Source organism: Pseudomonas glycinis, assembly GCF_054871425.1.
The window spans coordinates 280348-338018 of the sequence record NZ_JBTYHF010000005.1; the positions used below are offsets into that span (position 1 = coordinate 280348).

A 57671-nucleotide genomic window follows, 5' to 3' on the forward strand; every position below is an offset into this window, starting at 1 on the left:
TGGTCGGTGAAGATGCCTTGGTGGCTCAACAATTTCTGTCCAGGCGAGGAGAAGTTCTGGTCTTCAATAGCTCAGGATTCAATGTCATTGACGTGGGCTTGAGATTTTATGTACCTGACTTTGAGGAAGACAATGCCATCATCGAAGCTGTATATGTCGAACTCACCTGCGGGTAAACGGGGACAGGCCATGTTTAGCAAGTTACTCCGAAAACGTAGTCTGTCCCCGTTTTACGTGCCAAAAGTGGGAATCGATTCAGAGAGTTCGGCGGTTGCCGTGACCTCCGCTCCGAATCCCGAGGGTGACGGGACCTACTTCGGATAAAGCGGCGGCAATCCACTCTCACTCACCGGATCCTGCACGCGCTCGGCGGCGGGAATAGTTCGAATCGCCCGCCACAAATCCTCACCCTGCCAGTGCTGCCCGGTCTCGCTGTACAGCGCGCCGTTCAGCCCGTCCAACGCGTCCGATAACGGTACAAACCGCGCGGCCATGTCCGCCAGTGTCTCCGGCTGCTGCCGCGCCCAGGCGTCCAGTGCCTGGCGGGTGGCGTGGGGGTCGTTGGCCTGGCTGGCGCGTTTGATGTCGTCGAGCAGGGTGCGTGGGCTCGGGCCGGTCTGGGCGGCGCGGTGGATTGCCGGTTGCCAGCGGGCGCGCCACCAGAGGCCGAAGCCGAGCAGGGTGGTGCAGGCGAGGATCAGGGTGCTGAGTTTCCACCACCACAGGGTGTCGTTGTCGGGCGTACTCGGTTGCAGCGTGCCGGCCGGGGTGTCGATTTGCAGGCTGGGGTTGTTCGCCACTTGCAGCGTGCGCGCGGGCAGGCTGCTGTGTTCGAGGTGGTCTTCGAAGGTGTTCCACCAGACTACGTCGACGGTTGGCAGGTCGATCGCGCCGCTGCGGCTTGGCACCAGGGCTTCGCGTTCTTCGCGGCTGCCGATGATGCCGCGGTCGCTGCTCTGGTTGCTCAGCACCGGTTGATCGGGGTAGCAACGCAGGCCGTTGACGTCGGTGGCGGGCAGGGCCGGCAGTTGCGAGCTGGCGAGGCCTTCGACTTTCAGGGTCAGGCTGCGGGTCAGGGAATCACCGACCTGGGTGTGATCCGGTTCCGGGCTCCAGCTTTCGCTGAGGCTGAGGCTGCGCGCCGGCAGCCATGGCGCATCGACCGGGTAGGTCAGCGGTTTCGGTTTGACCGTCAGCGGAATCGACGCCGAGCTGACGCGCATCAGTTTGCCGGGCTTCGGCCCCGAGGCGTCTGCTGATGGCGCGGTATCGACCAGCGTGGCGCTGAACGTCTGCGGCGCGATGGTCAGCAGGCCGCTGTGTTGCGGATAGATCGCGTAGCGCATCTCGATCACGCCGTGGCGCAGACCGTTGATGTCTTTCTCGTAGGTGCGCGTGTCGCCAAGTTGTTCGATGCGCGCATCGGCGATTTGCAGCGGGCTCAGGCTGCTGTCGTCGTACAGCGAAACCGAGTGGTAGATGCGCAAAGTCAGGATGGCCTGGGCCTGCACGTAGACGCTGGTCTGATCGAGGCTGGCTTCGATGAACACCGGATCAAGGCTGTTGCTGTCTTCGCGGTTGTCGCTGGCGATCACCTGCACGGTGATCGGCTGGCTCTGTGCTTCGCCCAGTTGCAGCGGGGGAATCACTACGCTGCCGTTTTCTTTCGGCAGCAGGGTGATGATCCAGCGTGTGGTCGCGCGATTGTCGCCGTTGAGGGTGTTGAGCTGGTTGACCTGGCGCGTGCCGCGCACTTCGAACAGCGCTTCCAGTGCCGACAGATCGGGCTTACCGAACTGGGTGACGTCGTCAGTTTCGAGGGTGAGCTCGACCGTCTCGCCGGAGTTCAGGCGACTGCGATCCACGCTGGCAGTCAGCTCGGCCGCTTGAGCGGTGGCCGTGCAGATCAGCAGGGGCAGCAAGAGAGCGGTGAAGCGGGTCATCGATTGTTTTCCTGATCCTGATGTTGTTGCTGTTCGTACCAGAATTTGCGCCTGAGCAGCTCGCCCGGGTCGTCCGGGATCTTGCCCAGCCATTGTTCGAGCGCCTGACGCTGCTCGCCTTCGAGGTTGTTCTCGCTCGGGCGCAGGGTCGGCACCGTGTCGGTTTCCTCTTCCTCGTTGCTGCCGGGGATTTCATTGGGGCCTGGCAGCGGCGGGGCGGTCGGCGGCGGTTCGCTGGCCGACTCGGCCGGTTGCGCCTCGCTCTGGGTTTCACTGCTCACCGCCGGAGGTGGCGCGGTAGTGGGCGAGGGCTCATCGCCGGGCAGACTTTGTTCGTTGGGCTGGTTGTCCGGACCGGGCGGCGGCGGGGCGTTTTTCTGCTTCAGCAGATTTTCCACCAGCGCCTTGTTGGTCTGCGCCGGACGCAGATCCGGTTGCAGTTCCAGCGCCTGTTCGTAGGCATCGATCGCCGCTTCCAGCTCACCGCTTTTCGCCAAAGCGTTGCCACGATTGTAGTGGGCGCGGGCATCGCTGCCCTCGGCGAAGCGCTGAGCGGCGCCACTGTAGTCGCCGGCCTCGTACAACGCCACCCCTTGCCACTGATGATCATCAAAATGCTGCGCGGCTTCGGTGGGGCGTTTCTGCTTGAGCAGGTGCAAACCTTGTTGATCGGGGCGCAGCCACAAGTCTTCGAAGTCGAAAGCGTAGCTCGGTTGCGGCAGGCACCACAGCAGCGGCAGGCAGAACAGCCAACCACGGCGCCCGGCACAAGCGGCGAGCAATAGCAGCGGCAACAGCAGCCAATAGCCCTGATCGGCCCACGTATCGAGGCGCACGGTCTGGCCGTCGTCGCGCAGGCTGCGCGGGCCGTTGAGCAGGCCAAGGGCGCCAAGATCAGCCTCGTCGAGTCGCGCCGGGTGATACTCGCCGCCCACGCTGTTGAGGAAAGTCGCCAGACCAGGACTGTCGAGTTGCGGTACGCGGATCGCGCCTTGCTCGTCCTTGAGGAAACTGCCGTCCTCCTGGGCAATCGGCGCACCTTCGGCGGTGCCGATGCCGAGCATCAGCAGTTGCGTCGACTCGCCATTGAGCGCACGGCGGATACCGCGCCGTTCTTCTTCATTGAGCGACGAACCGATCAGCAGAATCCGTCCCTGTCCCAGCGCACCTTGCTTGAGCAATGCCAGCGCCTTGTCCACGGCCAGATCGGCGCGGTGGCCGGCTTCCGGCATCAGCGACGGCTTGAGCGCGTCGAGCAGGTTGCGACTGGTCGCCAGATCATCCGACAGCGGCACCAGCGTGTGCGCGCTGCCGGCATAAACGACGATGGCGGTCTGCGCATCGCTGCGCGCCTGCAACAGGTCGAACAGCTTGCGCCGCGCCTGTTCGAGACGCGTCGGTGGCGAGTCGGTGGCGAGCATCTCCGGGGTCAGTTCGAGCACGACTACCAGCGGGTCGGCGGGTTTCTGGCTGGTCTGTTCGACGCGCTCCCAGCTCGGCCCGAGCAAGGCCAGAATGGTCAGCAACCACCCCACGCCAAGGGCGACCCACGGCAGTTTGCTCTGGCGCCCGCTGCCGCCACTGAGCAGCGCAGCGTGAAATGCAGGCGGCAGAATCATCTGCCAGCGCCCGGCGCGTTTCTGTCGGTGCCAGAGTTGCCAGAGCAGCCAGCCGAGCAGCGGCAACAGCAGCAGCCACCAAGGGCGGAACCAGTGCGGCCAGAGCGCGATCATCGGCGCCTCCGCAGGCGCAAACGCTGCAAGCGCTGACGCAAGTCCGGCAGCGGACTTTGCAAATACAGTTGCTTGGTAAACAGGCGTTGCAGTGGGTTATCCGGCCACAGTTCGCGGACGACCAGCAACAGGCTCAACCACAGCGCCAACGCCAGCGGCCAGTGATACAACGCTTGCGCCGGACGTGCCTGAGTCGGTTGCTGAGTCACCGGTTCGAGCTGATCGAGGGTGTCCTTGATCGCTTGCAGCTCCAAGCCGTCGTGGGCGCGGAAGTACTGGCCGCCGGTGATTTCGGCGATGGCCTTGAGCGCCGGCTCATCCAGATCAAGGCTCGGATTGACCCCGAGCAGGCCGGTCGAGCCGCTATCCTCGGGATTGGCGCCGATGCCGATCGGGTAGATTCTGACGCCTTCACTGGCGGCCAGTTTTGCGGCGGTCAGCGGATTGATTTCGCCGCCGTTGTTGGCGCCGTCGGTGACCAGAATCAGCACGCGACTTTGCGCCGGGCGCAGGCGCAAGCGTTTCAGGGCCAGGCCGATGGCATCGCCAATCGCGGTGTTCTTGCCGGCGATGCCGATCCGCGCCTCGTCGAGCCACACGCGAACGGTGCGCCGGTCAAAGGTCAGCGGCGCTTGCAGGTAGGCCTGACTGCCAAACAGGATCAAACCGACGCGGTCGCCGTCGCGGCTTTCAAGGAAATCGCCGAGCAAGTGCTGCACCAGCGATAGGCGGCTGACTTCTTCGTCCTGCCATTGCATGTCGGGGAAATCCATCGAGCCGGACACGTCTACCGCCACCAGCAGATCGCGACCGCTGGCGGCAATCGGCAGTGGCTCGCCAAGCCATTGCGGGCGCGCGGCGGCGGTCAGCAGAATCAGCCACAGCAAGATAAATGGCGCCTGCTGCCGCCAGGCCGGCAAGTTAGCGCGGGCGCGGCGGCGGGCGAGGCCTTCGAGGTCGGCGAGGAAACTGACTTTCAGCGCCGGCTCGCCGCTGTCGGCCACCGGCAGGACCAGACGCATCAGCCACGGCAGCGGCAACAGCATGAAAATCCACGGCCAGGCAAATTCAAACATGTTTGCGAATCCACGTGTCGACCGCTTGGGTCAGGCCGGCGATGGCTTTGTCATCGAGTTTGCATTCCGGTTTGTACGCACCTTCGACGAGTACCATCCAGCGCGTCAGGCCGGCAGCGGGGCAGCGGTTATCGAGGAAGGCCAGCCATTTGCGGCCGTTGAGGGTGTGGCTCTGGCTGTACGGATAGTGGTTGCGGCACAGGCGTTTGAGCAGGCCGTTGAGTTGTTGCAGCCAGGCACCGGCCGGAGCGCCGTCGTAAGGCTTGGGCATTTGCGCCAGTTCGGCGAGCGCGGCGATGCGCACCGGGTCCAGCGGTTGCTCGGCGCGTACCAACGGGCGTTTCTTCATCGGAATGAAGCGGCGCAGCTTCCACGCGGCAAAGCCCAGCAGCGGCAACAGCAGAAGCAGCAGCCACCAGCCCGGCGCCGGCGGCCAGAAGGCGATCGGCGGCGGCGAGATCAGCGGCTGCAGTTGGTCGAGGCCGTTCATCGACCTTTCCCCGGACGCTGCGGGTTGAGGAACTCGCGCATCTGCTCGACCATTTCGCTCTGCGTGCTCAAGGGCATCAGCAACACCCGCAGCTTCTGCGCGAGCAATTCCCAGCGAGCTATGCGCGCTTCGGCCTGGGCGCGGTAGGTCTGGCGCAGGTCGAAGTTCAGCGTGTCGATTTCCAGCTGCGCGCCACGCTCGGCGAAGCGCAGCAGGCCGGCAGCGGGCAGGGCGTGATCGAGCGGATCGGACAGTGGCAGCATCAGCAGATCGCAATGCCGCGCCAGCAAACTCAGTTGTTGTTCGGCACTGTCGGACAACGCGCGTTCATCGCAAATGACGATGGCCAGACTGCCCGGGCGCAGCACTTCCCGCGCGCGGCGCAGGGCCACGCCGAAGGCATCGCGATCTGGCTCGCGCTCGCTGTGCAGCGACTGATTGACCTTGACCAGACGGTTGAGCAATTGCAGCAGGCTCTGCTTGCTCCGGCGAGGCTTGATTTCGTAGTGCTCGTTATCGCCAAACACCAGCCCGCCAACCCGGTCGTTGTGCCCCAGCGCGGCCCAACCGATCAGCGCCGCGACCTGGGCCGCCAGTACCGATTTGAACATCAGCCCCGAGCCGAAAAACAGCCGGGTGCTTTGCTCGACCATGATGAAAATCGGTCGCTCGCGCTCTTCGTGGAACAGCTTGGTGTGCGGTTCCTGCGTGCGCGCAGTGACGCGCCAGTCGATGGTGCGCACATCGTCACCGGCCTGATACACCCGCACCTGATCGAAGTCGACGCCACGGCCACGGAATTTCGAGTGATGCAGGCCGATCAGCGGGCTGCGCTGACTCGGCGTGGAAAACAGTTGCACCTCGCGCACGCGGTGACGCATTTCGATCAGCTCGGCGAGGCTGATGCGGATACCGGGTTCGGAGGGCAGGGCGGCGTTCATGGGGGTCAAGCGACGGCGACGACGTCGAGAATCCGCTGCACCACGCGATCCTGATCGATGCCAGCGGCTTCGGCTTCGAACGACAGAATGATGCGATGGCGCAACACGTCGAACAGTACGGCCTGAATGTCTTCCGGGCTGACGAAATCACGACCGGCCAGCCAGGCGTGGGCGCGGGCGCAGCGATCGAGGGCGATCGAACCGCGCGGACTGGCACCGTAGGCGATCCACTCGGCCATTTCCGGGTCGAACTTGGCCGGGTTGCGCGTGGCCATGACCAGTTGCACCAGGTATTCCTCCACTGCGTCGGCCATGTACAAACCGAGGATTTCCTTGCGCGCGGCGAAGATCGCCTGCTGGCTGACCCGACGCTCGGGCTTGGTCTCACCGTTCAGCGCCTCGCCACGGGCCTGCTGGAGGATGCGCCGTTCGACAGCGGCGTCGGGGAAACCGATCTTGACGTGCATGAGGAAACGGTCGAGCTGGGCTTCCGGCAACGGATAGGTGCCTTCCTGTTCGATCGGGTTCTGCGTGGCCATTACCAGGAACAGCGGCGACAGCTCATAGGTGCTGCGCCCGACGCTGACCTGACGCTCGGCCATCGCTTCGAGCAAGGCCGATTGCACCTTGGCCGGCGCGCGGTTGATTTCGTCCGCCAGCACCAGGTTGTGGAAGATAGGCCCTTGCTGGAAGACGAAACTGCCGGTTTCCGGACGGTAGATTTCGGTGCCGGTGATGTCGGCGGGCAGCAGGTCGGGGGTGAACTGAATACGATGGAACTGGGCTTCGATGCCCTCGGCGAGTTCTTTGATCGCTTTGGTCTTGGCCAGACCGGGAGCGCCCTCGACCAGCATATGGCCGTCGGCGAGCAGGGCGATGAGCAAGCGCTCGATGAGTTTTTCCTGGCCGAGAATCTGCGTTGAAAGAAAGGTTCGCAGCGCCAGCAGCGCTTCACGATGTTCCATCGGTGACTGTTCCTGGAAAGGGGGTGGCCGGGGCGTTCGGATAACGCCGGGGCTGGGGGCGTTACTTTAATCCATCGTGGGGGGCGGCGACTAACGGCATTTTGTGCAAAAGAGCAAAAGATTGGGCGCTGGTTCCGGCCTCTTCGCGAGCAGGCTCGCTCCCACAGGGTCTGATGTACGCATTCCAATGTGGGAGCGAGCCTGCTCGCGAAAGGGCCAGCCCGGTCAACATCAAACCTCGCTGATAAAGGTCCCGGTCCCATCGAGAATATTCTTCAAAGTCTCAACAACCTCATCCATATCCACCATATCCGGATTAAAACTGATCTCCAGCACATCATCGCCATTCAACGCATCGACATCCGCCGCAGCAATCTCGATCTTAAGCAGGTTCGAAGTCAGCGTGACCTTCACCCCCTCCAGCGTCGAAGGCTCGCCATCCAGGGTGATCTCCAGCTCATCCTCATCCGGATAACGGCTCATCAGGAACATCTCGCCCTTGTCGCTGTGGCAGCAGAGCATGGCCATGTTGTCTTCTTCGTCGTCGCACGGGTTGACGATCAGTAGGGCGGTGGTCATTTGCATTGGGGGAAATCCTGGGCGGTGGCGGCGGTGAGTCTGTTCGAATGCGCGATTTTGCCAGTCTCAACCGGTTTGCGCTGCCTGCATCGGTAAAAAGTGGCAAAGCAGGACATTTCTGTCGCCCGGTTCCGAGTAGCGAGAAGGGAAAATCCGACGCCAGCGTAAGGCAATTACCGAATGCGCAAAATCCACCCGAAATTGCGATTTTTCGCTTGTGATCGCCGCCTTTTTACCGTTAGTTTCGCCGCTCTTGCGCAATGGAGTGCGTTACGACAACCCCAAAAAGGGAACTTTGCCATGACCCAATATTTCGACCGCGCCGAAGAAATCCGCCACCTGTCCGATGAACAGATCGAGGAAATCTACAAGCGCTATCTCGAAGGCGAGAAAACTGCCGCGCTGATGGCGGAATTTCAGATCCCTGCAACGGTGCGCAGTCTGCTCAAGGTTCTGCCCCCGGTTATCAGTGCCGACCTCAGCTGTCCTTACTGCAAACTGCCGATGTGGGTGCGCCGACACGCCAGAGGTACTCCGCTTTCGCTGCGCAGTACCTTCAAATGCGTACGCTGTGAGCACCAGCAAAGCCTACCCGGCACCAATACCCGCCACACGACTTGCAGCTGCACAGAATGTTTCAAGGTGCGCCAGCAGCAGCTTGCCGCCCGGGCCACGCGTGATCGCCTGGAATTGGAAGCTCGATATGGCGCGCGATGCCCCGCAGTGCCTTACGCCAATCTGGGGTTTGTGCAGAAGCTGACGTTGCTCGCTTTGCTGGATGATGGTTACGGCGCGACCGTTGAATGGATTGCGCCGTTGAATGCGCCATCCAGAGAAGAACTGCTCGCCCTGACGTTCGAGGCCCGTGAAGAGTTGCTCAAAAGCCTGCACGAAGCCGGGGTGCTGGCAGTCTCCACCGATTCCGACATCAACGCCTTCGATCGCAGCGAGGGCTGCAATATCCGCGAGTACAGCGCGGTGCGCTGGCTGCCCAGCGTCACGCTCGACGGCGTAACGCGCTGTGCCCGCGAGAATTTGTACCGGGTGCTGTATCAGGAGTTGTCTGGCAGCGTAAAAGCCGCCTGGAAGAGCGAAATCTATTCGCTGGTCTTCAGTCTCGCTCGCGAAGCGTCCATTCAATACATCCGTGTGCTGGCCGCTGAAGTGGATTTTGCCTTCACGGCCGAGGCCCGTGCCGAGGAGGTGGTCGGGCAGTTGCTGCAGGACTTCTCGGTCAGTCAGTTGTATTACTTCGCCCGACTGGCGGTGAGGAACGCCGCGCACTTCTACGCCACCGGCAATTCCAAAGGGCGCAGTCACGCCTCCAACACCATTCCGCGCAACATGCTGGGCACGGCGCAGGACGCGCTCGCGCGCAACTGGCGCAAGAACGCCCATCGCGATGCGCGAGTACCGCAAACAGCCTTGCAGCGCTTGCTCTACGACGTGGTGCTCAAGGACAGCGGCGCCGGATTTTCCAAATCGCCGGGCATGTACTGGCGTGACGAACTGGTCCCGCAATTCTTTTCCGCCGTGGCGTTCGACAGCGACTTGCTCAGCCATCTGCGCCTGTTCTGCCGCGAATGCGATTCGAGCAACATCGACGCCAGCATGGACAAGCAGATCCTGCAGACGATGTGCTACGACTGCGCCACGGTGAGCAAATTCAGAGCCTTTGAGGAACTGCCGGACTGATCCGCGTCAACCGCTGGCGCTGAACCGGATGCCACGCTCAGGGTCGATAACAGGGCCTTGGGCGTTTTCGTTTCCGGATATGTAACGTTCTCGGCGACCGACCTGGCACGAAAGTCCCGTGAAACCGGGTTTCGAAGCTGCATTTCGGCGCACGCCTGCTAGTGTTGATGCAGGCCAAACCCTGCATTTACGTGCCAATGACCGAATATGTCGCAGCACCGCAAGCAGACACATTGTCGCACCCATTAAGCTGCGCAACGAATGAGCACCCGTAAAGGCATTGCTGGCAGCGCTGGCAGTCGCTTTTGCAGATGCTCATTCATGGAAGGTGAATGTGACCTGAGTGTCCCGTCCAGCTTCACCCACCTGTCTCCCTGTTTCCTCTGCCCGAGAATCAGGAACAGGGCGACACCAGCCCCGAAAGGGGTGTTGCACGCGACGCTTTCCATCAATAACAAGCTTAAGCGGAGTACCACAGATGGCGTTCTTCACCGCAGCCAGCAAAGCCGACTTCCAGCACCAACTGCAAGCGGCACTGGCGCAGCACATCAGTGAACAGGCACTGCCACAAGTGGCGCTGTTCGCTGAACAATTCTTCGGCATCATTTCCCTGGACGAGCTGACTCAACGTCGTCTCTCCGACCTCGCTGGCTGTACTCTCTCTGCGTGGCGCCTGCTTGAGCGCTTCGATCACGCGCAACCGCAAGTGCGTGTCTACAACCCCGATTACGAACGCCACGGCTGGCAGTCGACCCATACCGCGGTCGAAGTGCTGCACCACGACCTGCCATTTCTGGTCGACTCGGTGCGTACCGAGCTGAACCGTCGCGGCTACAGCATTCACACCCTGCAGACCACCGTGCTCAGCGTGCGTCGTGGCAGCAAGGGCGAATTGCTGGAAGTCCTGCCAAAGGGCAGCACCGGCGAAGGCGTGCTGCACGAATCGCTGATGTACCTGGAAATCGACCGTTGCGCCAACGCGGCCGAGCTGAATGTGCTGAGCAAAGAGCTTGAGCAGGTGCTCGGTGAAGTGCGCGTCGCCGTCGCTGACTTCGAGCCGATGAAAGCCAAGGTGCAGGACATCCTCACCCAGCTCGACAACAGCGCCTACCCGGTCGATGCCGACGAAAAGAACGAAATCAAGAGCTTCCTGGAATGGCTGGTGGGCAACCACTTCACCTTCCTCGGCTACGAAGAGTTCGTGGTCACCGACCAGGCCGATGGCGGTCACATCGAGTACGACCAGAATTCCTTCCTCGGCCTGACCAAACTGCTGCGCACCGGCCTGACCTACGAAGACCTGCGCATCGAAGACTACGCCGTGTCCTACCTGCGCGAACCGACCCTGCTGTCGTTCGCCAAGGCTGCGCACCCGAGCCGCGTGCACCGTCCGGCTTACCCGGACTACGTGTCGATCCGTGAAATCGACGCCGACGGCAAAGTCATCAAGGAACACCGTTTCATGGGCCTGTACACCTCCTCGGTGTACGGCGAGAGCGTGCGGGTCATCCCGTTCATCCGCCGCAAGGTCGAAGAAATCGAGCGCCGCTCCGGCTTCCAGTCCAAGGCTCACCTGGGCAAGGAACTGGCGCAGGTCCTCGAAGTGCTGCCGCGTGACGACCTGTTCCAGACCCCGGTCGACGAACTGTTTACCACCGTGATGTCGATTGTGCAGATCCAGGAACGCAACAAGATCCGCGTGTTCCTGCGCAAAGACCCGTACGGGCGTTTCTGCTACTGCCTGGCCTATGTGCCGCGCGACATCTACTCCACCGAAGTCCGCCAGAAGATCCAGCAAGTGCTGATGGAGCGCCTGAAGGCGTCCGACTGCGAATTCTGGACTTTCTTCTCGGAATCCGTGCTGGCCCGCGTGCAGCTGATTCTGCGCGTCGATCCGAAGAACCGCCTCGACATCGACCCGGTACTGCTGGAAAAAGAAGTGGTCCAGGCCTGCCGCAGCTGGCAGGACGACTACGCCGCACTGACCGTCGAAAGCTTCGGCGAAGCCCACGGCACCAACGTGCTGGCCGACTTCCCGAAAGGCTTCCCGGCCGGCTACCGCGAGCGTTTCGCTGCGCATTCGGCCGTGGTCGACATGCAGCACCTGCTGAGCCTCAACGAAAAAAATCCGCTGGTGATGAGCTTCTATCAGCCGCTCGGTCAGGTCTCCGGCCAGCGCGAGCTGCATTGCAAGCTGTATCACGCCGACACGCCGCTGGCGCTGTCCGACGTCCTGCCGATTCTGGAAAACCTCGGCCTGCGCGTACTGGGCGAATTCCCGTATCGCCTGCGCCACACCAACGGCCGCGAATTCTGGATTCACGATTTCGCCTTCACCGCCGCTGAAGGTCTGGACCTCGACATCCAGCAGCTCAACGACACCCTGCAGGACGCGTTCGTGCACATCGTGCGCGGCGACGCCGAGAACGATGCGTTCAACCGTCTGGTGCTGACCGCCGGTCTGCCATGGCGCGACGTGGCACTTCTGCGTGCCTACGCCCGTTACCTGAAGCAGATTCGTCTGGGCTTCGACTTGGGTTACATCGCCAGCACGCTGAACAACCACACCGACATCGCTCGCGAGCTGACCCGGTTGTTCAAGACCCGTTTCTACCTGGCGCGCAAGCTCGGCAGCGACGATCTGGAAGACAAGCAACTGCGTCTGGAACAAGCGATTCTGACCGCACTGGACGATGTTCAGGTGCTCAACGAAGACCGCATCCTGCGTCGTTACCTCGACCTGATCAAAGCCACCCTGCGCACCAACTTCTATCAGACTGACGCCAACGGCCAGAACAAGTCGTACTTCAGCTTCAAGTTCAACCCGCATGCGATCCCTGAGCTGCCGAAGCCAGTGCCGAAGTTCGAAATCTTCGTCTACTCGCCACGCGTCGAAGGCGTGCACCTGCGCTTCGGCAACGTTGCCCGTGGTGGTCTGCGCTGGTCCGACCGTGAAGAAGACTTCCGTACCGAAGTGCTCGGCCTGGTAAAAGCCCAGCAAGTGAAAAACTCGGTCATCGTGCCGGTGGGTGCGAAGGGCGGCTTCCTGCCGCGTCGCCTGCCACTGGGCGGCAGCCGTGACGAGATCGCGGCGGAGGGCATCGCCTGCTACCGCATCTTCATTTCCGGCCTGTTGGACATCACCGACAATCTGAAGGACGGCGCATTGGTACCGCCGGTCAACGTCGTGCGTCATGACGACGATGACCCGTATCTGGTGGTCGCGGCGGACAAGGGCACTGCGACCTTCTCCGACATCGCCAACGGCATCGCCATCGACTATGGCTTCTGGCTGGGTGACGCGTTTGCCTCCGGTGGTTCGGCCGGTTACGACCACAAGAAAATGGGCATCACCGCCAAGGGCGCGTGGGTCGGCGTACAGCGCCACTTCCGCGAGCGCGGCATCAATGTTCAGGAAGACAGCATCACCGTGGTTGGCGTCGGCGACATGGCCGGCGACGTGTTCGGTAACGGCCTGTTGATGTCCGACAAGCTGCAACTGGTCGCTGCGTTCAACCACATGCACATCTTCATCGACCCGAACCCGAACCCGGCGACCAGTTTCGTCGAGCGTCAGCGTCTGTTCGACCTGCCGCGTTCGGCCTGGACCGACTACGACACCAGCATCATGTCCGAAGGTGGCGGTATCTTCTCGCGCAGCGCGAAGAGCATCGCGATCTCGCCGCAGATGAAAGAACGCTTCGACATCCAGGCTGACAAGCTGACCCCGACCGAACTGCTCAACGCCTTGCTCAAGGCGCCGGTGGATCTGTTGTGGAACGGCGGTATCGGCACCTACGTCAAGGCCAGCACCGAAAGCCACGCCGATGTCGGCGACAAGGCCAACGATGCACTGCGCGTCAACGGTAACGAGCTGCGCTGCAAAGTCGTGGGCGAGGGCGGTAACCTCGGCATGACCCAACTGGGTCGTGTGGAATTCGGCTTGAATGGCGGCGGCTCCAACACCGACTTCATCGACAACGCCGGCGGCGTGGACTGCTCCGACCACGAAGTGAACATCAAGATCCTGCTGAACGAAGTGGTTCAGGCCGGTGACATGACCGACAAGCAACGCAACCAGTTGCTGGCGAGCATGACCGACGAAGTCGGCAATCTGGTGCTGGGCAACAACTACAAGCAGACTCAGGCCCTGTCCCTGGCGGCGCGCCGTGCCTACGCGCGCATCGCTGAGTACAAGCGTCTGATGAGCGATCTGGAAGGCCGTGGCAAGCTGGACCGTGCCATCGAGTTCCTGCCGACTGAAGAGCAACTGACCGAGCGCGTCGCTGAGGGCCACGGCCTGACCCGTCCTGAGCTGTCGGTGCTGATTTCCTACAGCAAGATCGACCTGAAAGAGCAGTTGCTGGGCTCGCTGGTGCCGGACGACGATTACCTGACCCGCGACATGGAAACGGCGTTCCCGCCGACCCTGGTCAGCAAGTTCTCCGAAGCCATGCGTCGTCACCGTCTGAAGCGCGAGATCGTCAGCACCCAGATCGCCAACGATCTGGTCAACCACATGGGCATCACCTTCGTGCAGCGACTCAAAGAGTCGACCGGCATGAGCCCGGCGAACGTGGCTGGCGCTTACGTGATCGTGCGCGACATCTTCCACCTCCCGCACTGGTTCCGTCAGATCGAAGCGCTGGACTATCAGGTTTCCGCTGACGTGCAGCTGGAGCTGATGGACGAGCTGATGCGTCTGGGCCGTCGCGCCACGCGCTGGTTCCTGCGTGCCCGCCGCAACGAGCAGAATGCTGCGCGTGACGTCGCGCACTTCGGTCCGCACCTGAAAGAGCTGGGCCTGAAACTCGACGAGCTGCTCAGCGGCGAAATCCGCGAGAACTGGCAGTCGCGCTATCAGGCGTATGTCGAAGCCGGTGTGCCGGAATTGCTGGCGCGTATGGTTGCGGGCACCTCGCACCTGTACACGCTGCTGCCGATCATCGAAGCCGCCGACGTCACCGGGCAGGACCCGGCCGAAGTGGCCAAGGCTTACTTCGCCGTGGGCTCTGCGCTGGACATCACCTGGTACCTGCAACAGATCAGCGCCTTGCCGGTGGAAAACAACTGGCAGGCTCTGGCCCGTGAAGCGTTCCGTGATGACGTCGACTGGCAGCAACGGGCGATCACCATCTCCGTCCTGCAACAGGGCGACGGCTCCCAGGACGTGGAAGCACGCCTGGCGCTGTGGATGGCCCAGCACGAAAGCATGATCGAACGCTGGCGCGCCATGCTGGTGGAAATCCGTGCTGCGAGCGGTACGGACTACGCCATGTACGCGGTGGCCAACCGTGAACTGCTGGATCTGGCGTTGAGCGGGCAAGCGATCGTGCCTGCGATCACTGCGAATGCCGAGCTTGAACTGGCGTAAGTAGTGGCTGAATGAAGAAGCCCCGCTCTCGAAAGAGGCGGGGCTTTTTCTTGTCTGTCATTCAGAGCGTCTCGGCGCAGCGGAAGGCGAAGCTACCAACGCCGTCGGCACGGGGCAGGGATGTTCCGGTTACGACAATCTGATTGTTCTGAATAGCAAGGCCTCCCGCCATGTCGAGCACGTCGGTCAGATTGATCACCAGCACACCGTCGTCGGCAAAATCGCGATCCGGAGCGCCGTCCGATTTGAACTGGGCAATGACGATTTCGGAGTCTTCTTCGCCGTGGGTGCTGGAAAGCAACACGATGTGTACGCCTTCTCGCAGCGTGCCAGCAGTCCATTGGATGCCGAAAGGCGCATCGGAATAAGACGTCAGGACTGGCCTCCCTTCATTGAAGTCGCTGGCGTATTTGCCATTTCTGTCGACACAAACCAGGACGCCCCTGTGAACAAGATCCTCCGAGGTGGCGCTACCGATGCCGAGGATGTTGCCATCAGGCATTTCCACCAGTTGGTTGATCTGACTGAGCTTGTCCAGGCGCTCGAACAGGGCAAAACCGTTATCACCAAAGCTGCTGACAGGCTTACCTGCGGCGTCGAAGAGGGCGATCATTGCGCGGTAGCGGTCTTTACTTGAAACGTAACCTGCGATGGCGAATTTGCCGTCCTGCAGCCGGATCAGTGAGCCAGCCCACGTGGAATTGTCCAGGTATCGGATCGTGATGTAACCCTGTCCTTGGCCAAAGGAAGTGTCCAGAGCCCCGTCGCTATGCAGCCTGATCAAAAGACCGTATTGGCCATTGGGGGAATATTGATGATTGCTCAGGACCATCAGTTTTCCGCCGGCCAGTTCAATGGCATGGCCACTGTAATCGGATGCCGTAGTGCGTTTTTGCTCCGGTGCTACCTCGGACGACGCGAGGGCGGGCAACGGAATCTGGCTAACGATGACCACGCCGTTGTCGCCAAATCCGCTCTCGGGCGTTCCGTCATTGCGAAACATTGCCAAGCAGCGCTGTGGTCGTGCGTATTCGTGTAGGACAAAGGCACCCTGAAGCAACAGATTGTTGTTTTCGAGGATGCTGATGCTGCCACCCGTGGATTTATAGCCCTGCGCGAAAACCCCGGTCGCCACGCCATCCCGGGCAAACGAAGCGTCCTGTGTGCCATCAGGCTTCAACCGCACAATGGCGAACTTGTTGCCCGCGCTGGCGGCGATCAGCAGCTTGCCGTCCGCCGCGACGGTAACTGCGTTGGCGAAGCCGTTTTCCTGATCGGGATATTCAAACCAGGTGAGGCCATTTTTATTGGGGCCGAAAGTGGGGTCCAGGTTAAGCACGGCGGTGTCTTTGACTTCAGTCATGGTCAGCTCCTCGAATACGCTGTTTTTGCGTAAAGCGATCAGTCGATAGAGGCCGGCAAATCAACGCAGTGCTGGTATTTGGGAAGCTTTCGGTCGCGCTGTCCACTGTCAGACCTGACAGTGGACAGCGGGGGATGATTGTGGATTTGGAAGGGATGGCCAGTCTTGGCGGGGATTTAATGTCTGAGGGTTTTTGTGGTGTCTGGTCTGGCGCCTTCGCGAGCAGGCTCGCTCCCACAGGGATTCGCATTCCAAATGTGGGAGCGAGCCTGCTCGCGAAGAGGTATTTTCATTCAATACAACTTTTGAGCTGGTTTACCCTCGAGCATCGACACTTTCTCCCCCGGCCGCACAACCAGATTACTCAGCGAACGGTCAAACTCGCGCAACGCCGCCAGCTGCAATTCCTCCTGCTGATTGATATCCGCGACGATCTCTTCCGAGCGCTTGAAGTCCGCCCACACCGGCGTCAGCTCCCTAGCCTGCGAGCCCTTCGCCGTGCCGATGTAGTTCAATTGCGCATCGTAAAAATCGGCACTGACATCCGCGCGGATATCCGAGCTGCGCGAGGTGATCAACTGGCTGTGGGTATCGATGATCGCCACCACATCCGGCCTGGCCGCGCGCAGGCTTTGCATGTCCGGGTACACCGTCACCGAGCCGAACTGGCGTTGCAGCGAAGCGTTGACCCACTGCACCGCGCGATCCGGGCTGGAGCTGGCGACGTAGGCGTCGTGGATCGGTTGCACCAGCAGGCTCTGACCAAAACCGGTGCCGGCCTTGGCCTGATACTCGCGCAAGTATTGGCGATTGGCCTGGGTGCCGGGGCTGTAAATCACCCCCAGCGAGACGCCGGGACCGCTGTTGACCTGAGTAGCACTGCTGCGACCGGTCGGGTGCGGCAGGAGCGTGTCGAGGGATGACACCGCTTGCGGGGCAGTGGGAACAGAGCAGGCAGAGAGCAGCAAAACGGAGATCGCCAGCAGGGCGGGAAGCGCAGGTTTCATGGTGTTTCTCCCGTGAAACAAGGTCTGTCGATGAGTGTGCACGGGCCGATGGTTCGGCGGATATTCAGGTTAAACCTGCCGGCCTGACCGTTGGCTGAATAACCTTTGCGCGGTTAGTTTTATTGGCTTTAAGCGTTTGCAGGTAATGCTCCAAGGCAATAAAAAAGGCGCAAATGCTCGATTCGCGCCTTTCGTTTATGGCTGGCCGTTCAGCCATCAGTTTTCCAGCGGAATCAGCACCTGCTCATCCGGGGCCAGCACCATGAACACCAGCAACTTGGCCGGCTTGGTCGAACTGGCGTTTTTCGACACCAGATGCTCGGAACCGGCCGGCTCGTACCAGAACTGGCCTTTCTTGTAAGTGATCGCTTTTTCGCCCTTGACCTGTGAAATCACCTCGCCGTCGAGCACGTAAGCCATCGCCGTGCCTTCGTGCTTATGGGCGATTGAGGATTGCCCGGGCTGGTAGTCGACTTCGATCATCATGGCTTTCTTGCCGGGAGCGTTTTTCAGCAGTTGTTCCTGCAGAACGGTAATTTTTTCGGACGGATCGTGGGCCATTGCCGAAGCAGACAGGCTGAAGGCGAGGGCGGCGGCGAAGAGGGGCAGGGCTTTCATGGCGGGTTACCTGTGATGGTTGGGGTGTGCTCACAGTAGGCCGCAATGTGGCCGGTTCAAACGGCCAATATTCGCGAAGATCAGGTGACCAATTGGTCTCGCAAGGATTTCGGTGTGGCGCAAATCGCCTTCGCGAGCAAGCTCGCTCCCACAGGTTCTGCGGTTGCTCACCCATCTTGTGAACAACAAATAACCCTGTGGGAGCGAGCTTGCTCGCGAAGAGGCCGGTTCAGACGATGGGAAAGCTGTTGAAATCGACGCTATTGGCCAGGCGGCTATCGATCAGGTCGATAAACCCCTGTGCCTCGGGCCGGTTGAAATGCGCCTGCATCGCCGCTTCCGACTGCCAGCGCGCGCTGACCGTCCAGCGGTGGCTGTCCTCGGGGCAGCGGTCGACCAGGTAGGAATCGCAGCCCGGGGTTTCGCGCAGGGTGTCGACGATCTTCTGCAATTGCTTGCCAAGCTCTTCCGAGCGGCCCGCAACCGCCTTGACCTCAACCGTGTTGATCACTTCGTTGGACATTGCTCACACTCCTGAATCAGGCCGGACGAATCCTGCTCACTGAGGGATAACGCCTGTGCAGAATAGGCCTGCCGCTCTGAATCACCAATAACCAATCGGCGGTAAAAGCCTTATACCAACGGCTCATGACAGCTGTTCGAGGATGTCGCGCAGGCGATCGAGGGCGATGTCGATGTCCAGGGTTTCGATGGCGCCGAAGCCGAAATACAGGCCTTCTTTCGCCGGCTGCTGGTAGTAGAAACCACTGATCGCATACAGGCCGACCTCGACCTTTTTTGCCAACTCGATGACCAACTGCAAATCGATCGGCACCTTGCAGAACACCGCCATGTGAAACCCGGCACTGGCCGGCACGGCTTGCAGCCATGGCGCCAGATCCGTCGCCATGCGCTCCAGGATGCGTTCGCGACGTTGCGCGTAGATCGTGTGGCAGCGGCGGATGTGCTTGAGCAGACAACCCTCGGCGATGAACTTGGCCAGCGCCCATTGCGGCAAGGTTGAGGCGTGCAGATCGGTCAACTGCTTGGCGCGAATCACCGCTTCGATGATCGACGGCGGCAGGATCGCGTAGCCCAGGCGCAACTCCGGCAGCAAGGTTTTCGAGAAGGTGCCGACGTAGGCGACGATACCGCGCTGATCGAGGTTGTACAGCGAATCTGTAGGCCGGCCCTCGTAGCGGAATTCACTGTCGTAATCGTCTTCGATGATGATCGCGCCGAGCTCATAGGCACGGGCAAGCAGGGCCTCGCGGCGCGCCTGACTCATCGCCATGCCCAGCGGGAACTGGTGCGACGGCGTCACATAAATCAGCCGCGTACCATCGGGAATGTGCTCGACCTGAATACCCTCGGCATCCACCGGCACGCCGACCACTTCGGCGCCGTGGGTGCCGAACAGCAAGCGCGCGGGTGGATAGCCCGGATCTTCCATCGCCACCAGACTGCCGGGGCGGGTCAGTACGCGAGCAATCAGGTCCAGCGCCTGCTGCGCGCCGTTGCACACCACGATGTCCTCGTCCTGACAATTGATGCCACGGGAAAAGGCGATGTGCCGGGCGATCGCATTGCGCAGCGCCGGCAAGCCTTCGGCGACGCTGTATAAGCCTTTCGACTGCGCCATCTGCCGCATCGCATGGGCGACGCAGCGGCGCCAGTCGTCGTGGGGGAACTGGCCTTTGCTGGTGGCGCCGCCGATGAAGTCGTAGCGCAGCGAACCTTCCAGCGTCGGGTGACGGAGGAACACCGGCAGATTGCGCCAGCTCTCGATCACCTCGGCACTGGCCAGCTCGGTGTGGCTCTGCTTGCGCTGCACCTGTGCCGGGCGGGCGTTGACGTAGGTGCCTTTGCCGATCACGCCGGTGAGGAAATTTTCGTAGGTCAGCTGCGCATAGGTGTCGGAAATGGTCTTGCGCGAGATGCCCAATTGCTCGGCCAGCAAGCGACTCGGCGGCAACTGCGTACCCGCCGCCAACCGCCCGGATTCAATCGCCGCGCGCAACTGCTGATACAACTGACCGGCAAGATCCTTGCGGCCGTTGATCACGACATGAAGTTCCATACCGACGAGGCTCCCGGGTGTCGAGTGAAGTGTCGGTCAGATTAGCGTTGTTGGGCTTTTGGCAGTAGTTGCGTGGAGTAAAAACCGCAAATTGGCGCAAGTCCCTGTGGGAGCGAGCCGCTCGCGAAAGCGGCGGGTCAGTTACCTGATCGTTACCTGATCGTTCCCACGCTCCGCGTGGGAATGCAGCCATGGACGCTCCGCGTCCACTGTGACGCAGAGCGTCACGGGAGGCGTTACCACGCGGAGCGTGGGAACGATCAGCGCGTAAAGGTAGGGGGCAGTGGTGTAGCCGAAATTCGTGGAATTGGGGCTGTAACACAGCCTGCACAGCCCGTACCGTGAACTCATCATTCCGCCTGCCGAGAGCCGCGCCATGTCCCTGCGTCTGGATTACTACAGCGCGTCGCCCAAGGCGATGAAAGCGATGCTTGCTATGGAGGCGCTGACCGCCAACCTGAGCATCGAAGCGCCGCTGCTGCAACTGATCAGAATCCGCGCCTCGCAGCTCAACGGCTGCGCATTCTGCACCGACATGCATTCGGTGGACGCGCGGCGAGCCGGGGAGAGTGATCGGCGCCTGTATGCGGTCGCGGTGTGGCGCGACAGCAACTTCTTCAACCCCCGCGAACGCGCGGCGCTGGCCTGGGCCGAGGCGGTGACGCTGTTGGCCGAAAGCCACGTGCCGGATGACGTTTACCAACAGTCGCGCGAGCAATTTGATGAAGGTGAACTGGTGGACCTGACGGTTGCGGTCAGCACCATCAACAGCTGGAACCGCCTGGCCGTCAGCTTCCGCCAGACCCCGAGTGATTGAGTTGCGTCGTAAAAACAAAACGAGAGAAAGAAGAGGTACACGCCGATCGTTCCCACGCTCCGCGTGGGAATGCCTCAAGGGACGCTCCGCGTTCCAATGGGACGCAGAGCGTCCCGGGCTGCATTCCCACGCAGGAGCGTGGGAACGATCAGTCCTTCACTGCGGCGGTCGCTGCGGTTTCACTGATGTGCCAAACGTATTCCCCATCCGCGTACTGGTCGCGGCCGGGGTCGCCAGTCCGACCTGATTCGGCGCGCGCTTGTGCACCGGCACATTCAACGCTTCCATGTTCTTCTGCGCCGCCGCCGCGCCGTCGGGGTTGTTGCCCATCTGCTGGCTCAGGCAATCGTAATTCGGCGCCTTGTAACCGCCGACCGTGACCTCGACACAACCCAGCGGCTCCTCCGCCTGCGCCGCGCCCACCGTCATCAGCAAGACCCACATCCACCGTGTTTTCATGTCCGCCTCCTGGCCCGCCCGATTGGGCCGCTCTGGGTTTGAGTCTAGTGCAAGCGCGGCGCAAAACCCGTGATGGTTTTTTTGCACTGCCCGTCATACCAGAGTCATAAATGCCCCGCAGGATAGCGATTTTCAGGGGTGCGCCAGTCGTGCAGCGAGGCAGTTCGCGGATCAGTCTTCAGCGCTCGGCGACGCTTGTGCGCCGCGCGGGTCTGGGCTGGCTGCTCGGTCTGCTGGCCTGCGCGGCAAATGCTGATCCGGCAGCGGCGGATATGCGCATGACCTTGCACATCCCCGCGCAGGAACTGGCTCGGGCGTTGGATCAATACAGCCGCGCCACGGGCGTCGCGGTGTTGGTCGACAGTCAGCTGAGCCGGGGCCGTCGCTCCCTCGCCGTGGATGGCGAATTCACCGCCGCCGACGCCTTGCGCCATCTGCTCGGCGGCACCGGGTTGATGGCGCGCTACGCCCGCGCCGACGCGTTCACCTTGCAAGCGGCGCAGGTGGAAGACCTGCCAGTGCCGACGGACAAACCCACGCCGGCCGCTGTCGCGGTCAACCGCAGTTACGCGACGGCGGTGCAAGCGGCGATCGAGCGCAAGCTGTGTCGTTCGCCGCTGACCCGACCGGGCAGTTATCGCGCGGTGTTGCAGGTGTGGGTCGGGCGCGACGGCGTGGTGCAGCACAACCGGTTGGTCACTTCGACCGGCGATGTACGGCGCGATAACGCGCTGGTGGAGAGTTTTCGCAACCTCACAATCGATCGGCCGACGCCCAGCGCCTTGCGCCAGCCGGTCACGTTGCTGTTGTTACCGGAGTCGTCAGGGAAACGCATGGAATGCACGAGATGGGAAGGAGTTTCCGGGGGATGAAAGACGCCGGACAAAGCACGATGGGCCAGCTGTTCCTCAGCTCCTACGAGGATTTTCGCGTGCGCCTGCGCCGCCGCCTCGGTTCCGAAGACCTGGCCAACGACGTGCTGCACGAAACCTGGCTGCGGGTCGATCGCATGGAAACCCCGCCGAACCTGCTCAAGCCCAACGCCTACCTGTATCGCATGGCCCTCAACATCGCCGCCGACCGTCGACAGGCCGATGCGCGCCTGCTCACCGGCACCGAAGTCGAGGAACTGCTGCAACTGGGCGACGAAGCCCTCGACCCGGCGCGGGTGGTCGGTGGGCAAAAGGAGATGCAGGCGCTGCTCAGCGCCTTGTACGAACTGCCCGCACGACGTCGGCGAATCTTCATCGCCGCGCGGCTGGAAGAGGCGCCACACCTGGAAATCTCCCAGCGTTTCGGCATTTCCACGCGCATGGTTGAAAAGGAAATCAAAGCCGCGTTGGGCTTCTGCGCAGCGAAACTGGAAAGAAAAGTGTTTCAGCGGTTCGGTCGCGGTGCCGGAAAACCGTCTAGCGAATAGTGACCCGATTAATCCGTTGAGAATTTGCGCGTTTGAACATCTTTCGACTGAAACCCGCCGAGCCTTCGGCCACCGAGTCTCTGCACAGCGAAGCCCAAGATTGGCTGATCCTGCTGACCTCGGGCCGCGCCACCGTCGCCGACGCCCGCGCCCTGCGCGAATGGTGCGCGCAAAGCGGCGAACATGCCCAGGCGTTCGAAGAAGCCAAGCGGCTGTGGCATCACCTGCAACCGGCCGCCGAAGCCGTGCAGGGCCGACGCAGCTTCGGTCGACGGGCATTTCTCGGCGGTGCGATTGCCGCATCCGCTGCATTCCTGCTGGTGCGCGGCACCATTCCCGGTGGCTTCGAAGGACTGGGCGCCGACTACATCACCGAAGTCGGCCAGCAACGCCGGGTCGAACCGGCACAAGGCGTCAGCCTCGAACTCAACACCCAGACCCGCATCAACCAGCGCAGCGTCGAGAACGGCGTGCAGGGCTTTGAACTGGTCAGCGGCGAAGTCGAAGTGCAAACCGCACGCCTGCCACTGGCGATGCAGGCCGGAGCAGGGTGGTTGCGCGCCAGTCAGGCCCGCTTCAACCTGCGCAACACCGACCAGCAAGTCTGCGTGACCTGCCTCGACGGCGCGGTCGACGTGGCCATCGACGGCCGCAACCTGCGCCTCGAAGCCGGCCAGCAAGTCACCTACGACGCACGGCAAATCGGCAACGTACAAACCGTCGACACCGCCGCCGTGATGAACTGGCGCCAACAAGTGCTGGTGTTCAACGGCGCGACCCTCAGCCAGATGATCGACGAAATCAACCGCTACCGCCCCGGCATGCTCCTGCTGCTCAACCGCGAACTCGGCCAACGCCGCGTCCAGGCCCGCTTCAACCTCGACCAACTCGCCGGCGTCGCCCTGCTGATCCGCGATGCCTACGGCATCAAATGCACCGAACTGCCCGGCGGCGTCGTCGTCCTCAGCTAACTGCCTGCCACACACAGATCCCCTGTGGGAGCGAGCCTGCTCGCGAAAGCGGTTTCCCAGCCGACCAATATCTTCCGGTCGCACTCGATCCCTGTGGGAGCTGGCTTGCCAGCGATGACGGCCTAACAGCCAACCAACCTGCAACTGACCGCCCCCGATTCAATTGTGGGAGCGAGCCTGCTCGCGAAAGCGGTCTACCAGCTGACCAATATCTTCCGGTCGCACTCGATCCCTGTGGGAGCTGGCTTGCCAGCGATAACGGCCTAACAGCCACCCAACCTGCAACTGACCGCCCCCGATTCAATTGTGGGAGCGAGCCTGCTCGCGAAAGCGGTTGCCCAGCTGACCAATATTTTCCGGTCGCACTCGATCCCTGTGGGAGCTGGCTTGCCAGCGATGACGGCCTAACAGCCACCCAACCTGCAACTGACCGCCCCCAACCCAATTGTGGGAGCGAGCCTGCTCGCGAAAGCGGTTGCCCAGCTGACCAATATCTTCCGGTCGCACTCGATCTCTGTGGGAGCTGGCTTGCCAGCGATGACGGCCTAACAGCCAACCAACCTGCAACTGACTGCCCCCAACCCAATTGTGGGAGCGAGCTTGCTCGCGAAAGCGGTCTACCAGTAACAACAACATTGACTGACCCACCGCAATCGCGAGCAGGCTCACTCCTACAAAAAACTGCGGTGACCCCAGCTATTGCAACAACCCAATCACCTGCCGATACCGCTCAACCCCCTGCGCCGTCTGCCGACTCAAACTAATCTCCAACCCCAACGGATCCTCCCGCCGATTCCCGCTCAACTGCCGCCACCCCTTATCCACCTCCCAAACCCGCACCTGCACATCACTCACCTCACTCAACACCGCCACCCCATTCCCAGGCGCAGGCAACGGATAGCGACTGCGCGCCTCAGCCACCGCCCGATACAACGTATCCCCCTTGACCCACCAGCGAACCCGCTGCAACGCCCACGGCTGATCCGCCGCGCTACGAATGATGTCCAGCCGAAACCCCTTGCTATCACTACTGCGCACCGTCACCGCCGGCGGCGCGGTCGGCGCCTCATCCTCAGCCCCGAGCTTGCGCGGCTCGCTCAACTCCACCCCCGCGCGCATGTCCACATCCCGCTGCAACTGATTCAACACCCGCAACAACCCATCGCTCTGCTCACTGCTCGCCTGCAAATGACTGTCCGCCCGCGTCACACTGTCCAGCCCGCGCCAGGCAATCAGACTCACCACCGCCATCAGCAGAATCGCGACCATCACCTCAATCAGAGTGAACCCATGCTGAGTCTTCATTGGATACTGATCCGCCCACTGCCATCGCGCAGCACACTCAGCCGATTGGCCCCATCCGACAAAATCAGCCGCAACGGCGGATTGATCCACTCGGCATTCAGCACCACCGTCTGCCGGGGCTCCACACGTACCTCCACCTTCGGGCTCTGCCACGCACGCGGGCGCAACTGCGCATCCTCCTTGAACGACTCAAACCCCACGCCATCATCCTCACGCCGCCCAAACCGAAACCCCTTGGCATCCGCGACCCACACAATCGGCCGCCCATCCGCGCGCGCCTCGGCCTGCGCCACCTGCAACAACTGCGCAACCCGCTCGGCATCCTTGCGCAACAACTGCAACGGATCAGGCCTGATACTCAAACTGATCGCCGCACTGGCAATGCCGATGATCACCAGCACCACCATCAACTCGATCAACGTAAAACCCTGCTGCCTGCTCATCACCCACGCGCTCCTTGGCGTCCCACCCCATCGTGCCCGGCGAACATGTAAGGCATGTGAAATAAAACGGAGAGAATTGCCGCGTAGGCTGGCAACAGGGACAACAAGGAGCGACAACCCATGAAAATCACCTCACGGATTACCCCGGCGCAAACCGTCCAGGCCCTGGCACTGCTCGCCGCCCTGGTGGGCGTCGCGACGTGGTCGTCGCTGCTGCTGACCTCGGCGGAATCCCACACCCCCGCAGCCACCCCGCAAGTGCTCGCGGCGAGGAGCGATAGCCCGGCGTTGCGTTGGTTTTCCAATGAGACTGCGCCGGTGGATATCAAGGTGAGTGGGGTGATCGCGGGCGGGAGTGGGACGGTGGCGATATTGAGTTTGAATGATGGCGCGCCGAGGAGTTTTTTGGTGGGGGAGAAGGTTGGGGTTGGGGTGAAGTTGGTGGGGGTTGAGGGGGATGGGGTGGTGATTGAGCGGGGTGGGGAAAGGGTGAGGTTGGGGGTGCAGAGGTTGGGGGAGGGGGTGGTGTTGCCTAGCCTTACGAGACCCTGATTTAAGGGACTGCAGTCGATGTTTGGCGTCTTAGTTCGAGCAGTCTCTCTACGACTATCTGGTCAGAAGGTGTAAGTAGTGAGCGGACAAGCGAAGGTTCGCTGCAGTCGTGGTCGCTTCGGTTTTAAGGTAGGCGCGACTTAGGGCAGACTTGACTAAGCCTAGATGTTCCTCGATTGAACGCAAGAGCGATATTCAGCCTGCGTCGATACCTCACGACACAGCAATGTGGCTCCATAACAATCTTCAAATACGGCCTTCGACAGTGAGTACGAAAGGTGTATCCTCTCAGCAATCTTTTGCAATGTTGAAAGCTTGAATACAGGGCGCACTATGAAAGGACTGAAGTCAGTACGCGTTAGAAACTTGAGAAGCTTTGGAATGGATAACAAGTCTATTCCCCTTAAAAAACTTAATATATTTGTTGGTAAAAATAGTTGTGGGAAGAGTACTTTTCTTAGAACTTTTCCATTGTTGAGGCAGTCTGTTCAAGCAGATACCAAAAACCCGATTCTCTGGTATGGCAGCTTCGTTGATTTTGGAGACTTGAGGACGGCAATCAATTCAAATGCTGCTGAGGTTATGTTTGATTTTGATATCGATGTATCTGTGGGTGAGGGAGCTGATACTTTAGATCGTTTCATTGGTGGCTTTCCTAGTGGATCTGATAAGGAAAATATTTTTTCGGTTCAGTTTACGTTGGCGGTTGGTCAGGAAGACTATGAAAGTGTAGTTAGTAGATTATTAGTTAAAATTGAAGGTGTTGACGTTGAAATTGTATATAAAGAATCATCCGTCGTAAATATTTCGATTCGGACGGGTGGGGTTGTAATAGATGAGGGGTTTTCAGATTGCAAGGTGACGAGCAAGGGGAAGTTGATACCAACTGATTTCTCGAATCGAAAAAATGCAGATAAGTCTGATAGTAAGTACTGGGGTAATGATCGATTAAGAACGGCCTTCAGGGAGGGGTTGGCAGATTTTATACTTTCAAAGCACCATGCAAATAAAAGACGTGAAAATGTATTCTCGGCGCTGTGGGAAATGCCTTTTTTGCCAAAGAGAAAGGTTTTTGATAGCTTGCGAACTCAGTTTTCGGATGATAAGCATTTTAACGAGCAGCTTAAAAACTCTAAGGAGAATATTGTATCCGTTACGTTTGGTTATATGGTAGGTGCAAATCTACATAAAATTCTAGACTCCATTGACAAGGTTTTAAGTGATTTTTACTCCGGTGTTCGTTATCTAGGTCCTGTGAGAGCGTCTGCCGAAAGATTTTATAGATATCAAGATCTCCAAGTGGCAGAAGTTGATCACACTGGTTCGAACTTGCCCATGGTATTGAATTCGCTGACGCCAAGCGATAGAAATAGCCTTAATGTTTGGATCCAAGAAAGTTTTGGTTTTGAGCTGAAGCTAACAAATACTGGTTCTCACTATGCTTTATCCATACGGGAATCGGAGGATTCGAAGTTTCACAATGTCAGCGATATGGGTTTTGGGTATTCTCAACTGCTGCCGATCATCGTTTCAATATGGTTAGAAAACAACTCGAAAAGTAGGCTGGATTTTTTCGAGCGACACTTGCAGTCTAAGAAGAAGTTGGTGTTGGCTATCGAGCAGCCAGAACTGCATTTACATCCTCATCTACAACATATGTTTGGTCGGGCAATTGCTAAGATTGCTAACCTGCAAAATGAATCTAATTTTTGCTTCATTTTAGAGACTCATAGCAAGCATATTATTGATGCGATTGGCGAGTGTATCGAGGAAGATCAGTTAAGCAATGAGGATGTTAGTGTTACTCTTTTTGAAAAAGATGATTCCGGATATACGAGAACTCATTTGTCGCGGTTCGATGACGATGGGTACTTAACTGACTGGCCGGCAGGATTTTTATCACCATGATCATTGTGATTAATGACCTGCCAGGGTTGGTTGGCGATCGCGACAAAGTGAAAGCATTCAATAATCTTGTAATGGCTTTTGGAGAAGCCAAACACGAACTATGGATGCCGTCCAGAAAAATATCGGAGGTAATCGAGTCAGGCGTTGTTGCGGGATATAACTTGCAGGTTCTTTATGAGCTTAAGGATCGATCGCGTCTAACAAAATCAATACTTGAGTGCTTCGAGTTTTATGTGGAAGTGGATTTTTCTACGGAAAATACATTAGGATTTGTTGCTCCAAATCGCTTGGTTGTTAGCTACTCCAATTTTATGGACAGCGCCTCAGTTCAGTTGCCGTTGTTTGTCGCTGAAAACTTATCGGACATAAATTTTTACTTGTTGGGTGGGAAGGTTTATCTTCGAAATAAGAAGTTGCTTTCTTCGCATGACGTTAGATTTAGGAGTGTTGGCGGTGGTGGGAATACCACTGTAAATTCTTTCGAGTATAGTTTGTCTCAGAACGGAATGGTGTTGTGCATCTTAGACAGTGATCGAACTCATCCTAGTGCAGGCCTAAAAGACACTGCTGCACGATTTTCTGCGTATCCTTTAGGGTGGGGTGTTATTTATTGGCTTCATATTTTAGAGTGCACCGAAGCTGAGAATTTAGTGCCGTGGAAAGTGGCAGATAAGATATTGTCAGAGCAGGCCGGTTACAACTGTGAGGCATTTTTAGGTCTTACTGATGAAATGCGTCGCTATGCCGATCACAAGAATGGCCTGATGGTTTCTGATGCACTTGCTGTAGATTCCTTGCATGGTATAGATTTCTGGGCTTCTCGCCTGTCCGAGGGATTAGATCCTAGCTCATGGGTATGCCAACCCATGGGGTCTCGCTTTCTAGATCGTTGTATAGATTTTATGCGGGAAATTACCACTCACAAATTGGCAGAAATGGTTAATGAACGTGACGCCTCCTTTATGTGGCTGAGTCGAATGGTTGCATCTTGGGGAGTATGTCCAAAAAACTCTGTTAGATAGTTATTGTGGTTTTTTGATTGGATCAGGGGATGGAGCTACTTGTTTAAAACTAAATCGTCCCCTTTTTTTCGCCTGCGAGTGGTCAGTGCTCAGTGCTACCTGCGACGATACGCAGCAGACGGAATGCGAGTCGGTCCGGTTCTGGCTGAATCGAAGTGTACTTTGGAGGGGGCTACAACCGCGACTTGTAATTAGTATTTGTGGCGGTACTCAAAGAATTATCATGTTTATGTCGATATTAGAATGTGCCGGTAAGGAGATCTATGGGGTAAGTAAATGAGTTTGAACGTCGTTGATAAGGTACTTCTGTCCATTGCCATCGTGGATCTTGCAGGGCTAATTCTTTGGATAGCCGTCTGTTTGCACCTGGCCTATACAAACATGGATTTGATGTTGGAGCACCTGAAGAATTGCTCAGCCGTCACGGCTCGCGCTCCGCTTCGGCATGGCGGGCCTTGGGGAAAGCTTCTGCTTGTAGGCGGCACTTCGGGGGTTGCGACGTTCCCTAATTTTTATTTGAAACGGGGTGAGCTGAGCTCTGAAGATTTGGCCAGTTACCCAGACTCCCTTAAACGTAAGCTAGTGGTGCTGCAATGGAGCGTCATTTCTCTGTTGTTGGTCATGATCAGCTTTGGGACCGCTGTTAAGTCAGGTTTTGTTTAGCGCTGCTGAACACTGAGTCATCAAAGCCAAAAAAATCTGCTTCCACCCTCCGGCACCGAAAAAATGAAAAAGCTTTTAATCGCGGCAAACCTCGTTGTGGCGACCATGCTCTACGTCGGCTACTACAACGCCGTTGAGGATGGCGACATCGAGACGATTGTATTCATCAAAAAACACCCCACGTTTCAGATGAAGTTCTACAACATCCACGCCAATGATGGAGATATCAGGAAGGTAGAGCTCCTGACAGCGGAGGAGCGGGGGTGGATTATTGATTACTGCTGGTACCGGTTGGGCATCGCTACAGACCTGAGCACTCAGGATGACGTCGATATGTGCCGGAAGAAATAACGTGATTTATATGGCCGAGGTGTCAGTTACGACCGGCAATCTCGGTCATTTTCTTCCGTCTGTTGGGGCAAGGTACAAATCTTTCGTGGGATCCGAGACGCAGTGAAGCTCACGATAAACGCCAATGTTTAAAAAGACATCTCCAAACACTCTCCCAGGCTACACACCCTTGCGCCTTTGCCTACAGCTACGCCAGAATCCGCCGGCTTGTGAGCTATGTTCCTGGTCTATATCGTCTATGGGTCGCTGCAATCCAGCGACCGGGTTTAGCGACCCGACCAGGTATAAGTTCAACGACGCTCCAGTTTGTCGCAGACGTTTGCGATGACGTTATGGTGGCTGTGCGTGGGAGACCTTCGGGTCTGCCGGGTCTTATACCTCTCGGTTCGCTAACCCGCGCACAGCTGCCACCCTTACTTGTTTAGCGACAGGTTTTGGTGGTTCCACCAGGTATAAAAATGGAGCTTCACCATGATCAAACCAACACCCAACCCACCCGAAACCGATCCCACGTCTCCCTACGAATCCCTCGATTCCAACAAGCTCCACGAAGCCGCTGACCGCGCACTCGATCATTACCTGTCTCCAAACAATCTCCTGCCTCCGCCGCGTAAAGCGCGTGGGATGTATGCGGTGACGGCGGATACCAAGAATGAAGAATTGCTGGCTGATGCGAGTGAGACGCTTGCTTCGGCGAAGACGATTGCTCAGGACATTTCCAGTTTGTTGCCAGCGCCGCAGCGGCGGGCGTTGTTGGGGGTTGCTCAACTGATCATGCTGGGGGAGCTGGCGGTGAATCGGGTGATGGATAATTTGGAGGTGGCGGGGTGATGTTGTTGGCCTTGGTCCGGCGCTGGGCCTTGGGATTTTAGGTGCGCCAGAAAAGCCCCTCACCCCAGCCCTCTCCCGGAGGGAGAGGGGGCCGACCGAGGTATCTTGCGATGTACATCGACCTGAGCGTGCGCGTTGATTATGCATTTGTGATGCTGCGTTCTGGTCGGTGTGATTCTGGTGTATTGCCGGAGTTTCCATTGCTGCATAGCTGCGTATGCCTGAGACCTGTAGACACTCGAGTAAAAGAGCCCCTCACCCCAGCCCTCTCCCGGAGGGAGAGGGAGCCGACCAAGGTGTCTTGCGTTTTACATCGACCTGAGCGACCGCATTGATTATGGATTCAGAGCGATGCGTTCAGGTCGGCGTATTTCTCGAACATCCCCGAATCGGTTCCCTCTCCCTCGGGAGAGGGCTAGGGTGAGGGGCTTCCTGGCCGTGACAACAGGGTCTCCAGTCTGGCCAACGGCGGGGCATCCTGGTTGCGGTCAAATACTTGGATTCCAACCTTGAGCAGTCGGCCATTCTCTGCGCTGGCGATCACCTGTTCGCAGCGCAACAACAATCTTCCTTGATCACATTCAACAGCCTTCATCCCATTCGGCAATCGCCCCTCCAACCGCAGCTCAGCCATCCGGCTCTGCGCGGCAATCAGCGCGATCGATCGATCCCGCAGCAGCCCATTACTCTGCGTCATCAACCCCGCCACACGCACGGCGGCGGACATGGCGACGGCGATGATTGCCAGTGCCACCAGCACTTCAATCAGGGTGAATCCTTCCTCTCGCGTTCGCGCGCGCATACATGGCCCAAAACCAAAACCCAGCCCTCGACGCTAACCCCCGTCCTTGACGGCTTGACGACGGAAACACCCGAGGATTTTCAACATCCCTGACATATCTTCTTGCAACACTGCGCGTCGAATTCGGATCAAGCCAGGGAATGTCGAGATGGATATCGCACCTTTGAAAACGCTCAGTCAGCCGCCGCGCATGCCGCGTGGGCAGCAGGGTTTTACCTTGATCGAGATCATGGTGGTGGTGGTGATTCTGGGGATTCTGGCGGCGATGGTGGTGCCCAAGGTGCTCGACCGGCCGGATCAGGCGCGGGCGACGGCGGCGAAGCAGGATATTGGTGGGTTGATGCAGGCGTTGAAGTTGTATCGCCTCGATCACGGCACGTATCCGAGCATGAATCAGGGGCTGAAGGTGTTGGTCGAGCGGCCGGCGGATGCGAAGAACAGCAACTGGCGTTCGTACCTGGAGCGTTTGCCGAATGACCCGTGGGGCCGGCCTTATCAGTACCTCAACCCGGGCGCGAATGGCGAGGTCGATATCTTTTCCCTCGGCGCCGATGGCCAGCCTGACGGCGATGGCGTGAATGCCGATATCGGTTCCTGGCAGTTGTAAGGCCGGCCGTGAACACAGGTTCGCTCAACGGGGCGAAGCAACGGGGCATGGCGATTATCAGCGCGTTGTTGATTGCCGCGGTGGTGGCGGTGATTGCGGCGGGGATGTTGGCGCGTCAGAGCGTGGCGACCCGGGCGCTGGAGGCCGATCAGCAGCGGGTGCAGGGGCGTTGGGTCGCGCAGGGTGGTCTGGAGATCAGCCGGCAGTTGCTGTGGGATGCGCGCCTGCGTGATCCATTGACCCGGCGTGATCAGCCTTGGGCGCAGCCGTTGTTGGCGGCGGGTTTCGCCGGGCGGCTGGAGGATGAGCAGGGCAAGTTCAACCTGCGCAATCTGGTCGCCAATGAGCGCATCGATGAGGCGCAGGTGCAGGCGTTTGAGCGTTTGTGCGAGCTGATTGGTGTGAGCGCCGTTGTCGGGCAGAGCATTCGTCAGCGGGTGATTGCCGGGTATCCGCATCTGCTGAATGCGCAGATTGGCGCGACGGGCAAAGCAGGTTTCAACAGCGGCCGCGCGACGTCGCCGGATGCCGATCACAAACCGCCACCGCCTAAGGTACCGATGCTGCGCACGCTGGATGATTTGCGCAGTGTTGAAGGCGTGACCGATGCGCTGATCGGCCAACTGGCGCCGTACGTGACGGTGATTCCGGCGACCACGTGGATTAACGGCAACACCGCCACGGCGCAGGTGCTGGCGGCCTATGTGCCGGGACTTTCGCTGGAGCGGGCGACGGCGTTGATTGCCGAGCGTGACGCGGGGCGCTGGTTTATCAATCGCGGCGATTTTGTGAACCGCTTGCGCATGCCGCAGTTGGAAGTGAGCAGCGTCAAGGTCGGCATCACCAGTGACTGGTTTCGTTTGCGCGGTGAAGCGCGGCGTGATCAGCGTCGGGTCAGCCTCGACGCTTTGCTGCACCGCAGCGAGGATCGGCTGCCGCAAGTGATCTGGTCGCGGGTGGGCGCATGAGCCAGTTGCGCGTTGCGTTGCCGCCGCTGGCGGAGCTGGAGTTGCACAGCGAAGTGAGCTGCGCCTGGCTGGATCGTCAGGGGCAGGTCAGTCGTGAGGAGCGGCTCACCCTTAGTCAGTTGGGGCAACGGCCGAAGCAACCACCGCTGCTGTGTTTTCTGCATCCGGCTGACAGCTTGCTCGCCAGCATTGATCTGCCGCCGCTGCCCGCGAACAAAGCGGCGGCCGCTGTTCAGTGTGCGGCGCAGGCGTTGATGCTCGGCGACAGCAGCCAAATGCATATCGGCCACAGTCCTCGTGATGCGAGTGGGCAGGTGCAAATCGCCTGGGTGGCGCGGCAGCACTTGCAGCGTCTAGCTGCGGTACTCAAGCAGGCGGGGTTGACGCTGCGCGGTTTGTATCCGGCGCCGTACAGCCTGCCAGTGCTGCCGGGGGTTGTCGCTTGTGTGGCGGACGGGCATTTGCTCCGGCGCGAGAGTTTGAACAGTGCGCAGGTTGAGCCGTTGCTCGGTGACGAAGTTGATGAGGCATCGTTCGCAGCTGACGCGACACAACGCTGGATCGGTCCATTGCCCGGTTGGGGGGTGCACGGTGGTCTGCAGCAAAGCGGCGGCGAGCAACGAGGCTGGGGTCGCGCTGTCGGGTGTGTGGCTTTGGCGGTGGCGGTCTGGGTGGTCGGCCTGAATCTCTACGCCGCTCGCGAAGCGCGGCAGGGCCAGCAGCTCAAGGCGCAGATGAGTCAGCGGGTGAAGCAGGCGTTTCCTGAACTGCCGGTGATTCTCAACCCGCTGCAACAGGCGCGTCAGCAACTGGAGCAACGGCAAAAAGGCGCGGTCGATGACCCGGCGCAGAACTTCAAACGGCTGGTGTTGCAGGCCGGCACCGGCATGCCGTTCATGGCTGGCAGTGTCGAGCGTCTGACCTATCGCGACGGCGTCTTGCAGCTGGCGCTGCTCAGCGATGCAAACCGTGGCGGCAACGACAAGGACTGGCAAAGCACCTTGGCCCAGGCCGGCATCAGCGTCACTGCCGATGACGCAGGCTGGACTTTGCGCCCGAGCGATGAATCCAGCGCAAACACCAACGAAGACGACGACAGCGGAGCAGACGATGAGTAGGGCGACGCTGGCGATTTACCGTGCGCGCTGGCAGCGCTTCAGCAGCCAGTTGCAGGCGCGTTGGCAGTCGTTGGCGCTGCGCGAGAAACGCATGGTCGCCGGCATGGCGCTGGTGCTTGTCGGTCTGCTGATCTGGCTGACGCTGGTCAAGCCGCCGCTGGCCACGATCACTTTTTGGCAGAGCGAGACGCCCAAGTTGCGCACGCAAACCGAGGCGCTGGAAGTGCTGTTGCGCAGCGTCAATGTGCGGCCGCAGGGGCAAAGCGTTGGCCAGTCGCTGGAGCAAAGTCTGCAAGCGGCGGGGCTGGCTGGGCACTACCAATTACAAGCGGCGGAGGGTGGCGCGTGGCAGCTCAATGTCGACGCCGCGCCGGCCGATGCGCTGCTCGACTGGCTGCTCAGCCAGCCGTCACAACTTTCTCTGCAGGTGGTCGAGGCGCAGTTGCAGCGCGCAAGCGCAGCCTCGACCGAAGTCACTGCCGGCACATTGTCAGGCACCGTTCGCATGGATCAGGCGCAGGGCGCTAAGGAAGCTTCATGAAGGAGTCACGCTGCAAACCGGCACGTCTGGCGCTGCCGTTGTTGCTGATGGCATTGAGCGCGTGCAACAGCACCACGACGCCGCAGAATCAGCCGCCGCTGTTGGTCGACAGCGAGCTCGGGCGGCCGCTGGCCAACACCCAGCGCAGCGGCGACGCGGTGGCCGATCGCGAACGGGCGCAGGCTCAGGCGCGGCCGGTGCCCAAGCAGTTGCACAACATCAGTCAGCGTGGGCGCAGTGCTGGTGTTGCGCCGAGCAATGCGGTTGCGCGTAATCCGTTGGGCGAGCAACCGGTGACGCTGAATTTCGTCGAGGCGGACATTCAGGCGGTGGTGCGTGCGCTGTCGCGGGCCACCGGGCAGCAGTTTCTCGTCGATCCACGGGTCAAGGGCAATCTGACCTTGGTCTCGGAAGGTCAGGTGCCGGCCCGTCAGGCCTACGACATGCTGCTCGCGGCGTTGCGCATGCAAGGCTTCAGCGTGGTCGATGTCGGCGGCGTGGCGCAGGTGGTTCCCGAGGCCGACGCGAAACTGCTCGGCGGGCCGATCTACAGCGCGGATAAACCGGCCGGCAACGGCATGCTCACGCGCACGTTTCGTCTGCAATACGAGAACGCGGTGAACCTGATCCCGGTGCTGCGCCCGATCGTCTCGCCGAACAATCCGATCAACGCTTATCCCGGCAACAACACCGTGGTGATCACCGATTACGCCGAGAACCTCACCCGTGTTGCGCAGTTGATCGAGAGCATCGACACGCCAAGCGCGATCGACACCGATGTGGTGCAGATCCAGAACGGCATCGCTGCCGATATCGCGCCGATGGTGGCCGACTTGCTCGACGCGCCGGGCAATGATCCGACGCAGAAAATCGCGGTGATTGGCGACCCGCGCTCGAACACCATCATCATCCGCGCCGGCAGCCCCGAGCGCACCGAGCTGGCGCGCAACCTGATCTACAAACTCGACAACGCGCAGAGCAATCCGAGCAATCTGCATGTGGTTTATCTGCGCAACGCTCAGGCGGCGAAACTGGCGCAAGCCTTGCGCGGTTTGCTCACCGGCGAGAGTGACAGCGGCAGCAGCGACGCGGCGCGGTCGGTACTCAGCGCGATGGGCAGCAGCACCGGCGGCAATGCCGGGCAGAACGGCCAGAGCAGCACGCCGAGCACTGGCACTTCAACGACGACTGGCAGCGGCGCAAGCGGCGGCAGTTATGCGCAGGGTGGTGGTGGCGGCAGCAGCAGTGGCGGTACGCAGAGCAGCGAACAGAACGTTGCGTTCAGCGCCGGCGGGGTGACGATTCAGGCTGACGCCACCACCAACACGCTGCTGATTTCCGCGCCGGAGCCGCTTTATCGCAATCTGCGTGAGGTCATCGATTTGCTCGACCAGCGCCGTGCGCAAGTGGTGATCGAGAGCCTGATTGTCGAGGTCGGCGAGGACGATGCCAGTGAATTCGGTGTGCAGTGGCAGACCGGTGATCTCGGCGGCAAAGGCGTGATCGGTGGCGCTAATCTAGGTGGTGCGGGTCTCAACACGGGGGCCAAGAACAGCATCGACGTGCTGCCGCAGGGTTTGAACCTTGGCTACGTCAACGGCACGGTCGATATCCCCGGCATCGGCAAGATTCTCGACCTGAAAGTGCTGGCCCGGGCGCTGAAGAGCAAGGGCGGCACCAACGTGCTGTCGACGCCAAACCTGCTGACCCTGGACAACGAAGCGGCGAGCATTTTTGTCGGCCAGACCATCCCGTTTGTCAGTGGTAGCTACGTCACTGGCGGCGGGGGCACCAGCAACAACCCGTTCCAGACCGTCACCCGCGAAGAGGTCGGCCTCAAGCTCAACGTGCGTCCGCAGATTTCCGAGGGCGGCACGGTGAAGCTGGATATCTATCAGGAAGTCAGCAGCATCGATGAACGCGCGTCCAACAGCGTGACCGCCGCCGGCATCGTCACCAACAAGCGCGCGATTGATACCAGCATTCTGCTCGACGATGGGCAGATCATGGTCCTCGGCGGATTGCTTCAGGATGGTTACAGCCAGAGCAATGATGCCGTGCCGTGGCTGGGCAGCCTACCGGGCATCGGCGCGCTGTTTCGCAACGAACGCCGGGCGATCACAAAGACCAACCTGATGGTGTTCCTGCGCCCGTACATCATCCGCGACAGCGAAGCAGGGCGCAGCATCACCCTCAACCGCTACGACTTCATGCGCCGCGCCCAGGGCGGCTTGCAGCCGGAACGCAGCTGGGCGATGCCGGACATGCAGGCGCCGCAATTGCCAAGCGCCGCGCAAGGCGTGCCAGCGCCGGGGCCGGGGCCGACATCAGGCCCACGCGCCACGATCAAAGCCGTACCTATTGAAGGGAGCACCCGGTTTTGACTGGAATGATGACTGTGGTGAGGGGATTTATCCCCGCTCGGCTGCGCAGCAGTCGAAAACCGGGCACATGCGATTTTCCTGGAGAAACCGGTTCTCAAGTTTTGGGTCTGCTTCGCAGCCCAACGGGGATAAATCCCCTCGCCACGGGGGATCGCATTGCCACAGAGGATCCCATTGCCACGGCATCGATTAAAGGGAGCACCCGGTTTTGACTGAGATGATGACTGTGGTGAGGGGATTCATCCCCGCTCGGCTGCGCAGCAGTCGCAAAGCCGGCACACGCGATTTGCCTGTAGAAACCGGTTCTCAGGTTTTGGGTCTGCTTCGCAGCCCAACGGGGATAAATCCCCTCGCCACAGGGGATCGCATTACCACAGAAGATCCCATTGCAACGGTACCGATTGAAGGGAGCACCCGGTTTTGACTGAGATGATGACTGTGGCGAGGGGATTTATCCCCGCTCGGCTGCGCAGCAGTCGTAAAACCGATACACGCGATTTGCCTGGAGAAACTGGTTCTCAAGGTTTGGGTCTGCTGCGCAGCCCAACGGGGATAAATCCCCTCGCCACAGGGGATCGCATTGCCACAGAAGATCCCATTGCAACGGTACCGATTGAAGGGAGCACCCGGTTTTGACTGAGATGATGACTGTGGCGAGGGGATTTATCCCCGCTCGGCTGCGCAGCAGTCGTAAAACCGGTACACGCGATTTGCCTGGAGAAACTGGTTCTCAAGGTTTGGGTCTGCTGCGCAGCCCAACGGGGATAAATCCCCTCGCCACAGAGGATCGCATTGCCACAGAAGATCCCATTACCACAGGGAATCCCATTGCCACGGTACCGATTGAAGGGAGCACTCGGTTTTGACTGAGATGATGACTGTGGCGAGGGGATTTATCCCCGCTCGGCTGCGCAGCAGTCGTAAAACCGGTACACGGGATTTGCCTGTAGAAACCGGTTCTTAAGGTTTGGGTCTGCTGCGCAGCCCAACGGGGATAAATCCCCTCGCCACAGAGGTTCCCATTGCCACAGGGAATCTCATTGCCACGGTACCGATTGAACGGAGCACCCGGTTTTGACTGAGATGATGACTGTGGTTAGGGGATTTATCCCCGTTCGGCTGCGCAGCAGTCGTAAAACCGGTACACGCGATCTGCCTGGAGAAATCGATTCTCAAGGTTTGGGTCTGCTGCGCAGCCCAACGGGGATAAATCCCCTCGCCACTGAGGTTCCCATTGCCACAGGGGATCGCATTGCCACAGAGGATCTCATTGCCACGGTCGATTGCGGGGAGGATGGGCGATGAGTGCATTGCCTTACGCCTGGGCCAAGGCGCAGCGCATTCTTTTGCGCGATGGCGTGCTGACGGTGTGCCCGTCAACGCCCGGCTGGTCGATCAGCGAAGTGCGTCGGCAGTTCGGTGCGACGCGGATCGAGCGGGTGCGTGATGACGAGCTCGACGGTTTGCTCGCCAGCGCTTACGCCGACACCGGCAGTGCGGCGGCGGTGGTGGGGGCTGCGGAAAACGAGGTCGATCTCGATCGGCTGATGCAGGACATGCCGGAGATCACCGACCTGCTCGACACCCAGGACGGCGCGCCGGTGATTCGCATGATCAACGCTTTGCTCACCCAGGCCGCGCGCGATGAGGCCAGCGACATTCACATCGAGCCGTTCGAAACCCATTCGGTGGTGCGCTACCGCGTCGACGGCACCCTGCGGGATGTGGTCTCGCCGCGCAAGGCGTTGCACGGTGCGCTGGTGTCGCGGATCAAGATCATGGCCCAGCTCGACATCGCTGAAAAACGCTTGCCGCAGGACGGTCGCATCGCTTTGCGCGTAGCGGGGCGGCCGATCGATATTCGCGTTTCAACGGTGCCCACCGGCCATGGCGAACGCGTGGTGATGCGCCTGCTCGACAAACAGGCCGGGCGCTTGCATCTGGAAACCTTGGGCATGGATGCGCAGGTGTTGGCCAAACTCGACCATTTGATTCGCCAGCCCCACGGCATCGTCCTGGTCACCGGGCCGACCGGCAGCGGCAAAACCACCAGCCTCTACGCGGCGCTGGCGCGGCTGGATGCCAGCACCAGCAACATCCTTACCGTGGAAGATCCGGTGGAATACGACCTGCCGGGGATCAGCCAGATTCAGGTCAACGCCAAGATCGACATGACCTTTGCCCTCGCGCTGCGGGCGATTCTGCGGCAGGACCCGGACATCATCATGATCGGCGAGATCCGCGATCTCGAGACCGCACAAATCGCTGTGCAGGCCTCGCTCACCGGGCACTTGGTGCTGGCGACGCTGCACACCAACGACGCGGTGTCGGCGGTCAATCGCCTGATCGACATGGGCGTTGAGCCGTTCTTGCTCGCGTCATCCATGCTCGGCGTCCTCGCGCAACGTCTGGTGCGGCGCCTGTGCAATCAGTGCAAACAGGAAGATCCGGCCACGCCCGGCACCTGGCGTCCGGTCGGCTGCGCAGCATGCAATCACACCGGTTACAGCGGCCGCACCGGCATTCACGAATTGTTCTGCATCGACGACGACATCCGCACGCTGATCCACCAAGGGGCAGGGGAGCAGGCCTTGCGCGCGGCGGCGTCGAAAGCGGGGATGTTCAGCCTGCGTGAGGACGGTGAGCGCTGGATTCGCAGCGGTGCCACCGCGCCGGAAGAAATCCTTCGCGTGACACGGGACGCCTGATGAATCGCTATCGCTTTGAAGCGGCGGATGTCACCGGGAAAATCGAGTCCGGGCACCTTGAGGCGGACAGCCAGAGCGCGGCGTTCAGTGCCTTGCGCGGACGTGGATTGACGGCGCTGTCGGTGCACGAGGAAAGCAACGTCGCCCGACACGGTGGCGGCGGTTTGTTCAGCGCCAGACTCTCCGACAACGACCTCGCCTGGGCCACGCGGCAACTGGCGAGCCTGCTCGGTGCCAGCCTGCCATTGGAAGCCGCGTTGAGCGCGACGGTCGAGCAGGCCGAGAAAAAGCACATCGCCCAGACCCTCAGCGCCGTGCGCGCCGATGTGCGCAGCGGCATGCGTCTGGCGGAATCGCTGGCGTCGCGGCCACGGGATTTTCCCGAGATTTACCGCGCGCTGATTGCCGCTGGCGAAGAGTCCGGCGATCTCGCCCAGGTGATGGAACGGTTGGCCGATTACATCGAGGAACGCAACAACCTGCGCGGCAAAATTCTTACCGCGTTCATCTATCCGGGCGTGGTCGGGTTGGTGTCGATCGGCATTGTGATTTTCCTGCTCAGCTACGTGGTGCCGCAGGTGGTCAGCGCGTTCTCTCAAGCGCGGCAGGATTTGCCGGGGTTGACCCTGGCGATGCTCACCGCCAGTGATTTCATTCGCACGTGGGGTTGGTTGTGTGCGGCTGTGATGGCCGGGGCGTTCTGGAGTTGGCGTCTGTATTTGCGCAATCCGGCGGCGCGGTTGAGCTGGCATCACCGGATGCTGAAGTTGCCGCTGTTCGGGCGTTTCATTCTCGGCCTGAACACCGCGCGCTTCGCGTCCACGCTGGCGATCCTCGGCGGTGCCGGCGTGCCGTTGTTGCGTGCATTGGAAGCGGCGCGGCAGACTCTGTCCAACGACCGCTTGAGCCTGAGCGTCAGCGAGGCCACGGCGAAGGTGCGCGAAGGCGTCAACCTCGCCGCCGCGCTGCGCGTGGAGAATGTGTTCCCGCCGGTGCTGATTCACCTGATCGCCAGCGGCGAGAAAACCGGCTCGCTGCCGCCGATGCTCGAGCGTGCGGCACAGACGCTTTCCCGGGACATTGAACGACGGGCGATGGGCATGACCGCCTTGCTCGAGCCGCTGATGATTGTGGTGATGGGCGGGGTGGTGCTGGTGATTGTGATGGCGGTGTTGTTGCCGATTATTGAGATCAACCAGTTGGTGCAGTAGCCGCTTTTGATGTTGGCCGGGCTGGCCTCTTCGCGAGCAGGCTCGCTCCCACAGAGGAACGCATTTCAACTGTGGGAGCGAGCCTGCTCGCGAAGCGCCAGTCCCGACAACACAAAACTCAAATATTTTGCACGGGCCTGACCCTCACCCGAGTCCTGATCCCATCATCCTCGGGTTCTCCATTCTGTCATCTGCAACCACCCGCCAACGGCTCCAGCCCGATTCAGCCAAACCCCCGATCCAGACGCGCCGCAACCCACCGCAAACACCCGAGAAATCCGCGCAAAAATCCCCGCGCAGCTCCCGAGGTTTTTTCCTTTATCTGTCACCGGAAGCTGCGAATTTCTCCCTGCGGCTCCACTGCGGTGGACCCTCCCGGTGTCATGCAAGCCTTCCGAAACCTGTGTTCCAAACCAAGTTGAAAAGGAGATTCTTCATGTTCAAGCGCACTCTGATCGCCGCCTCACTGACCGTCGCCGCTCTGGCTTCCGCCCAGGCCATGGCCGTAACCGGTGGTGGCGCCTCGCTGCCTGCCGCGCTGTACAAAGGTTCTGCCAACAGCATCCTGCCCGCCAACTTCAGCTACGCCGTGACCGGTAGCGGCATTGGCAAAAGCGCTTTCCTGACCAACAACGCTGCCCAATTCAGCACCACCGGCACCGTGCACTTCGCCGCTAGCGACTCGATCCTCAGCGCTTCGGAACTCAGCACCTACACCACCAACTTCGGTGCTTCGTACGGCCCGCTGATCCAGCTGCCATCGGTGGCCACTTCGGTTGCCATTCCGTACAAAAAATCCGGTCAGACCGCGCTTAACCTGACCAGCGCTCAGTTGTGCGACGCGTTGTCGGGCACCAAGACTACCTGGGGCGCGCTGTTGGGTACCGCCGACACCACCGCAATCCGCGTGGTTTATCGCAGCACTTCGAGCGGCACTACCGAAATCCTCAGCCGTCACCTGAACTCGATCTGCCCGACCAAATTCGCCGTCAACTCCACCTTCACCAACGCTCGTCTGCCGGCCGGTTCCGCGCTGCCATCGACTTGGGTCGGCGTAGCCAACACCGCTGATGTGGCCACTGCGGTGAACGCCGTGGACGGTTCGATCGGCTATGTGGGTCCGGACGGCGTGAACGCCACCAGCAACGCTGTGGTTGCCCGCGTCAATGGCGTCCAGCCAACCAACGCTAACGTGACGCTGGCGCTGAGCACTGCACCGGTGCCAAGCGCACCTGCCAACCCGGCCGGCTGGGCCCCGGTCGTGCCTAACCCGGCAAGCGGTTACCCGATTGTGGCTTACACCAACTTCATCTTCGGCCAGTGCTACAAAGATGCAGCCGTGGCCACCGCCGTGCGCAACTTCCTGACCACCCACTACAGCAACCCGGGCAACAACGTCGCCACCGTCGCCCACAGCTTCACGCCGGTTCCCAACAACTGGAAAACCGCTGTGACCGCCAACTTCATCACCAACACCTCGGGCAATAACCTGGACATCAACAACGCCAACGCCTGCAACGGCATTGGTCGTCCTTTGTAAGCCTTGTCTCAACTGCAATGAAACGGCAGCAGCCTTCGGGCTGCTGTCTTTTTTTGCCGATTTACTCCTCGAACATGAAGTTTGTGTGACATCCGTTCGGTCGTGAGGCTCGCCAACTGCCTATGTCGTAACAGCAGGGCTGATCCGACCTGCCACCCAAAAGGACCTGTAGTGATGCTTGCTCGCACCTCCCGTCACAGTAACCGTATCCGGCCGATCAAACGTGGCGCGGGCGATCCCGCACAGTGGCTGCTCAAGCCATTGGCGCAAGCCGTCGCCTTGTGTCTGGTGGCGGGCAGTGCCGAGGCGGCGACAGCGTTCAGTTCCACCTGGTTTGCCGCGAAGGGCGCAGCGCAGCAGGCTTCGGCGTCGCGTCCGGGTGGGAGCGGTCTGCCGGGGATGACCCCACCGCTGGCACAGCAGCAACGGGCCAGCCAGCAGTTGCAGCGCTCTTTGCAGACACTCAATAACACCGTGGCAGCGATTGCCGCTCAGCAGGCCGCACAAGCCGCTGGACGTGCCGCCGCATTGGGCAGTGTGCAAGTGGTTCCGGACGGATTGGGCGAGGGCGGCCTGAAGGTCGATAACAGCCTGAGCCAGGGCTGGATGAACGCCAAAGGCCCGCAACAGACCCAGGCCGACGGCAAGACCACGGTGAAGATCGAGCAGACCGCCGACAAGGCGATTCTCAATTGGGAAACGTTCAACGTCGGCCGCAATACCACAGTGGAATTTGCCCAGCAGGCCAACTGGGCGGTGCTCAATCGCGTCAACGATCCGAGCGCACGGGCCAGCCAGATTCAGGGGCAGATCAACGCGGACGGCACGGTGATGCTGATCAACCGCAACGGCATCGTCTTCAGCGGTGGCAGCCAGGTCAATGTGCGAAATCTGGTAGCGGCAGCCGCGAACATGACCGATGCACAATTTCGCGATCGGGGTTTGTATTTCGACGGCACCGGCAGTCAGCCAACCTTTACCGATGCTGCTGGCAAAGTCCTGGTGGAGCGTGGCGCAGCCATACAAACGCACCAACCTGCGCTCTCCACCGACGCCGGCGGCTATACCTTGCTGCTTGGCCAGGACGTGCAGAACGACGGCTCGATCAGTACGGCCAAAGGTCAGACGGTGCTGGGTGCGGGGGACCGTTTCTATATCCGCAAGGGCTCGGGCACCGACGGCAATGGTTATTCAACCACTTTCGGCAGTGAGGTCATTCCCGGTTTCAAGGCTGACAGCTCGGGCAAAGTCAGCAACACCGGCCTGATCCAGGCATCCACCGGCGACATCACCCTGACCGGCCGCGACGTTGTGCAAAACGGTGTGCTGCTGGCGAGCACTTCGGTGGCGACGCGCGGCACCGTGCATCTGCTCAATCCGGCCAGCGATGCCCAAGGCCGTGTGACCCTGGGCGAAAATGGCGTCAGTGCGATTCTGCTCGACAGCAGTGATCTCACGGCCCTGGACAGCCAGCGCGAGGCCGCGCTGACCGGCGTCGATGCCAACAACCGGATCCGCAGCGATCAGTCACGCATCGACATCGGCAGCGGCGGCACCGTCGAATTCAAAAGCGGCTCGATCACCCTTGCCACCGGTGGGCAGGTGGCGGTTGCCGCCGGGCGACGCAGTCTGTTGCGCGAGGGGGCGGTGATCGACGTGTCCGGCGCCCTCGGCGTCAAAGTGGCGATGGCAAACAACAACATCAAGATCAACGTCCAGGGCAACGAGCAGCGTGATGCGCCGGTCAATCGCGAGAACGGCGCGCTCAGCAGTAACGACATCTGGGTCGATGTCCGTGAGCTGGTATTCGTGCCGGCGGGCACCAACGGTTACGCCACCGACCGCTGGTACACCGCCGGTGGGTTGTTGGAGGTCGGCGGATACCTCGGCACTCAGGGCCATGGCGTTGGTGAATGGATGGCGCAGGGCGGTGAGGTGCGGTTTTCCGGCAAGGACGTGATCAGCGAAAAAGGTTCGCTGATCAATGTGTCCGGCGGCACGCTTGATGTGCAGGGCGGCGAGATTCGCCAGAGCTGGCTGCGCGGTGCGGACGGGCGGTTATACGAAGTGTCGCGTGCGCCGGGCGATATTCTCTACAACGGTCTTTACAACGGTTACGAAAGTCACAGCGAGCGCTGGGGCCAGACGGATTATTTCTATAGCCCGCTGATCGCGCCGACGCGTCGTCAGGAAGCGGGTTACACCGTTGGTCGGGATGCCGGCCAGTTGGTGATCGCCACGGGCAACGCCGTGCTGGAAGGCCAGCTGTTGGGTGAGGTGTTTCAGGGCGAACGGCAAATCCAGGCACCGCGGGCAGGTCTGGACGGCTATGCCCAGACTCAGACCGCCCGGGCGCGGCGAGGGCAGTTGGTGGTTGGCAGTTACGATGCTGCTTATGTCGCTGCCAGTGCCGGCCTGCTCTATCAACTCGCCCCGTTGCTCGATCAGGTGCAAGTGGGGGGCGCGCATGCCAGCGTAGCGAACGCAGGGCTGACCGATGCGGTCGCGGCAGAACGCGCAGGCAAACTGTTTCTCGATGCCGGGCTGCTCAATGGTTTCGCGCTGGGCGCGCTGAAGATTGCGGCGAAAAACACGATTGAAGTCAATGAAGGCGTGACGGTGGATCACGGTGGCAACATCACCCTGTTCAGCCCTGACGTGCAGGTCAATGCCGATCTGATTGCGCAAGGCGGCAGCCTGCAATTGGGCAACGTTTTGAACCAGCTCGCCACCGATCGGCGTGATGACACCAGTCTCCAGGTTTCAGCAGGCAAGCAAGCGCGAGTGACGGTTGCGCAGGGTGTGCAGCTGCAGACGCGCGGTCTGTGGCGCAACCTGTCGAGTAACCCGGACGACGCGGGCGGCCTTGCGTACCTCAATGGCGGGACAGTGTCGATCCGCAATACCGGCGACATTCTGCTGGCCAGTGGCAGTCTGGTCGATGTTTCGTCGGGCGGTGCGGTATTGGCCAACGGCAAGACGCGTGGCGGCAAGGGTGGCGACGTGACGCTTGAATCCAGCGCCAACAGTGCGCCAGGCCTGTCGCGCATGGTGCTCGATGGCGAGGTGCAGGGCTATGGCGTGAACGGCGGCGGCACCTTGACCGTGCAGGCCAGCAAGGTGCGGATCGGCGCTTCCGGCGAAGTGGCCGAAGAACAGACCTTGCGCCTGACGCCGGAGCTGTTCCGCACGGGGTTCAGCGCCTACAACATCATCGGTCTGAAGGGGCTGGAGGTCGCCGCGCAAAGCGCGATCGATGTGCAGATGCCGGTCTATCGATTTGGCGAATCCGCCTCGACCATTGCGTCCGGTATGTCGCCGCGCGCTGCGCTGGAGCTATGGACGCCCGCGTTATTCCAGGAAGACCCGCTCAAGGGCGTCTTGACGCAAAGGGCCGGCGCTTCTGTCGCATTGCAGGCCGGCGCGACGCTTGCTGGCTTGATTGATCCCGCCAGCAGTCCGTTGTCGATTGGCGAAGGCTCACGGATCAGTGTCGATCCCGGCCAGCGCATCGGTTTGCGCGGGGCAGGCCAGATCACGCTTGATGGTGAACTCAACGCCTGGGGCGGTATTGTCGATATCCGTCAACAGCAGTTCGGCGCGATTGATGTGGCGACGTCCTTGCAAGAGGCCGATCCGACCCCGCACAACCGTTCGATCTGGATCGGTGAACATGCCTTGATCGATGTCGCCGGTCGGGCAGCGACCGCTGTCGATGCGCTGGGCCGCGTCTACGGCCAGGTTGGCAAGGGTGGCTCGATCATTGTCGGTGGCGAGATTGATGTGAAGAAAGTCACGGCGACCGCTGCCGATGCTTTCGTCATCATCCGCAACGGTGCGCGACTGGAAGCGTCCGGTGCGCAAGCCGTGCTCGATAGCGGTGGGCAAGGCCCCGCTCGTGTGGCCACCGATGGCGGACGGATCACCCTGAGTTCCTACAATGGTCTGTTCATCGAGGGCAGTCTGCAGGCCAATGCTGGCGGTGCGGGTGCGGCGGGCGGGCGTCTGGAGATCGCTCTGGATACACCGGCGTACGGTTCCGCGAACTTGAGCAATGCGGTGCGCGTGCCACGTGAACTGATCATTGCCCAAGGGCCTGCGCCGGCACTGCCGCAGCCGCTGCGAGCGGGAGAGGCTTCGCCACTTTTACGCTACGGGCGTACACGCTTCAGTGCCGATCAGCTTATGAGCGGTGGCTTCGACAGCGTGAGTCTGCTGAGCAACGGTCTGATGACGTTCGACGGCGATGTCGACCTGCACATGGGACAGGGCCTGAGCCTGTTCGCCGGTTCCCTTTCATTGGCCGAGTCGGCGAGTGACAGCGCCAGGGTCAACCTCAGCGCACCTTACCTGCGCCTGTCAGGGCTGGGCACCTATTTCAGCTCGGAAGTCAAAGTGCGTCCGCGGGTGATGAGCAATCCGACAGCGCAGTTGTCCGGCGCGCAATTCACCGCCAGCGCGAACCTGCTGGACGTGGGCAACTCGCTTTCATTCGGCACCGAAGGGACTCTCGTGCAATCGGCCGCACCGGCGCTGGCGGTCAGCCGCCGTGGCTTTGGTCTGGTCACGCTCGACAGCCAGGGCGACTTGCGCTTCCTCGCGCCAACCGATGAACAGCAGCGCAGCCGTCTGTGGACTGCGGGTGACATGCACATGCGGGCTGCGCAGATCTACCCGGCCAGCGGCGTCTCGGCTGAGGTGCGAGTGGGCTATCAAAGTATGGCCGGATCGGTGCCGGAGCATACGTTGCGTATCGGCAATCACGGGGCGGCGCCGACCGCTTTGCCTTACTCGGTGTTCGGCAGCCTGACACTCAGTGCGGGACAGATCGAGCAGGGCGGCGTCATTCGTGCGCCTTTGGGGCTGATATCCCTGGGTGATGACGTCATTGTCAAAACCCGTGAACTTCACCTTCTGCCGGGTAGCGTGACTTCAGTCAGCGCCGCCGGACTGGTCATGCCCTATGGAGGAACCACCGACGGTATCGACTATCGGTACAACGGTAAGTCGGTGATGTTGAATGGCATTGCCGGAGCGACCTCCGGGGTCATCCTTGATGCGCAATACACCAATGTGCAGGCCGGGGCGGTGATCGACCTTTCGGGCGGCGGCGATTTGCGCGGTGCCGGTTTTGTCTCCGGACGAGGTGGCTCCACCGACGCGCGTTTCAATCCGCTGGTACGCAATGCCACCGATGGCACCTTCAGTTTGCCGGGGCTGGCCAGCAACCCCGTGTATGCAATCGTGGCCGGTGACCAGAGCCGCTATGCGCCGATGCTGGCTGAGGCCGGCGCGGTCGACCCGCGTATCGGCCAGCAGATCACCCTCGGGATCGGCGTTGCCGGACTGGCACCCGGCACCTACACCTTGTTGCCATCGACCTTTGCCTTGTTACCGGGCGCCTTCCGGGTCGAAATCAATGGTCAAGCGATTGCGGGGCCGATGGACAGTGCGTTGAAGTTGCGCAATGGCTCGTGGACCACGGCCGGACAGCTGTCGATTGCCAACACCGATATCCGCGACAGTTTGCCCAGCCAGGTCATCGTGACGTCTGCCGATGTGCTGCGGCGCTATTCACAGTACAACGAAACCGGGTTCAGCCAATTTGTGCTCAATGATGCTGCCCGCCGCGGTCTGCCGCGCGCCCGCACACCGCTGGACGGCAACACGCTGCACCTGCGCATGGTCAGTGGCGGCGAGCACGACTCAGCCCTGGATTTCAACGGGCAGGTGCTGTTCAAACCTGCCAGCGGCGGGGTCATTGGTACGGCGGTCGTTCAGGGCGGTTATACCGGCGCAGAGTTTGAAATTCTCGGTGCCGGGCATACGCGAACGCCAGGGTTCGGCGGTGTATCGCTGTACGCCGACACCCTCAACAGCTTGAATGCCGGACGTTTGACCATCGGTGGCACCCCAACCGTGTATTACGGTTCGGAGGGCGGCTCGATCAAGGTGATCGGCAATACCTCGGCGATTCGTCTGCGCGAGGGCGCGATCCTCTCGGCGCCAGAGGTTGTGCTGAGCAGTAACAGCGCCAATGGCGGCATCACCATCGATGCGGGAGCGGGCGTCAATACCTTGGGGCGAGGTAACGTTCCGTATGATGCCGCAGCCGGTTTCGTCTACGAACCGGGGCGCTCCAGCCTGCTGGTGGTGTCCAACGGCTGGACGCCGGTGCTTGCGCCCACCGATGGCGGGGGCGGGAGCATTCGTATCGGCAACTGTCCGACGGCCGATTGCACCGCTGCGGCGTTGCTGTACTCCAACGGCAGCATCATCGCCGCCACTGACAAAGACTTCGAACTGGGCGAAAGCGTGCGCTTTGGCACTCGCCAACTCGGGCTTTCGGTCGGTGTGGTCAATGCCGGCAGTCCGCAAGCACTGGCCGCAGCCAGCGGCCGCACACCCGCGGGCCTGACGCTTAACCAGAACGTGCTGGATCGCCTGTTGCAGGGCGACACGCAATCTGGCGCCCCCGCCCTGCAAACCCTGAGTCTGGTGGCCCGCGATGCGTTCAACTTTTTCGGCAGCGTGACCCTCGACACCATTGATCCGCAGACCGGCGAGAGCCGTTTGCAGAATCTGGTGTTGGGTAGCCCGGCCATCTACGGCTCGGGCGCTGCCACCGATGTCGCGACGATCCGCACCCGCAATCTGATCTGGAACGGGGCGACTCAGGCCCCGGGTACGGTGGTCAAGGACGGCGCCGGCAACGGGCACGGCACGCTGGATATTCAGGCGCAGCGGATCGAATTGGGTTATGGCCCGAACCCGCAGCCCAATGGCCTGGATCGCAATAACCGACTGGCCCTGGGGTTTGCCAACGTCAACTTCAACGCCAGCGAGCGCATCACCGCCAACCACAAGGGCAGTCTGGCGGTGTACGAATCCCAAGGAGCTTATGACGCGGTCAAGGGGTTCAGCTACAGCGGCGGCAATCTCAATCTGCGCACGCCATTGCTGACCGGCGAGGCCGCCTCGGTCAGTGAACTCAAGGCGGGCAACAACCTGACTCTGAGTGGTAGCGCCACAACGGCTGCCGCGGATGCCCTCGGTGCGCAACTGAGCCTGACGGCACGCAGTGTTGTGCTCGACAGTCGCATCGTCCTCGCCAGCGGCAAGCTGCTGGTCAATGCCGAGGATGATCTGCTGCTTGGCAGCGGCGCGCAGGTGGACATGGCGGGCCGGGTTCTGCCGTTCAATGACGTGCAGAAATACAGCTGGGGCGGCGACGTGTCGTTGCAGAGCAACAACGGCAATATTCGTCAGTTGGCGGGCTCGCGAATCGATCTGTCCGCCGTCAACAATCAGGCCGGGCAATTGAACGTTGTGGCCCTGGCCACTGACGCTGGACAGGTTGATCTGCAAGGGCAGATTGTCGGCAGCAGCAGTGGCTATTACGACGCGGGCGGTACGTGGGTGCCGTACAAGGCCGGTGGCGTGGACATTCGCGCCCAGCGCCTGGCGGGTGATTTGAGCGAGGCCTTTGCCAGCCTTAACCTGCGCTTGAATGCCGGCGGGGTAGTGGGCAGTCGAAGCTTCCAGTTCAAGCAAGGCAGTCTGCGTATCGGTAACGAACTCAAAGCGGGCCAAGTCAATGTCTCGGTGGACAACGGCAACCTGACCGTGGACGGGGTGATCGATGCCAGTGGTGAACGGGTCGGCAGCATTCGCCTTGCCGGCAAAAACGGTTTGAACCTGACGGGCAACGCGCTGCTCGATGCCCATGGCCGCGTACTGCGCGTCGACAGCTACGGCAAAATCATCGACGCACCGAACCGCGCCATGGTTGAACTCAATTCAGGTGACGGCGTGCTGACGCTGGCCGCTGGTGCACGGATTGACCTGCGTCACGGCACCGATGCAGTGCCTGGAAACCAGGCGGGGCAACGCGATGACGTGTTGCGTGGGACGCTGGAGCTGAATGCACCGCGCCTGGGCGGCGGTGACATTGCGGTGGATGCCAGCGGTACGTTGAGTATTCAAGGTGCCCGCTCCATCGGGCTGAATGCCGTGCGAAGTTACAGTGATGCTGCCGATGGCACCGATCCGGCGGCCAGCGGTCGCCCGTATCAAGTGATCGATCAAGCCTACCTGGATCGCATTCACTCAGACAGCAGCGGCTTTATCGATGCGGCGCTGGGTAACAGTGATCTGCTACAACGCAAACTGGCCGGCCTCAACAATGCGACCTATGCCGATGCGTTTCATCTGCGCCCGGGGGTGGAAATCGTCAGCAAAACCGCTGACGGCGATCTGGTGGTGCAGGGCGATCTCGACTTGTCCGGCTACCGTTACGCCAGCCTCAACCCGCACACTCGACGGACCTCGGTGTATGGCAGCGGGGAAGCGGGCAGCCTGTTGATCCGTGCCGGTGGCAACCTCGATATCTACGGCAGCATCAACGACGGTTTCGCACCGCCGCCGGAAACCGTGGACGACGCTGGCTGGAAACTGTTGCCGGGGATACAGCCTTTCGGCGGTGACCTGATCGTACCGGGCAGTGGTGTCAGCCTTGCCGAAGGGACGCTCTTTCCGGTTGGCGCCACCTTGAATTACGACCTGCCGATTCAAGCCGCCACACTGGCTGCGGGCACGGTGTTGCCGGTTCAGAGCACTTTGGCCGCACCTTACGTGTTACAGGGTGGAACAGTGCTGGCCGGCGATGTGCATGATGCGGCGGGTAACCTGATGTATGCCGCCGGTACGTTGCTCGACAACGCTGTGACCCTGCCGACCGGCAGTCGTTTGGGTGCGGGTATTCGCTTGAACAACGCCACCGCACTGCAGGCCCTGCTCTGGCCCAAAGGCGTGCCGCTGCCGGGTGCGGTTGATGCCGACAATAAAACGGTGGGTGTTGTGTTGAACGGAACGTTGGCGCTGTTGCGGGGTTCGCTGATCCCCTCCATGACCAACGTGAAGCTCGCCGATGGCACGGTATTGCTCGACCTGCGTCCTGCCAATGGAAACCAGCAAGGTCGAAACTGGGCGATCGCCAGCATGCTGCCGGCGGGCAGTGCGTCGTGGTCGATGCGCATAGTGGCAGGGGCCGATCTGACCGCGGCCGACAGCCGTAGCGTGAAACCTCAGGCCAGCGTTGGCAACTTGCAGATGGCCGACACTCACTATGGTGTGAGCATGATCGAGGTCGCCGGCAAACTGGTCTGGGCGGTGGATAACGAGTATGGCTTTACACCGTACGAACCGGTTCCCGAGGAATACCTTGTGCTCTGTGATATCGCTCCCGGTTCTTGCGCACCCATGGCGCGCAGTGTGTGGGCGCCTGGCAACTGGATGGGCATGCCGGATTACACACCGATGAACGATGACGAATTGTTTTGGTGCTCCATCGACCCGGCACTGTGTATTGAAAACAATCCGAGCAAGAGCGCCCAGGCCCACACGCAGATGTTCAGCGTTTTGCGTACTGGCACCGGCGACCTGGATTTGATGGCGGCCGGTAACCTCAGCATGGCCTCACCTTTCGGCGTCTACACCGCCGGCACCCAATCGGCAGACGTCGATGCGCGTTATAACCAGCCCCGCGGAAGGCTGTCGGCTGATGGCTCGGTATTGGGCAGCGCTGGCAGCGATTACGAAAAATGGGTCGATGGCGGCAGTGCCAGCCTCTATCAGGCCTGGTATCCGCAGATGGGCGGTAACCTGACGATCAATGCCGGCGGGTCTGTGTCGGGTGACGTGCTTGGCCGTCGCTCGGTCGCTACGGGCGACGGTACGCGGGAGCAGGTGCCGAGTGTGGCGGTGGGCAATTGGCTCTGGCGCCAGGGCACCGGCAACAACGATGTACCGACTGCCTGGTGGATCAATTTCGGCAGCTACGCTGCGCAGCCATTGCCAGCGCTGGGCGAGGAAACCAGACCTTATCTGGTGGGCTTTACCGGGTTCGGTACGCTGGGCGGCGGCAACATCAGTCTGAGCGCCGGCGGGGATGCTGGCATGCTCAAGGCCATGGGCGACGACAGGTATGCGTCGTACCCTCGCAGTCAGGGGTTGATCGTGGCTGTCGGCAGTACGGGCCGCGTGGACAGTGACGGGAACCTGCAACTGACCGGTGGCGGAGACCTGGATATTCGTCTGAGCGGTGTCCTTAATCCGTCTCTGCAGGCACGTGCCGGCCTGGCCGGTACCGGCACGCCGACACACGACTTGCAGGGCGCGCTCATCAACCTGCGCGGTGCGGCGCAACTGACGGGCGCCGCGTTGGGCGGTATCAATCTGCAGTACGGCGCCTCGGCGCTGTTTCATGACCCACGGGAAACGCGCGCCTTCGACCCGTTCAACTCGACGGCCAGTAATGCCAGTGGTGGGCTGGTGCTGATTCCCGGTGACTCCGGCATGCGCCTCAACACCCGCGGCGATCTGGTGTTGGGTGGCGCCGCCGATCCGGGCCGCGTGAGGTTGCAGAACTCCACACCGTTTACCACGGCGGATGGCATTTACCATGCCGGTGGCGGTTTGAGTGGTTTCTCGCTGTGGACCGATCACACGGCCATCGATTTGTTCTCGGCCGGCGGCAACCTGACGCCCAGCACCCAGTTGATGGAAACCACCGGGCAGGACCCCGTCGCCGGGCTTAACGGGTCACCGACCGATGACCGCTTCGTCTTTCCTTCGATATTGCGTGCCGTGGCCGGGCAGGGCTCGATTTATGCGGGACCATCAGCGGCCTACGGCATAGGCAACCCGGCGCCGGCTCTGGCCTGGTCATTGCTGTTGGCACCTTCCAGCGCGGGGCAGCTTGAACTGATCGCTGGGGATTCGATCTATGCCGGCGGCTACGCCATCAACCAGTCAGGGGCCAGCCCGGCGGCGCTCGCCACACCGTTTGCACCCGCGTTCAATGGCTACGGCAACAACCAGTCCGCTCGGCCGATCACGACCAACGCCGGCAGCGATGGTGTGCTGGCGCAAACCAATTCGCGCTATCCACTGTTTGCCTTTGGTCCCGATAGCTACTCGGGGTTGAGCAATGTTCAGGGGCCGGCGCGCTTCTATGCACTGACCGGTGACCTGGTAGGAATTCGCACGGGCGAAACGCTGGCGTTCGCGACCACGAAGCGCACCTGGTATGAATCGGCAGGCCCGGTGTGGATGGTGGCGGGGCGTGACATCGTGGCGTCCGGTACCAATTTGGGGCAACCCACGTTTGCGCCCGTTGGGGGCATGAGTCGCAATAACGAACAGATCGCGTCTACCGGCAATCTGTTCGTGCATAACGATGCGCGCGACATTTCGCGGATTTCGGCCGGGCGAGACATTCTCTACAGCAGCTTCGACATTGCCGGCCCGGGTGTTCTGGACGTCAATGCCGGGCGCAATATCCTGATGGAAGATCGCGCCAGCATCACCAGCCTCGGCCCTGTCGTGGCAGGTGATCAGCGCCCCGGTGCGAGCATCGTGATGCAAGCGGGTGCGGGCGCGCAGGGGCCGGATTACTCACGGTTCATTACGCGTTATCTGAACCCGCAAAACGTAGCGGATTCAGCGGTGGCCCTCAGCGCGCAGCCGGGCAAAGTGGTCAAGACCTACGTCGAAGAACTGCAGAGCTGGCTGAGCCTGGGTTATGGCTTCAAGGGTAGCGACGAACAGGCGCAAGCGTTCTTCGCCGCACTGCCGAGTACCGAACAGGCGATCTTCGCCCGCCAGGTGTACTTCGCCGAATTGCGTGCCGGTGGCCTGGAATACACCGATGCCGACGGCCCGCGCACTGGCAGTTACCTGCGCGGTCGCAACGCCATTGCGGCACTGTTCCCGACCACTGATGTCGCCGGCAATCCGATCCGTTACGACGGCGATATCACGATGTACGGTGGCGCCGGGGTCAAGACGCTGTTTGGCGGCGATATCCAGATGCTCACACCGGGCGGTGGCCAGGTGTTCGGCATCGAAGGCGCGGCGCCGCCGTCGACGGCGGGGATCATCACTCAGGGTTCGGGCGACATTCAGCTGTATTCGCAAGGCAGCATTCTGCTCGGCCAGAGCCGGATCATGACCACCTTCGGCGGCTCGATTCTCGGCTGGTCCGCCGAGGGCGATATCAACGCCGGTCGCGGCTCGAAAACCACCGTGGTCTACACGCCGCCAAAACGTGTCTACGACACTTGGGGCAACGTCACGCTGTCGCCGTCGGTGCCGAGTACCGGCGCCGGTATCGCCACGCTCAACCCGATCGCCGAAGTGGCACCGGGCAACATCGACCTGATCGCGCCACTGGGCACCATCGATGCCGGCGAGGCGGGGATTCGCGTGTCAGGCAACGTCAACATCGCCGCGCTGACGGTGGTCAACGCCGCGAACATTTCGGTGCAGGGCAAGGCAACCGGCGTGCCGGTGGTGTCAGCGGTGAATACCGGCGCGATCACCTCGGCCAGTTCGGCGGCATCCTCCGCTACGCAAGCGGCGGAAGACGTCGCCCGGCAGCAACAGGCAGCGGCGCGGCAGAACCAGGCCTCGGTGTTCACCGTGCAGGTGCTCAGTTTCGGCAATGAGCAACTGGCACCGTCGCGCGATGGTGCCAGTCGCACGCCGGCGACCGGTTACAACCCGGACAGCCCGGTGCAGGTGCTCGGCGCCGGGGCATTGGATGAACAGGCGAAGCAGCAGCTGACCGAGGAGGAGCGTGGGCAGCTGACGTTGTAAAGGACTCTCGTGCAGTACGTTTGGGCGGCCGGTTGGCCGCCTTTGTTTAGAGTGAAGGGGTTAGGGGATATTTTTGTCGAGCGTGAAGCACCCTGAGTATGTCGATCTCCCCATTCACCCGATAAACCAGCAGATAGTTCGGATGAATCACCATTTCGCGAGTGCCAGACACCCGACCGGATCGGTAGCCATGGGGTATAGAAGAAAGTTTCTGCGCTGCGGCAACGGCTTTACGTTGAAAGGAAACCGAAGCAACGGAGTTGTGCTGATCGATGTAATCAATGATGTCAGCCAGTTGACGAATAGCCTTGTAGCTCCATTTAACCCGCAGCGCGGCGCTTCCTGCGGTTTTCTTCATTCATCTGATCGAGCAACACCATTGCTTCGGCATGGGGAATGCCAGGGTGCGGATCATCAAGTGCTTCCTGAACCTGCGCACGAAACCAAAGGTCGTATTCCGCAGCCTCTTCTTCGGTTTCGAAGTCTGAAACGATAAGTGAAAGTTCAGCGCTCATCATGACCTCCATGATCAATGTGAAGCAGTCTAAGGGGGATGTGGCTCGTTGTCGTCACTGGCGGGACGAGGGAGACATCATCCGCAAACAGACGATGCAAATCTGTCAGACGCTTCGCTTGTGATGCACGTGCAGTCGATCAGCTGTGTAGTTCAATTCTGTAGGAAATCAGCTTTTGGTCATCGGGCTGACAGCCGCCGCTCAAAGCCGCGGCCACAGCCACGCTGCACTCAGTTACCGTCTGCAACCTTACGCTCGACCTCATCGACTTTGCGCTGTAGCTCTTCAGCTTCCTGCTCTTTGACCCGAGTGGAAGACGGCGTGATGATTTTGTCCACGCCTTCGGTTTTGCCGTCGCGGTCCTGCAGATCGCGCTCGACCACGTTCACCGGTTTGCCGCTGGCATCGGTGGGTGGGGCGTTGGGGGTTTTGTCGTCGTTGGGGTTCATGGCGCTGGCCTCCTGTGGGTGTACACATTGGAGACAGCGCGGCGGCAGACGTTCGAAATTTTTCAGCGGCTGTGCCCTCTCCCGCAGGAGAGGGCGCTGCGGCTTTTTCAGTCTTTCAGAATGTCGCGATCCTTGGTTTCCGGCAGGAAGAACGTGCCGAGTATCGCCGTCGCCACAGCAATGACAATCGGGTACCAGAGCCCGTAGTAGATGTCACCGGTGGCGGCGACCATGGCGAACGCCACGGTCGGCAGGAAGCCGCCGAACCAGCCGTTGCCGATGTGGTAGGGCAGCGACATCGAGGTGTAGCGGATGCGCGTCGGGAACAGTTCGACCAGCCACGCGGCGATCGGGCCATAAACCATGGTCACGTAGATCACCAGCACGGTGAGCAGGAGCAGCATCATCGGGTAATTGATTTTCGCCGGATCGGCTTTTTCCGGATAACCGGCGTCTTTCAACGCCGCGCCGAGGTTGGCGGTGAAGGCGTCGTTGCGGGCCTTGAAGTCGGCGGCGGTGAGGGCGCTGCCTTCGAAGCTCTCGACAACGCGGTCACCGATGCGCACCTGCGCCACCGTGTTCGGTTCTGCGGCGACGTTCTCGTACGGGATCGCGCGTTTCGCCAGCAGGGTTTTCGCCAAGTCACAGGAACTGGTGAATCTGGCCTTGCCCACCGGATCGAACTGGAACGAGCACTGATCAGGGTTGGCGATCACCTTGACCGGATTTTTTTCCTGCGCGACGAACACGTCCGGATTGCCGTACTGGGTTAGCGCAGTAAAGATCGGGAAGTAGGTCAGCGCGGCGAGGATGCAGCCGGCCATGATGATCGGCTTGCGCCCGATGCGATCGGACAGGCTGCCGAAAATCACGAAGAACGGTGTGCCGATCAGCAGCGATCCGGCGATCAGCAGATTGGCGGTCTGCGCGTCGATCTTCAACGTTTGCAAGAGGAAGAACAGCGCATAAAACTGCCCGGTGTACCAGACCACTGCTTGCCCGGCGGTGCCGCCGAGCAGCGACATGATCACCACTTTGAGATTGTCCCAGCGCGCAAAGGATTCAGTCAGCGGCGCTTTCGAGGCCTTGCCTTCGTCCTTCATTTTCTGAAATACCGGCGACTCGCTCAGTTGCAGGCGAATGTACACCGACACGGCCAGCAGAATGATCGACAGCAGAAACGGAATCCGCCAGCCCCACGCTTCGAACGCCTCGTTACCCAGCGCCGTGCGACAGGCGAGAATCACCAGCAACGACATGAACAGACCGAGGGTGGCGGTGGTTTGAATCCACGAAGTGAAAAAGCCACGCCGGTTGCGTGGCGCGTGCTCGGCGACGTAGGTTGCCGCGCCGCCGTATTCACCACCCAGAGCCAGACCTTGGAGCAGACGCAGGGTGATCAGAATCACCGGGGCGGCGACGCCGATGGTCGCGTAGCCGGGCAGCAAACCGACGATTGCCGTGGACACGCCCATGATCACGATGGTGATCAGAAACGTGTGTTTGCGCCCGATCATGTCACCCAGACGCCCGAAGACGATGGCGCCGAACGGCCGCACCGC

General features: G+C 60.8%; 42 protein-coding genes (2 of these 42 only partly in view). 22 read left to right on the forward strand and 20 right to left on the reverse strand.

Annotated features, from left to right (window positions below; genetic code table 11):
- On the forward strand, nt 1-176 hold the end of the coding sequence (locus ACYSTU_RS14375; RefSeq protein ID WP_130888534.1) for a hypothetical protein. Its footprint begins 307 nt before the window's first position; only the last 176 of its 483 coding nucleotides appear in the window; its start codon lies off the left edge, out of view; it ends in the stop codon at nt 174-176.
- Nucleotides 177-311: 135 nt separating this feature from the next.
- Here ACYSTU_RS14375 and ACYSTU_RS14380 read toward each other — a convergent pair whose 3' ends face one another.
- The 7 genes from ACYSTU_RS14380 to ACYSTU_RS14410 all read right to left on the reverse strand — a co-directional run bounded on the left by ACYSTU_RS14380 (nt 312) and on the right by ACYSTU_RS14410 (nt 7733).
- Complete coding sequence (locus tag ACYSTU_RS14380; RefSeq protein WP_498999484.1) at nt 312-1943, reverse strand: BatD family protein; 1632 nt, start codon at nt 1941-1943, stop codon at nt 312-314.
- Nucleotides 1940-3676 carry a vWA domain-containing protein gene (locus ACYSTU_RS14385; protein WP_498999487.1) on the reverse strand — a complete coding sequence of 579 codons (1737 nt, stop codon included), beginning with the start codon at nt 3674-3676 and terminating at the stop codon, nt 1940-1942. The genes ACYSTU_RS14380 and ACYSTU_RS14385 overlap by 4 nt, the downstream gene beginning before the upstream one ends.
- Entirely contained in the window at nt 3673-4752 is a 1080-nt protein-coding gene (locus ACYSTU_RS14390) for a vWA domain-containing protein (protein ID WP_498999490.1), read from the reverse strand. The genes ACYSTU_RS14385 and ACYSTU_RS14390 overlap by 4 nt, the downstream gene beginning before the upstream one ends.
- Complete coding sequence (locus ACYSTU_RS14395) at nt 4745-5242, reverse strand: DUF4381 domain-containing protein (protein ID WP_498999493.1); 498 nt, start codon at nt 5240-5242, stop codon at nt 4745-4747. The genes ACYSTU_RS14390 and ACYSTU_RS14395 overlap by 8 nt, the downstream gene beginning before the upstream one ends.
- Nucleotides 5239-6183 (reverse strand): DUF58 domain-containing protein, encoded by a 945-nt coding sequence (locus ACYSTU_RS14400; protein WP_016774988.1) that lies wholly within the window; start codon nt 6181-6183, stop codon nt 5239-5241. The genes ACYSTU_RS14395 and ACYSTU_RS14400 overlap by 4 nt, the downstream gene beginning before the upstream one ends.
- Nucleotides 6184-6188: 5 nt before the next feature.
- Nucleotides 6189-7148 carry an AAA family ATPase gene (locus ACYSTU_RS14405; RefSeq protein ID WP_007913915.1) on the reverse strand — a complete coding sequence of 320 codons (960 nt, stop codon included), beginning with the start codon at nt 7146-7148 and terminating at the stop codon, nt 6189-6191.
- A gap of 231 nt (nt 7149-7379) precedes the next feature.
- Nucleotides 7380-7733 (reverse strand): hypothetical protein, encoded by a 354-nt coding sequence (locus tag ACYSTU_RS14410; RefSeq protein WP_498999497.1) that lies wholly within the window; start codon nt 7731-7733, stop codon nt 7380-7382.
- 294 nt (nt 7734-8027) lie between these two features.
- Here ACYSTU_RS14410 and ACYSTU_RS14415 point away from each other — a divergent pair, with 294 nt between their 5' ends.
- Both ACYSTU_RS14415 and ACYSTU_RS14420 read left to right on the forward strand, forming a co-directional pair.
- Nucleotides 8028-9422 carry a hypothetical protein gene (locus ACYSTU_RS14415; protein ID WP_498999500.1) on the forward strand — a complete coding sequence of 465 codons (1395 nt, stop codon included), beginning with the start codon at nt 8028-8030 and terminating at the stop codon, nt 9420-9422.
- Between the two features lie 478 nt (nt 9423-9900).
- On the forward strand, nt 9901-14796 hold the full coding sequence (locus ACYSTU_RS14420) for an NAD-glutamate dehydrogenase (protein ID WP_125927361.1): 4896 nt from the start codon (nt 9901-9903) through the stop codon (nt 14794-14796).
- Nucleotides 14797-14857: 61 nt separating this feature from the next.
- Here the strand turns inward: ACYSTU_RS14420 and ACYSTU_RS14425 are convergent, their stop codons facing one another.
- The 5 genes from ACYSTU_RS14425 to pdxR form a co-directional block, all read right to left on the reverse strand.
- Nucleotides 14858-16159 (reverse strand): NHL repeat-containing protein, encoded by a 1302-nt coding sequence (locus ACYSTU_RS14425; RefSeq protein ID WP_498999503.1) that lies wholly within the window; start codon nt 16157-16159, stop codon nt 14858-14860.
- Between the two features lie 293 nt (nt 16160-16452).
- Complete coding sequence (locus ACYSTU_RS14430) at nt 16453-17166, reverse strand: ATPase (protein ID WP_498999506.1); 714 nt, start codon at nt 17164-17166, stop codon at nt 16453-16455.
- Between the two features lie 216 nt (nt 17167-17382).
- The gene (locus tag ACYSTU_RS14435; protein WP_498999509.1) at nt 17383-17784 is read right to left on the reverse strand and encodes a cupin domain-containing protein; all 402 of its coding nucleotides are present in this window, start codon (nt 17782-17784) and stop codon (nt 17383-17385) included.
- 229 nt (nt 17785-18013) lie between these two features.
- Nucleotides 18014-18307: a putative quinol monooxygenase gene (locus ACYSTU_RS14440; RefSeq protein ID WP_016774982.1), complete on the reverse strand. Its 294-nt coding sequence runs from the start codon at nt 18305-18307 to the stop codon at nt 18014-18016.
- A gap of 123 nt (nt 18308-18430) precedes the next feature.
- Nucleotides 18431-19864 carry a MocR-like pyridoxine biosynthesis transcription factor PdxR gene (gene pdxR, locus ACYSTU_RS14445; RefSeq protein WP_498999512.1) on the reverse strand — a complete coding sequence of 478 codons (1434 nt, stop codon included), beginning with the start codon at nt 19862-19864 and terminating at the stop codon, nt 18431-18433.
- A 376-nt stretch (nt 19865-20240) separates the two neighbouring features.
- On the opposite strand from pdxR, the gene ACYSTU_RS14450 reads away from it, so the two are divergent.
- Complete coding sequence (locus ACYSTU_RS14450) at nt 20241-20681, forward strand: carboxymuconolactone decarboxylase family protein (RefSeq protein ID WP_498999515.1); 441 nt, start codon at nt 20241-20243, stop codon at nt 20679-20681.
- 156 nt (nt 20682-20837) lie between these two features.
- On the opposite strand, the gene ACYSTU_RS14455 is transcribed toward ACYSTU_RS14450, so the two are convergent.
- Nucleotides 20838-21140: a hypothetical protein gene (locus ACYSTU_RS14455; protein WP_016774979.1), complete on the reverse strand. Its 303-nt coding sequence runs from the start codon at nt 21138-21140 to the stop codon at nt 20838-20840.
- 149 nt (nt 21141-21289) lie between these two features.
- On the opposite strand from ACYSTU_RS14455, the gene ACYSTU_RS14460 reads away from it, so the two are divergent.
- The 3 genes from ACYSTU_RS14460 to ACYSTU_RS14470 are packed head-to-tail and all read left to right on the forward strand — an operon-like array spanning nt 21290 to nt 23531.
- Nucleotides 21290-22012, forward strand: coding sequence for a secretin and TonB N-terminal domain-containing protein (locus tag ACYSTU_RS14460; RefSeq protein WP_168772673.1), 723 nt, complete (start codon nt 21290-21292; stop codon nt 22010-22012).
- Nucleotides 22009-22560, forward strand: coding sequence for an RNA polymerase sigma factor (locus ACYSTU_RS14465; RefSeq protein WP_041480103.1), 552 nt, complete (start codon nt 22009-22011; stop codon nt 22558-22560). The genes ACYSTU_RS14460 and ACYSTU_RS14465 overlap by 4 nt, the downstream gene beginning before the upstream one ends.
- 32 nt (nt 22561-22592) lie before the next feature.
- Nucleotides 22593-23531 (forward strand): FecR family protein, encoded by a 939-nt coding sequence (locus ACYSTU_RS14470; RefSeq protein WP_498999519.1) that lies wholly within the window; start codon nt 22593-22595, stop codon nt 23529-23531.
- Between the two features lie 696 nt (nt 23532-24227).
- Here the strand turns inward: ACYSTU_RS14470 and ACYSTU_RS14475 are convergent.
- Together ACYSTU_RS14475 and gspH are read right to left on the reverse strand one after the other, a co-directional pair.
- Nucleotides 24228-24836 carry a type II secretion system protein GspJ gene (locus ACYSTU_RS14475; protein WP_498999522.1) on the reverse strand — a complete coding sequence of 203 codons (609 nt, stop codon included), beginning with the start codon at nt 24834-24836 and terminating at the stop codon, nt 24228-24230.
- The gene (gspH, locus tag ACYSTU_RS14480; protein WP_460119609.1) at nt 24833-25279 is read right to left on the reverse strand and encodes a type II secretion system minor pseudopilin GspH; all 447 of its coding nucleotides are present in this window, start codon (nt 25277-25279) and stop codon (nt 24833-24835) included. The genes ACYSTU_RS14475 and gspH overlap by 4 nt, the downstream gene beginning before the upstream one ends.
- Before the next feature lie 120 nt (nt 25280-25399).
- Between gspH and ACYSTU_RS14485 the strand changes: the two genes are divergently transcribed.
- The 6 genes from ACYSTU_RS14485 (at nt 25400) to ACYSTU_RS14510 (ending at nt 30606) form a co-directional block, all read left to right on the forward strand.
- Nucleotides 25400-25831 carry a type II secretion system protein N gene (locus ACYSTU_RS14485; RefSeq protein ID WP_498999525.1) on the forward strand — a complete coding sequence of 144 codons (432 nt, stop codon included), beginning with the start codon at nt 25400-25402 and terminating at the stop codon, nt 25829-25831.
- Nucleotides 25832-26164: 333 nt separating this feature from the next.
- The gene (locus ACYSTU_RS14490) at nt 26165-27739 is read left to right on the forward strand and encodes an AAA family ATPase (RefSeq protein WP_498999528.1); all 1575 of its coding nucleotides are present in this window, start codon (nt 26165-26167) and stop codon (nt 27737-27739) included.
- Entirely contained in the window at nt 27736-28761 is a 1026-nt protein-coding gene (locus ACYSTU_RS14495) for a hypothetical protein (protein WP_498999531.1), read from the forward strand. Before ACYSTU_RS14490 ends, ACYSTU_RS14495 begins: the two co-directional genes overlap by 4 nt.
- Before the next feature lie 276 nt (nt 28762-29037).
- Nucleotides 29038-29424 (forward strand): hypothetical protein, encoded by a 387-nt coding sequence (locus ACYSTU_RS14500; RefSeq protein WP_498999534.1) that lies wholly within the window; start codon nt 29038-29040, stop codon nt 29422-29424.
- A 63-nt stretch (nt 29425-29487) separates the two neighbouring features.
- A complete protein-coding gene (locus ACYSTU_RS14505; protein WP_498999536.1) occupies nt 29488-29775 on the forward strand; it encodes a hypothetical protein in 288 nt (95 codons plus the stop codon).
- 471 nt (nt 29776-30246) lie between these two features.
- A complete protein-coding gene (locus ACYSTU_RS14510; RefSeq protein ID WP_016774969.1) occupies nt 30247-30606 on the forward strand; it encodes a DUF6124 family protein in 360 nt (119 codons plus the stop codon).
- A 415-nt stretch (nt 30607-31021) separates the two neighbouring features.
- On the opposite strand, the gene gspI is transcribed toward ACYSTU_RS14510, so the two are convergent.
- On the reverse strand, nt 31022-31408 hold the full coding sequence (gspI, locus tag ACYSTU_RS14515) for a type II secretion system minor pseudopilin GspI (protein WP_207809832.1): 387 nt from the start codon (nt 31406-31408) through the stop codon (nt 31022-31024).
- 148 nt (nt 31409-31556) lie between these two features.
- Here gspI and gspG point away from each other — a divergent pair, with 148 nt between their 5' ends.
- From gspG to ACYSTU_RS14560, 9 genes are all read left to right on the forward strand, one after another.
- The gene (gspG, locus tag ACYSTU_RS14520) at nt 31557-32015 is read left to right on the forward strand and encodes a type II secretion system major pseudopilin GspG (RefSeq protein ID WP_428985064.1); all 459 of its coding nucleotides are present in this window, start codon (nt 31557-31559) and stop codon (nt 32013-32015) included.
- Between the two features lie 47 nt (nt 32016-32062).
- Nucleotides 32063-32983, forward strand: coding sequence for a type II secretion system minor pseudopilin GspK (gspK, locus tag ACYSTU_RS14525; RefSeq protein ID WP_498999541.1), 921 nt, complete (start codon nt 32063-32065; stop codon nt 32981-32983).
- Nucleotides 32980-34101 (forward strand): type II secretion system protein GspL, encoded by a 1122-nt coding sequence (gene gspL / locus ACYSTU_RS14530; RefSeq protein WP_498999544.1) that lies wholly within the window; start codon nt 32980-32982, stop codon nt 34099-34101. Before gspK ends, gspL begins: the two co-directional genes overlap by 4 nt.
- Entirely contained in the window at nt 34094-34642 is a 549-nt protein-coding gene (gene gspM / locus ACYSTU_RS14535) for a type II secretion system protein GspM (protein WP_498999546.1), read from the forward strand. The genes gspL and gspM overlap by 8 nt, the downstream gene beginning before the upstream one ends.
- Nucleotides 34639-37026 carry a type II secretion system secretin GspD gene (gene gspD / locus ACYSTU_RS14540; protein ID WP_498999549.1) on the forward strand — a complete coding sequence of 796 codons (2388 nt, stop codon included), beginning with the start codon at nt 34639-34641 and terminating at the stop codon, nt 37024-37026. The genes gspM and gspD overlap by 4 nt, the downstream gene beginning before the upstream one ends.
- 1301 nt (nt 37027-38327) lie before the next feature.
- Nucleotides 38328-39734 (forward strand): type II secretion system ATPase GspE, encoded by a 1407-nt coding sequence (gene gspE / locus ACYSTU_RS14545; protein ID WP_498999552.1) that lies wholly within the window; start codon nt 38328-38330, stop codon nt 39732-39734.
- Nucleotides 39734-40945, forward strand: coding sequence for a type II secretion system inner membrane protein GspF (gspF, locus tag ACYSTU_RS14550; RefSeq protein ID WP_498999555.1), 1212 nt, complete (start codon nt 39734-39736; stop codon nt 40943-40945). Before gspE ends, gspF begins: the two co-directional genes overlap by 1 nt.
- A gap of 436 nt (nt 40946-41381) precedes the next feature.
- Nucleotides 41382-42485, forward strand: coding sequence for a substrate-binding domain-containing protein (locus ACYSTU_RS14555; protein WP_110645440.1), 1104 nt, complete (start codon nt 41382-41384; stop codon nt 42483-42485).
- Between the two features lie 174 nt (nt 42486-42659).
- On the forward strand, nt 42660-55145 hold the full coding sequence (locus tag ACYSTU_RS14560) for a filamentous hemagglutinin family protein (protein ID WP_498999558.1): 12486 nt from the start codon (nt 42660-42662) through the stop codon (nt 55143-55145).
- Between the two features lie 46 nt (nt 55146-55191).
- On the opposite strand, the gene ACYSTU_RS14565 is transcribed toward ACYSTU_RS14560, so the two are convergent.
- The 4 genes from ACYSTU_RS14565 to ACYSTU_RS14580 form a co-directional block, all read right to left on the reverse strand.
- Complete coding sequence (locus tag ACYSTU_RS14565) at nt 55192-55503, reverse strand: type II toxin-antitoxin system RelE/ParE family toxin (RefSeq protein ID WP_130886950.1); 312 nt, start codon at nt 55501-55503, stop codon at nt 55192-55194.
- The gene (gene relB, locus ACYSTU_RS14570; RefSeq protein WP_016774959.1) at nt 55466-55660 is read right to left on the reverse strand and encodes a type II toxin-antitoxin system RelB family antitoxin; all 195 of its coding nucleotides are present in this window, start codon (nt 55658-55660) and stop codon (nt 55466-55468) included. Before relB ends, ACYSTU_RS14565 begins: the two co-directional genes overlap by 38 nt.
- 230 nt (nt 55661-55890) lie before the next feature.
- Complete coding sequence (locus tag ACYSTU_RS14575) at nt 55891-56109, reverse strand: hypothetical protein (RefSeq protein ID WP_425643709.1); 219 nt, start codon at nt 56107-56109, stop codon at nt 55891-55893.
- Nucleotides 56110-56216: 107 nt separating this feature from the next.
- Nucleotides 56217-57671, reverse strand: partial view of an MFS transporter gene (locus tag ACYSTU_RS14580; protein ID WP_038861763.1) — the 3' portion only. The gene runs 225 nt beyond the window's last position; 1455 of the gene's 1680 nt are visible here — the last part of the coding sequence; its start codon lies beyond the right edge, outside the window — the gene reads right to left on this strand; it ends in the stop codon at nt 56217-56219.

Bases quoted from the DNA above. Each gene is read 5' to 3' on its own strand.
- ACYSTU_RS14440 (WP_016774982.1), bottom strand. From the start codon at position 18,307: ATGTCCAACGAAGTGATCAACACGGTTGAGGTCAAGGCGGTTGCGGGC.
- gspH (WP_460119609.1), bottom strand. From the start codon at position 25,279: ATGAGCAGGCAGCAGGGTTTTACGTTGATCGAGTTGATGGTGGTGCTG.
- ACYSTU_RS14450 (WP_498999515.1), top strand. From the start codon at position 20,241: ATGTCCCTGCGTCTGGATTACTACAGCGCGTCGCCCAAGGCGATGAAA.
- relB (WP_016774959.1), bottom strand. From the start codon at position 55,660: ATGAGCGCTGAACTTTCACTTATCGTTTCAGACTTCGAAACCGAAGAA.
- pdxR (WP_498999512.1), bottom strand. From the start codon at position 19,864: ATGGAACTTCATGTCGTGATCAACGGCCGCAAGGATCTTGCCGGTCAG.
- ACYSTU_RS14455 (WP_016774979.1), bottom strand. From the start codon at position 21,140: ATGAAAACACGGTGGATGTGGGTCTTGCTGATGACGGTGGGCGCGGCG.
- gspE (WP_498999552.1), top strand. From the start codon at position 38,328: ATGAGTGCATTGCCTTACGCCTGGGCCAAGGCGCAGCGCATTCTTTTG.
- ACYSTU_RS14500 (WP_498999534.1), top strand. From the start codon at position 29,038: ATGAGTTTGAACGTCGTTGATAAGGTACTTCTGTCCATTGCCATCGTG.
- ACYSTU_RS14390 (WP_498999490.1), bottom strand. From the start codon at position 4,752: ATGTTTGAATTTGCCTGGCCGTGGATTTTCATGCTGTTGCCGCTGCCG.
- ACYSTU_RS14395 (WP_498999493.1), bottom strand. From the start codon at position 5,242: ATGAACGGCCTCGACCAACTGCAGCCGCTGATCTCGCCGCCGCCGATC.
- ACYSTU_RS14425 (WP_498999503.1), bottom strand. From the start codon at position 16,159: ATGACTGAAGTCAAAGACACCGCCGTGCTTAACCTGGACCCCACTTTC.
- ACYSTU_RS14505 (WP_498999536.1), top strand. From the start codon at position 29,488: ATGAAAAAGCTTTTAATCGCGGCAAACCTCGTTGTGGCGACCATGCTC.
- ACYSTU_RS14405 (WP_007913915.1), bottom strand. From the start codon at position 7,148: ATGGAACATCGTGAAGCGCTGCTGGCGCTGCGAACCTTTCTTTCAACG.
- gspL (WP_498999544.1), top strand. From the start codon at position 32,980: ATGAGCCAGTTGCGCGTTGCGTTGCCGCCGCTGGCGGAGCTGGAGTTG.
- gspG (WP_428985064.1), top strand. From the start codon at position 31,557: ATGGATATCGCACCTTTGAAAACGCTCAGTCAGCCGCCGCGCATGCCG.
- ACYSTU_RS14400 (WP_016774988.1), bottom strand. From the start codon at position 6,183: ATGAACGCCGCCCTGCCCTCCGAACCCGGTATCCGCATCAGCCTCGCC.
- gspM (WP_498999546.1), top strand. From the start codon at position 34,094: ATGAGTAGGGCGACGCTGGCGATTTACCGTGCGCGCTGGCAGCGCTTC.
- ACYSTU_RS14560 (WP_498999558.1), top strand. From the start codon at position 42,660: ATGCTTGCTCGCACCTCCCGTCACAGTAACCGTATCCGGCCGATCAAA.
- ACYSTU_RS14420 (WP_125927361.1), top strand. From the start codon at position 9,901: ATGGCGTTCTTCACCGCAGCCAGCAAAGCCGACTTCCAGCACCAACTG.
- ACYSTU_RS14430 (WP_498999506.1), bottom strand. From the start codon at position 17,166: ATGAAACCTGCGCTTCCCGCCCTGCTGGCGATCTCCGTTTTGCTGCTC.
- ACYSTU_RS14575 (WP_425643709.1), bottom strand. From the start codon at position 56,109: ATGAACCCCAACGACGACAAAACCCCCAACGCCCCACCCACCGATGCC.
- gspI (WP_207809832.1), bottom strand. From the start codon at position 31,408: ATGCGCGCGCGAACGCGAGAGGAAGGATTCACCCTGATTGAAGTGCTG.
- gspD (WP_498999549.1), top strand. From the start codon at position 34,639: ATGAAGGAGTCACGCTGCAAACCGGCACGTCTGGCGCTGCCGTTGTTG.
- ACYSTU_RS14435 (WP_498999509.1), bottom strand. From the start codon at position 17,784: ATGAAAGCCCTGCCCCTCTTCGCCGCCGCCCTCGCCTTCAGCCTGTCT.
- gspF (WP_498999555.1), top strand. From the start codon at position 39,734: ATGAATCGCTATCGCTTTGAAGCGGCGGATGTCACCGGGAAAATCGAG.
- ACYSTU_RS14410 (WP_498999497.1), bottom strand. From the start codon at position 7,733: ATGCAAATGACCACCGCCCTACTGATCGTCAACCCGTGCGACGACGAA.
- ACYSTU_RS14510 (WP_016774969.1), top strand. From the start codon at position 30,247: ATGATCAAACCAACACCCAACCCACCCGAAACCGATCCCACGTCTCCC.
- ACYSTU_RS14485 (WP_498999525.1), top strand. From the start codon at position 25,400: ATGAAAATCACCTCACGGATTACCCCGGCGCAAACCGTCCAGGCCCTG.
- ACYSTU_RS14475 (WP_498999522.1), bottom strand. From the start codon at position 24,836: ATGAAGACTCAGCATGGGTTCACTCTGATTGAGGTGATGGTCGCGATT.
- ACYSTU_RS14565 (WP_130886950.1), bottom strand. From the start codon at position 55,503: ATGAAGAAAACCGCAGGAAGCGCCGCGCTGCGGGTTAAATGGAGCTAC.
- ACYSTU_RS14380 (WP_498999484.1), bottom strand. From the start codon at position 1,943: ATGACCCGCTTCACCGCTCTCTTGCTGCCCCTGCTGATCTGCACGGCC.
- ACYSTU_RS14385 (WP_498999487.1), bottom strand. From the start codon at position 3,676: ATGATCGCGCTCTGGCCGCACTGGTTCCGCCCTTGGTGGCTGCTGCTG.
- ACYSTU_RS14415 (WP_498999500.1), top strand. From the start codon at position 8,028: ATGACCCAATATTTCGACCGCGCCGAAGAAATCCGCCACCTGTCCGAT.
- gspK (WP_498999541.1), top strand. From the start codon at position 32,063: ATGGCGATTATCAGCGCGTTGTTGATTGCCGCGGTGGTGGCGGTGATT.
- ACYSTU_RS14555 (WP_110645440.1), top strand. From the start codon at position 41,382: ATGTTCAAGCGCACTCTGATCGCCGCCTCACTGACCGTCGCCGCTCTG.
- ACYSTU_RS14495 (WP_498999531.1), top strand. From the start codon at position 27,736: ATGATCATTGTGATTAATGACCTGCCAGGGTTGGTTGGCGATCGCGAC.
- ACYSTU_RS14490 (WP_498999528.1), top strand. From the start codon at position 26,165: ATGAAAGGACTGAAGTCAGTACGCGTTAGAAACTTGAGAAGCTTTGGA.
- ACYSTU_RS14465 (WP_041480103.1), top strand. From the start codon at position 22,009: ATGAAAGACGCCGGACAAAGCACGATGGGCCAGCTGTTCCTCAGCTCC.